We start from the raw sequence: 56,467 nt of genomic DNA on the forward strand, positions 1-56,467 counted from the left end.
CCCGAAGGCCTGTCCTTCGAGATCATCGAGGCCGATCCGCGCCGAATCAAGCGACTCAGCATTCTCCGACGCAGCACGGCGGCCCCCGATACGGCGCCGCAGGCGGAAGCCGGCTGATGCGGCTCTCCGCGCTGGCCGACGGGATCATCCTCTCCTGGGGATGGCGCAAGCGCCTGATCGCGCTCGCGGCGGGCGCCAGCGGCGCGCTCGCCCTGCCGCCGCTCGATCTCTGGCCGCTGATCGTCGTGCCCATGACCGTCGCCGTCTGGCTGATCGACGGAGCGGTCGGTGCCACAGCGTCGAGCCGCTTCAGGGCGGCCTTCGCGGCGGGCTGGTGGTGGGGCTTCGGCTTCTTCCTGGCCGGTCTCTGGTGGCTGGGCGCGGCCTTCCTGGTCGAGGCCGACAAATTCGCCTGGGCGATGCCGCTGGGCGTCGTCGCGCTGCCGGCCTTTCTGGCCCTGTTCCCGGCGCTGGCCTTCGGCTGCGCCCGGTTGCTCTGGCCGGCGGGAGCGGGGCGCATCCTCATGCTCGCCGTGGCGCTGACCATCAGCGAATGGCTGCGCGGCCATGTCCTGACCGGCTTTCCCTGGAACGTCTACGGTATGATGCTGGCCGGCCAGGGCTTCATCGCGCAATTCGCCGCGCTCGGCGGGCTCTATGGATTGACGCTGCTGGCGGTCGCGATCGGCGCGGCGCCCGCGACGCTCGGCACGGCCGAGGCCGGCGCGAGGCGCTGGCGCGCGCCGATCCTCGCCATCTTGACACTCGCGGCTCTCATCGGCTTCGGCGCCTGGCACATCCCGAATGCGGCGGCGCCCCTGGTCGCCGGCGTGAAGCTGCGATTGATGCAGCCGAACCTGGCGCAGGACGCCAAGTTCAGTGCCCGTAACGGCGAGGCGATCCTGAACGAATATCTCACGCTGAGCGACCGGGCGACGAGCCCCTCGACGCTCGGCGTACAGGACGTCACGCATCTGATCTGGCCGGAATCGGCTTTTCCCTTCCTGCTCGGCCGCTCGCCCCAGGCGCTCGCGCGCATTGCCGCGGCCTTGCCGCCGAACACGACCCTGATCACCGGTGCGGCGCGGGCCGGCGAGGCGCTGCCCGGCGAAAGCCGGCCGCCGATCTTCAATTCGGTGCAGGTCGTGGACGACGAGGGCGTGATCGTCTCGAGCTACGACAAGGTCCATCTCGTGCCCTTCGGCGAGTATCTGCCGCCGATCCTGGAACGGTTGATCCGCGGCGTCGGGCTGTCGGAATTCGTCTCGATTCCGGGCGGCTTCGCGGCAGGCAAGCGGCACATCCCGCTCTCGATCCGCGGCCTGCCCGCAGTCGCGCCGCTGCTCTGCTACGAGGCGATCTTCCCCGGCGAGGTCATGCCGTCGCAGGGCCCGCGCCCCGGCCTGATGCTCAACCTGACCAATGACGGCTGGTTCGGCCAGACCAGCGGACCTTACCAGCACCTGGCCCAGGCAAGGATGCGCGCCATCGAGGAAGGATTGCCGCTGGTCCGCGTCGCCAATACCGGAATCTCGGCGGTGATCGATGGTTATGGCCGCATCACAGCCAGCTTGCCCCTAGGCACACAGGGTGTTCTCGATGCAAACTTGCCGCAAACGGCTCCCGTTACGCTCTATGCGCAATTCGGAGATGCCGCTTTAGTGGGCCTCATTGCACTGTTCTTGCTGCTTGCGCGGGTTCGACCGGGCTGATCATCCCATCTGGAACTTTTTCCCGCGAAAGGGATGGCCGTTCCCGCTGGAAGCATATAAATTGCTAAAATAAATTCATGCCTGCCGGATGATAGATTTCCAAGAAAACTGACCCGAGGGTGGTCGATTCATGATAAAAAAAGTGCCCAACCCGATCGACCGCCATGTCGGAAGCCGTGTCCGGATGCGCCGAATGCTCGCTGGAGTCAGCCAGGAGAGGCTCGGCGAGGGTCTCGGACTGACCTTCCAGCAGGTCCAGAAATACGAAAAAGGCTCAAACCGCATCAGCGCCAGCCGCTTGCAGCAGATCGCCAAGATGCTGGACGTGCCGGTCTCCTTCTTCTTCGACGGAGCCCCGACCGGCGACATGCCGGCGGGCGGCTTCTCCGACGCCGCCTCGACGGCCTATGTCTCCGACTTCATGGCGACCAGCGAGGGCGTGCAGCTGACCAAGGCCTTCGTACGCATCAAGAGCGGGCGGGTGCGGCGGCGCATCGTCGATCTCGTCGAGGCACTGGCGGAAGAAGACAGCGGAATCGCGTGATCTCGCTCTCTTTTTGTTCGTCCTGACGAACAAGGCTCCCGAAAAACGGATTTCCGGCTTGACGGCGAACGCGCCCGCTGCAAAGAGGGTGCCCGTTTTCGTCGGCCGATCGTGTCGTCACGCCGGTCACTCGCCAGCCCCCATCCGAAGGGTTATCTGACCGTGTCACGCCAGAACTACCTGTTCACCAGCGAATCCGTCGGTGAAGGCCACCCCGACAAGATCTGCGACCGGATTTCCGACGAGGTCGTCGACCTGTTCTTCAAGGAAGCGGCGAAAGCCGGCATGGACTCGGCCCAGGTGCGCGTCGCCTGCGAGACCCTGGCGACCACCAACCGCGTCGTCATCGCCGGCGAGGTCCGCACCTCGCTCGACGAGAAGGCGATGAAGAGCAAGGTCAAGTCGGCCGCGCGCAAGGCGATCAAGGCGATCGGCTACGAGCAGGACGGCTTCCACTGGAAGAAGTGCAAGATCGACGTGCTGCTGCACGCCCAGTCGGCCGACATCGCTCAGGGCGTTGACGCCAGCGGCAACAAGGATGAAGGCGCGGGCGACCAGGGCATCATGTTCGGCTATGCCTGCCGCGAGACGCCCGAGCTGATGCCTGCGCCGATCTACTACGCCCACAAGATCCTCGAGGTGCTGGCCAAGGCCCGCCACGCCAAGGAAGGCTCCGCCGCCAAGCTCGGTCCCGACGCCAAGAGCCAGGTCACGGTCAAGTACGAGAACGGCAAGCCGGTCGGCGTCACCCAGATCGTGCTCTCGACCCAGCATATCGACGAGAGCCTGACCTCGGCCGACGTCCGCAAGATCGTCGAGCCCTATATCCGCGAGACGCTGCCCGAAGGCTGGATCACCAAGGAGACCGTCTGGCACGTCAACCCGACCGGCAAGTTCGTCATCGGCGGCCCCGACGGCGACGCCGGCCTGACCGGCCGCAAGATCATCGTCGACACCTATGGCGGTGCTGCCCCCCATGGCGGCGGCGCCTTCTCGGGCAAGGACCCGACCAAGGTCGACCGTTCGGCGGCCTATGCCGCGCGCTATCTGGCCAAGAACGTCGTCGCCGCCAAGCTCGCAGATCGCTGCACGATCCAGCTCTCCTACGCCATCGGCGTCGCCAAGCCGCTCTCGATCTATGTCGACCTGCACGGCACCGGCAAGGTCGACGAGGCGAAGCTTGAGGCTGTTCTGGGCGAGGTCATGGACCTGACCCCGCGCGGCATCCGCACGCATCTTGCGTTGAACAAGCCGATCTATGCCAAGTCCGCCGCTTACGGCCATTTCGGCCGCAAGGCCGGCCGCGACGGCAGCTTCTCCTGGGAGAAGACCGATCTGGTCGATGCGCTGAAGAAGGCCGTCGCCTGAGCGGATAGCTTCCGACCACATGCGAAAGGCCGGGGCTCAAATCCCGGCCTTTTTCTTTGCCCAAAATCAGCTAGAGCAGACCGACAGGCCGTGGAAACACGCCGTCATCCTGGCCGAAGCCCTCGGGTCCGATCTTCGATCGCCCAAGGATAAACTCCGCGGAGCCCGGGATCCATCATAGCGCGCCGTCCATGCGCTGTGATGGATCCCGGATCTGCGCGGCTCGCTGCTTGTTCGGGATGACGGCGTGTTTCCTTTAAAAAATAGTTCAATACCAAAGACATGATGATGACCGACGATTTCGATCCTGACCGCGCCTTCTTCGGCCGTCGCAAGGGCAAGGCCCTGCGCGAAGGCCAGAACGCGATGATCGAGGGCGTGCTGCCGCGCCTGCGCCTGCCCGATGGCGAGATCACCGATCTGGCAGCGCTGTTCCCGCAACCGGTGACAGCGGTTCGGCTCGAGATCGGCTTCGGCGGCGGCGAGCATCTGCTGTCGCGCATGCGCGAGAGCCCGCAGATCGGCTTCATCGGCGTCGAGCCCTTCATCAACGGGATGGCGAAGTTCCTCGCCGTCATCGAGCGGGAAGGGCTGACAAATATCCGGCTCTGGGACGGCGACGCTGCGCTAATGCTGCCGCGCCTGCCGGAAGGCTCGCTCGATGCAATCGACCTGCTCTATCCCGATCCCTGGCCGAAGCGCCGCCAGCGCAAGCGGCGTTTCGTCTCCGAACGCACCCTTGGCCTGTTCGCCCGTTGTCTGCGCCCGGGCGGGCGCTTCCGCTTCGCCAGCGACATCGATGATTATGTCGGCTGGACGCTGGCGCGGCTCGCCCGCTCGCCCGATTTCGACTGGACGGATGAGCGCGCCGATGATTGGCGCAAGCCTTATCCCGGTTGGATCCGCACGCGCTACGAGGCGAAGGCCGTCGCGGCGGGCCGCGTGCCGAGCTACCTCACGGCTGTGCGTCACGCATCCTGAGGAAGCCGAGCACGCGCTGGGCGGTCGTCGTGTTCAAGGTGCGGAAGCTCTGACGGGCGCGCTCGATCGCGACCTCTGATTTGCCGAGATCCTTGCGCAGGCCGATCAGCGCGCGCGTGGTCTCCCAGGACCAGCCGAGAGCCCGGCCGACCAGGAGCACGGCGTCACGGTCCGTACCCAGGATGATCTGCTCGGTCGCTGGCAGGCCAAGCTGCGCCAGCGCCGCGACCGCGCACATCGCATGCTCCAAACTGCCCGCAGCAGCGAATTCGACCAGCTTGGCCTCGTCGAGCTGACCGGCTTCGTGGAGCCGGTTGATCTCGATCAGGGCCGCGTTGATCTTGCCGTACCCGTCATGTGTCTGCGCCTCGGCGACGATCGCCTGGGCGCCACGCTCGACGGCCATGTCGACCGCGCCGGCAAGCGAGGGCTCCAGCGTCGCCGTGAGGCGACGCCGCGCCGAATTCTTGGCGGCCACCAAGAGCTGACCAAGCAATTCGGCCGGAATGTCGCGACGCGAGCCCAAAGTCGCCTGGAGCGCATCGTCCTGGACGGCCCGCATCACCAGCACGCCCATGCCATGGCGCGAGAAGCGCGCGGTCTGGTTTGCCGCCACCGCATGGGTGACGACGCGGCCACCGCGCAGGATCAGGAAATCCGTGACCGGCTCGCCGAGATCGGGTCGCTCGGTGATGGCGAGCATGTGATCGCGGCCCTTGGCCGCCGAGACAGCGACCAGATCCTGGTCGGTGAGACGTTTTGAGGCGATCAGCACCGGCCGGGCGACGGCGATCTCGTCGAGCGCGAGCTGGCGCACGACGCCGCTCGGCGCATTGGGAATGGGAGCGAGCCGCTCCGACAATTCGATCCGGGCCCGGACCTCGATGGCGCGCGAAAGCCGGCCGATCACCACGTCGAAAATGCTGACCTGATCCTCTTCCATACCAGCGGCGGTGCTGAGGAAGAGGTCGGTCAGGCGGGCCAGAATCTGAGTGCGGTCGTCATTCGACCCACGCGTCATCGTCGCTTCAAGATCGCGCAACAGCGCACTCACCGAACTCATGCAGCATCCTCACGCAACGTCTGCGGCCGCACTATCGGGAAGAAGAATGACCAGCCGGTTAGCGCGAACGGAGAAAGCATGGCTCCCCGGATCGATCGATCCAGACCCGCAATCGATCCAGACCTTGCATGCGTTGGCGAGCCGGACTAAATAGCGTCTAACAGCTCTGGTTTCGGTATCAGCCGATGATCAAGAGCGGGCCTGCCGGCCCGCTCTTTTTTATTGGCCGAAGCCCTGCCGGAGCCAGAGCATGATGCCGCACCGAAGACCCGCATTGGCGATAGAGCGGAAACCGGTTTTCAGGCGACGTCATGGTCCAGTGAGTTGGTTTGGAGCCGGATGACATTCAGCTCCATGCAGGCGGCCAAGGTATGAACGAGACCACAGCAAACACCGAGCAGGAGGCACGCCTCGTCGTCGAAAGCGGCGTGGCGGCGCGCGTGGCGGCCATTGTCGAACCGGCGATCGTCGATCTCGGCTACAGGCTGGTGCGCGTGCGCGTCACCGGCCAGAACGGCTGTACGGTCCAGATCATGGCCGAAAAGCCCGACGGCACCATGAATGTCGAGGGCTGCGAGGCCGTCAGCCAGGCCGTCTCGCCGGCGCTCGATGTCGATGATCCCGTGCAGGTCGCCTATCATCTCGAGGTGTCTTCGCCGGGCATCGACCGACCGCTGGTGCGAGCGAGCGACTTCGAGCGCTGGGCCGGCCATCTCGCCAAGATCGATACCGAAGCTGTCGTCGCCGGCCGCAAGCGCTTCCGCGGCATCTTGCGCGGCGTCGATGGCGGCAATGCCCTGCTCGCTCGCGACGATGCGAAATCGGAAGAGGAGCGCGACGTCGCCATTCCGATGTCGCTGATCGCCGAGGCCCGCCTCGTGCTGACCGACGCGCTCGTGACGGAATCGCTGCGCCGCGGCAAATCGGGCCTGCCGCCCGAGATGCCCCCGGCCGAAGAGATCGCCAGCCCGAAGAAGGGCATGGGAAAATCGCTGGGTCCGCGCCCGGGCAAAAAGCCCGGACAGGCTCCGCAGGACACAACGGAAGAGGAGTGAGCGCCATGGTCGTCAGCGCCAACAGGCTCGAACTGCTGCAGATCGCCGACGCGGTCGCCCGCGAGAAATCGATCGACCGGCAGATCGTCGTGGATGCGATGCAGGACGCGATCGCCAAGGCCGCGCGCTCGCGCTACGGCGCCGAGACCGACGTTCATGCCGAGATCAACACCAAGACCGGTGAGCTCCGGCTGGCCCGCCATCTCCAGGTCGTCGACCTCGTCGAGAATGGTGCGACCGAAATCACCGTCGACGAGGCCAAGCGCCATAATCCGGCGGCCCAGGTCGGCGACGTCATCGCCGATCCGCTGCCGCCCTTCGATTTCGGCCGCATCGCTGCGCAGTCGGCCAAGCAGGTCATCGTGCAGAAGGTGCGCGAGGCCGAGCGCGACCGTCAGTACGACGAATATAAGGATCGCATCGGCGAGATCGTCAACGGCGCGGTCAAGCGCGTCGAATACGGCAATGTCTTCGTCGATCTCGGCCGTGGCGAGGCGATCATCCGCCGCGACGAGATGATCCCGCGCGAGACCTTCAAGGTCGGCGACCGTGCCCGCGCCTATGTCTACGACGTGCGCCGCGAGCCGCGTGGCCCGCAGATCTTCCTGTCGCGCACCCATCCGCAGTTCATGGCCAAGCTCTTCGGCCAGGAAGTGCCGGAGATCTATGACGGCATCGTCGAGGTGAAGGCGGTCGCTCGCGACCCCGGTTCCCGCGCCAAGATCGCCGTGATCAGCCGCGATTCCTCGATCGACCCGGTCGGCGCCTGCGTGGGCATGCGCGGCTCGCGCGTCCAGGCCGTCGTCGGCGAGCTCCAGGGCGAGAAGATCGACATCATCCCGTGGTCGCCCGATATCGCGACCTTCGTCGTTAACGCCCTGCAGCCGGCGGAAGTCGCCAAGGTCGTGCTCGACGAGGAGGCCGACAAGATCGAGGTCGTGGTGCCCGACGAGCAGCTCTCGCTCGCCATCGGCCGTCGCGGCCAGAACGTCCGCCTCGCCTCGCAGCTCACCGGCTGGGACATCGACATCCTGACCGAGGCCGAGGAGTCGGAGCGCCGCCAGAAGGAGTTCCTGCAGCGCACCGAAATCTTCATGAACGCGCTGAACGTCGATGAGACGGTCGGCCAGCTCCTGGCTTCGGAAGGCTTCCGCACGGTCGAGGAGGTCGCCTATGTCGAGCCCTCCGAGCTCGCCGCGATCGAAGGCTTCGACGAGGACACCGCCGCCGAGATCCAGGCGCGCGCGCAAGAGTATCTCGCCACGATCGAAGCCGAGTTCGACGAGAAGCGCCTTGCGCTCGGTGTCGCGGACGACTTGCGCGAGGTCGAGGGCATCACCACCTCCATGATGGTTGCGCTCGGCGAGAACGACGTGAAGAACGTCGAGGACCTCGCCGGCTGCGCCACTGATGATCTGGTTGGCTGGACCGAGCGCAAGGATGGCGAAAGCACCCGCCATGCCGGCTATCTCGACGGCTATGATCTGTCCCGCCAGGATGCCGAAGCCATGATCATGGCGGCGCGCGTCAAGGCCGGCTGGATCGAGGCCCCTGCCGAAGAGACCGAGGCGGACGCCGCCGAAGAATCGGCCGAGGCCTGAGCGGATCACGCGGATGCAACGGGCTGTCTCGATGAGCGAGACGCGGAAAGACGGCCCGGAGCGCAGCTGCGTCGTGAGCCGGGCGGTGAAATCGCCCGACGACCTGATCCGCTTCGTGGTCGGGCCCGACGGCGTCCTGACGCCAGACCTCCGGCGCAAGCTGCCGGGGCGAGGCGTCTGGACGAGCCTGAGCGCCAAGACCGTCGCCGAAGCGGTTAAGCGCAAGGCCTTCGAGCGATCGCTCAAGGCGAAGATCACCGTGCCGGCCGATCTGGTCGCGATGATCGATAGCCTGATGCTGCGCGATGCGCTGCAGGCCCTGGCGATGGCCAACAAGGCCGGGCTGGTCTCGAGCGGCTTCGCCAAGGTCGAGGCCGTGATCGGATCGGGCCGCTGCGCAGCGGTGATCGAAGCCAGCGACGGCGCCGAGGATGGCCGCCGCAAGATCGGACAAGCCTTGAAGCGGGCCGAAATTGCCCGTGAGAGCGCGGGTCTGAAGGTACGAAAGACACCCGTCGTCGCAATTTTTGCGGCAACGGATTTGGAATTGGCGTTGGGGCGGGCACATGTGATACATGCGGCGCTTGCTCCGGGTCCGGCGGCCGAGGGTTTCCTCTTCCGCTGGCGTCGGCTCGTCCGCTACAGGACGGACGATGTCGGTGCGACGGAGCCTGACCACCCGGCGCACTCCGACCCCGTAGACGAACAAACGACCGAACCGGCAGGACCGAACGCGGAATGAGCGATACCAAGACCCCGGGCGATAAGACCTTGACGGTCAGCCCCCCGAAGACCCTGACGTTGAAGCGTCCTGTCGAACAGAGCACTGTCCGGCAGAGCTTTTCGCATGGGCGCTCGAAGCAGGTCGTCGTCGAGGTCAAGCGACGCACAGCCGGTCCCGAGATCAAGGAAGCGCCGATCGCGCGCGCTCCTCAGCCTCAGGTCCAGCAGGCTACGCCGCGCACCGTTCCTCCGGCGCCTACACCCATCACGCGACCGGCCGGCAGCATGCTGCTGCGCACGCTCTCGGAAGACGAGAAGGACGCCCGCCAGCGCGCGCTCTCCGACTCGCGCGACCGTGAAGCGGAAGCCCGCCGCATCGCCGAGGACGAAGCGCGCCAGCGCGCCGCCGTGATCGAACGCGAACGCCAGGAGCGCGAAGCCGCCCTTGCCCGTCAGCGTGAGGAAGAAGAGCGTCGCCGCCAGGAAGACGATCACAAGCGCCGCGCCGAAAGCGCTGCTCGCCAGCGCATGCATGACGAGCAGCAGGCTCCGCGTCCGGCAGCCCCCCAGCCGCCACGTGACACCGCGCCCGCTCCGCAAGGCGACAGCCCGGCGGCTGCGCCGGTAGCCCCGGCGCCTGCTTACGCCCAGACGCCCCGTCCGGCTCCTTCCGGCCCGCGTCCCGATTTCGCCCCGCGTACGCCGATGCGCGATATCGGTGCTCGCCCGCCCCGTCTGGACTCGCGCCCGCCGCGCCTCGACACCCCGCGCCCACCGCGCCCGGTCGATACGACTGCCCCGGCCGAGCCAGCCATCACCCGGCCCACGCGCCAGGCTCCCTCCACGGCTGCGCCGCGCAGCCGTCCCGATGATAGCGAGGCGCGTCCCGCGTTCCGTCGTCCCGGCGGCTTTGCCGGCGGTCCGCCGCGTGGCGCACCCGTGCCCGCGCCAAAAACTCCCAAGGTAGGCGAGAAGCCGCGTGGCCGCCTGACGCTGTCGACCGCGACCGGCGGCGACGACGAGCGCACGCGCTCGGTCGCGGCCTTCCGCCGGCGCGTCCAGCGCATGACCGGGCACCGCGCCTCGGACGTCGCCAAGGAGCGCGTGATGCGCGAGGTGATCGTTCCCGAGACGATCACCATCCAGGAACTCGCCAACCGCATGACCGAGCGCGGCGTCGACGTCATCCGCCTGCTGATGAAGCAGGGCGCGATGCACAAGATCACCGATGTGATCGACGCCGACACGGCCCAGCTCGTCGCCGAGGAAATGGGTCACACCGTCAAGCGCGTCGCCGATTCCGACGTCGAAGGCGGCCTGTTCGACATCGCCGATCCGGAAGACACCCTTCTCCCGCGTCCGGCCGTCGTCACCATCATGGGCCATGTCGACCACGGCAAGACCTCGCTGCTCGACGCGATCCGCCAGACCCATGTCGTTACCGGCGAGGCCGGCGGCATTACCCAGCATATCGGCGCCTATCAGGTGAAGACGCCGTCGGGCGCACAGGTCACCTTCATCGACACGCCCGGTCACGCCGCCTTCACCGCGATGCGCGCCCGCGGCGCCAAGGTCACCGACGTCGTCGTGCTCGTGGTCGCGGCCGATGACGGCGTCATGCCGCAGACGGTCGAGGCCATCAACCACGCCAAGGCGGCCGGCGTGCCGCTGATCGTGGCGATCAACAAGATCGACAAGGCCGACGCGAGCCCCGAGCGGGTCCGCTCGGAGCTGCTGCAATACGAGATCCAGGTCGAGACGCTGGGCGGCGAGACGCTGGAGATCGAGGTCTCGGCCAAGACCGGCAAGAACCTCGACAAGCTGCTGGAAGCCATCGCGCTGCAGGCCGAACTGCTCGACCTGAAGGCCAATCCCGATCGGCCGGCCGAAGGCACCGTGATCGAGGCGAAGCTCGACCGCGGCCGTGGCCCGGTCGCGACCGTGCTTGTCCAGCGCGGCACGCTGCGCACCGGCGACATCGTCGTGGCGGGTTCGGAATGGGGCCGCGTGCGCGCCCTGATCGGCGACACCGGGGCTCATATCAAGGAAGCCCCCCCTCGCTTCCCGTCGAGGTGCTCGGCTTCAACGGCACGCCCGAGGCCGGCGACCGCGTTGCGGTCGTCGAATCCGAGGCCCGCGCCCGCGAGATCACCGATTACCGTGAGCGCCAGAAGCGCGACCGCATCGCCGCACGCGGCGGCGGCTCGGCGGCGGGCCGTTCGCTCGCCGACATGATGCGCGACCTCAAGGAAGGCGCTGGCCGCAAGGAATTCCCGCTCGTCGTCAAGGGCGACGTGCAGGGCTCGGTCGAGGCCATCGTCGGCACGCTCGAGAAGGTCGGCAACGACGAGGTGCGCGCCCGCGTGCTGCAGTCGGGCGTCGGCGGCATCACCGAATCCGACATCACGCTGGCCCAGGCTTCGGGCGCTGCCGTGATCGGCTTCAACGTGCGCGCCCATAAGGAAGCGCGCGAGGCTGCCGAACGGGCCGGCGTCGAGATTCGCTACTACAACATCATCTACAACCTCGTGGATGACGTTAAGGCGGCGATGTCGGGCCTGCTCGCTCCGACGCTCCGCGAAACCATGCTCGGCAATGCCCAGATCCTGGAGATCTTCGCGGTCTCGAAGGTCGGCAAGATCGCCGGTTGCCGCGTCACCGACGGCACGATCGAGCGCGGCGCCAATGTCCGCCTGATCCGCGACAATGTCGTGGTTCACGAGGGCAAGCTCGCCCAGCTCAAGCGCTTCAAGGACGACGCGAAGGAAGTCGTGGCCGGCCAGGAGTGCGGCATGTCCTTCGAGAACTACCAGGACATGCGCGCGGGCGACGTCATCGAGTGCTACCGCGTCGAAGAGATCAAGCGGACGCTGTAAAGCAGCCGCTTCCCCAAGGAAGCGCGTCATGGTCGGGCTTGTCCCGGCCATCTCGTGACGAAAAGAGCGCCATCCAGCGCCTCATCCTTCAAGAGATGGCCGGGTCAAGCCCGGCCATGACGTTTAATCCGGTCCGATCCCGGAGAACGAGAACCATGGCAAGACCAGCAAAACCCTCCGGCCCCTCGCAGCGGCAGTTGCGCATCGGCGAATTGATCCGCCATGCCATCGCCGAATTGCTCGCGCGCGGCGACATCCACGACGATGTCCTCGCCAAGCACGTCATCACCGTGCCCGAGGTGCGCCTTTCATCCGATCTGAAGCTGGCAACCTGCTACATCATGCCGCTCGGCGGCGGCGACGTGAAGCCGGTGCTAAAGGCGCTGACCGACCATAAGCGCTATATCCGCGGCGAGATCGCCCATCGCGTGAACCTGAAATACGCGCCCGATGTCCGCTTCCTGCAGGATGAGAGCTTCGCCGAGGCCGAGCGCGTCGATGCGCTGCTTTATTCCGACAAGGTGCGCCAGGACATCCTGAAGCAACCGCTGCGGATTCAGCAGGACAACCCAAACCGGGATGAGGGAGGGCAGGACGATGAGTGAGGTCGCCGCTGCCGAAGACGCCGCCCTGCCAGCGCAGGATGAAGCTCGCAGCTTTGCGCCGCGCCCGAAGAAGCGCGACGTGCATGGCTGGGTCGTGCTCGACAAGCCCGTCGGCATGACCTCGACCCATGCCGTCGCTGTCGTCAAGCGCGCCTTTTCCGCCAAGAAAGCCGGTCATGCCGGCACGCTCGATCCGCTCGCCTCGGGCCTGCTGCCGATCGCTCTGGGCGAGGCGACCAAGACCGTCCCCTTCGTCATGGACGGGCGCAAGGCCTATCAGTTCACTGTCGCCTGGGGCTCGCAGACCAACACCGACGACACCGAGGGCAAGGTCATCGCGACCTCGGAGGCGCGGCCCGACGTGGCTGCCATCACAGCGCTACTGCCGCGCTTCACGGGCACGATCAGCCAGGTGCCGCCGCAATTCTCGGCGATCAAGATCGCCGGCGAACGCGCCTATGATCTCGCCCGCGAGGGCGAGGAGGTCGTTCTGGAGGCGCGCCCCGTCGAGATCGACGCCCTTCGCATCGTTTCGCATTCGGCCGAGACCACGACCTTCGAGGCGGAATGCGGCAAGGGCACCTATGTCCGGGCGATCGCGCGCGATCTTGGCCTGGCGCTCGGCTGCCTGGGGCATGTCGCCCATCTCCGGCGCACCCGCGTCGGCCCTTTCAGCGTCGCGGATGCTGCCAGCGTCGAGAGCCTGCGCGAGAGCCAGGAGGCGGCGACCGCCGCGCTCCTGCCGGTGAAGACCGCGCTGGCGCTGATCCCTGAGATCGTGGTCCATCGCGACGCGGCGCTGCGCCTGAAGCGCGGCCAGAGCGTGTTGCTGCGCGGGCGTGACGCGCCGGTCGAAGCGCAGGCCGTCTATGCGACATCGGGTGGCGTGCTGATCGCGACCGGCTCGATCGATAACGGCGAACTGGTACCCCACCGCGTCTTCAATCTGTAGTTTCCAGTCATTTTCTGACAACATTGCATGTCTGGCGGCGTTGCATTTCTGGCGGCGCTGATGGTCTCGGACTGGTCTTATTGCGCCCCGCCCTGAATCGCGATTGCATCGGCCCGGCGGCCAAAATAGATTGAAGCGGGCAGACCTGTTAGAGACCATAAAGCTGGCGCTACGCGACCAGATGCGGCCCGACGTCAGGGGATGAAAACGATGATCGCGATCACTCGCCGCCTCAGCATCGCCGCCGCGGCCGCTGTCGCACTTGTCGGCGGATTCTCCGGCATCGCCTCCGCACAGACGGAGCTAACCTTCTGGACCTGGCGTCAGGAGGATCGCGCGGCGTATCAAATGTTCTTCCAGGCGTTTGAGAAGGCCAATCCCGGCATCAAGGTCAGATTCGAGGGCTTCGAGCCCGCCAACTACCAGACCATCCTGTCGACGGCGCTGGCGGGAGGGCGCGGGCCCGATGTGATGCAGGTGCGGGCCTATGGCAATCTCGAGAGCATCGCCAAGCCCGGTTATCTCATGGCGCTCGACAAGGCCAACGCGCCCGAAACCGCCAATTTCCCCGATTCGGCACTAGCGGCCGAGAGCCTGCGCGCCGACGGCAAGGTCTATGCGCTGCCCTTCGCCTCGCAGACCATGCTGGTGGTCTACAACACCGAACTCTTCACCAAGCATGGCGTCACCCCTCCCGGAAGCTGGGACGAACTCGTCGCCCTGTGCAAGGCGCTCAAGGCCAAGGGTGTGACACCGTTCGCCAACGGCACCGCCACAGCCTGGCAGAACGAGACCATCGTTCAGGCGCTGCTCTCATCCCTGCTCGGCAAGGGATTCGAGGCCGACCTGCTTTCGGGCAAGGCCGATTTCACCGATCCGCGCTTCGTCGGCGCGCTGACCAAGTTGAACGAGCTCAAGGACTATTTCGCGCCGAATTTCTCCGGCATCGACTACGCCTCGTCGCAGCAGCTCTTCGCCGCCGGCAGCGCGGCGATGTTCGCCGGCGGCTCCTACGAGGTCGCGGCCTTTCAAAAACAGAATCCGCGCCTCAAGCTTGGCGTCTTCGCGTCCCCGTCCGCCAAGGCTGGCGAGCCGCCGCTCGTCGCTGTTTTCTACGATGGCGGTTATGCCGTGAACGCCAGGACAGACAAGAAGGAGGCGGCGCTGAAGCTGGTGCGCTGGCTCGGCACGCCAGAGTTCGGGACGATGCTGAGCGGCACTCTGCAGAACGTCTCGCCGATCAAGGGCGTCAAAGCTGAGGCGCCCGCGGTGCAGCAGGTGATGAAGCTCAACGAAAGCGCGATGTCGTATCTCATGCTGGTGCATTTCCGCTACCAGGAGCCCTCTGGTTCGGTGCTGCTGCAAGCAGGCGTGCAGAAGATGCTCGCCGGGCAGACGACGCCCGCCGAAGTCGGCGCCGAGATCACCAAGGGCATCGCGACCTATTATGCGCCGTTCAAGAAATAGCTGAGCCATGCCGGATATGGGTTCGGCCACCCGCCACCGGGTCTGGGTGACGTTCCTCGTCACACCGCCTCTGGCGGTGATGGCGGTGTTCGTGGTCTATCCGATCCTGTCAGCGTTCTCTTACGCCTTTTTCTCGTGGCATGGCCTGTCGCGCGAGGCCTTCGTCGGGCTTGGAAATTTCGTCGACCTGTTCACGAAGCCGCATTACGCGCAGCCGATCATGCGCGCCTTCGGACACAACCTGATCGTGCTCGCGGCCCTGCTCGTGGTGCAGAACGGCGGCGGCTTCCTGCTCGCCTGGTTCTTGCACCGCGAACCCTTCGGCTTTCGCTTTCACCGGGTCGCGGTCTTCTTGCCGGTCATCCTGTCGAGCGTGATCGTCGCCTTCCTGTGGAAGCTGCTGCTTCACCCGAATTTCGGCGCGGTGAACGGTGCGCTGAACGTGGCGGGGCTGGGCAAGCTCGCTCTGCCCTGGCTGGGCGACAGCCGCACCGCGCTTGCCGCCCTGATCTTCGCCAATGCCTGGCACTGGATCGGCTTCCCGACGCTGGTCTTCCTTGCGGGCATGCAGCGCATTCCGCGCGAAGTCCTGGAAAGCGCCGAACTCGATGGAGCGAGCCAGATCCAGGTTCTGCGCCGTATCGTCTGGCCGCTGGCGGCGCCGAGCGCGACGGTGACCTTCACCCTGCTCTTCATCGGCGCCTTCAACTGGTTCGAGCTGCCCTATCTGATGACCGGTCTCGAAGGTTCGCCGTTCGGCTCGACTGATGTGCTCGGCCTCGTGTTCTACCGCCTCGCCTTCGGCAACCAGAGCGCCAGCGTTCAGGATTTTGGCCATGGTTCGGCCTTGGCGACACTGCTCTTCCTGTTCATGGCGGCTGTTGCGACGGCGGCAACGATCCGTCTGCGCCGACGCGAGATCGCGCTGTGACGCGCTGGCTCGCTCGCCCCGCCGATCTTGCCAGCGCCGGCATGGTCCAGCTCGTGCTGATCCTGAATTCAGCGTTGATGCTCTACCCGATCGTGATCATGGTGTTCGCCGCCTTCAAGCCGACGGCGGAGATCTTCGCCAGGCCCTTCGCGCCGCCCGATTTCAGCAATATCGACAATTTCGTCCGCATCGTCGAGGAAGCCAACTTCCTGCGCTATCTCGGCAATTCGATCCTGGTCACGGGCGTCTCGGTCGCGCTGATCCTGGTACTGGGGACGATGGCGGCCTACGCGATCGCACGCTACCGGTTTGCGCTGGCGACGCCGATCTTCCTGATCTTCCTCGCCGGGCTGATGCTGCCGCTGAAGCTCGCGATCATCCCGCTCTTCGTCCAAATGAACGGGCTCGGGCTGATCGATTCGCGGCTCTCGCTGATCCTGATCTATGTCGCGATGGGGCTGCCCTCGACCGTCTTCATCATGACGGGCTTCCTGCGCACATTACCGGGCGAACTCGAGGATGCCGCTCGCATCGACGGCGCTTCCGAGCCGCGCATCATGTGGTCGATCATGCTGCCCTTGTGCAAGCCGCCCCTGGTGATCGCGGGCATCCACAACGCTGTGCCGGTCTGGAACGATTTCTTCTTCCCGCTGATCTTCATCCAGAGCGATGCGCGCAAGACGCTGCCACAGGGCCTGACCACATTCATCGGCGAGTACGCGACCGATTGGGGCATGCTGTTCGCCGGGCTCACCATCGCGGCGCTGCCGATCACCTTGGTCTACATCGTGCTATCGCGCCAATTCATCGCCGGGATGACGCAGGGCGCCGTGAAATAGGACGGTGTGCCGATCACGACCGGCTCGATCGGCAGCGGCGAATTGGTGCCGCATCGCGTCTTCAACCTGTGAATTCGTTTGGAATCGTCTGCACGCATAGGTTGGTAAATCAAACGTAAACACAATTTCAAGGCTTCTGCGGCAATTTGATCCTGTTGCCGTGCGGCAGAAAGCGCGCGCGGCCGGGGCGAGCGGGGGCCGCGCATGACTTTGTCGACTTCGAAGCTGTCGATCAGGCATATCCTGATCGGCCTGATCTGTGCAATGGCGCTGACGACCGGCGGCCTGACGCTCCAGGAAATCTGGTCCGCCTATAAGCGCTACGGCGTGTCCCAGCAGGTTGTCGGGCTGGCGGGATTGAACCGGAACCTGTTCGATGCGCTCGGCGCCTTCCGGCTCGAACGCGCCTCGATGCAGAGCGCCGTCATCCTGCCGAGCGACAAGAACCAGTCCTCGATCGAGACCTATCTGCAGCGGCGCAAGCAAGTCGACGAAGCCATGGCGCAGGCGAATTCGGTGCTGACCGCTTCGAACCGCCCGGCTCTCGCCCCGTTCCAGCGCGACCTCGCCGCCATCTATGACGAGACACGCAAGCTGCGCGAGAGTGTCGAGCGCGACCTCAAACTGCCCGTCGAGGGCCGCGACAAGCAGATGCCAGAGCGCGTCCTCGTTGTCGGCGAGAAGCTGCTGGTCAGCCTCGACAAGGCCTCGCTGGCCGTCGACAGCGAGATCCGCGCCCTCAATCCGGCTTTGACCGAACTCGTGGTCGCGCGTGCGTTGTCCTGGGCGACACGCACCTATACCGGCACATCCGGCGTCATGGTCAGCACAATCACGGCACAACAGCGCCCCTTCGACGCGAAGGAGACGCGCATTTTGCTGAGCAATGACGCCAGCGCGCTGGCCAGCTGGCAGGCCCTGCGCGATATGGCCGACACCGCTCAGACCGACCCCGTGATCAAGGCCGCCATCGCCACGGGCCACGCCACCTATTTCTCCGGCCCGGTCAAGGAGATGCGCGAGAAGATCGTCGCGCAGGCGACTTCTGGCAGCAAGCCCGGCATGTCAGTCGACCAGTGGCGCGGCGAGATCGTGCCCGCGCTCGAAACCATCGCGGCCGTCGCCAATGCGGCGCTGGACCGGGCCATCGCAGGAGCGAATGCAACCGCGAATCAGGCCTTTGCCGAACTCCTGACATATGGCGCGATCCTGCTCGTCAGCCTGCTGATCGCCGTCGTCGGATATGTCGTGGTGCGCTCGCGCGTCACCACCCCGCTCGCGCAGATGACAACGGCGATGACGCAGCTGGCGAAGGGCGATCTCGATACCGCGCTGCCGCGGATCGCCTATCAGGACGAGATCGGGGCGATGGCGAGCGCCTTGTCGGTCTTCCATGAGAATCTGGTCAAGATGCGCGAGCTCGAGCAATCGGAGCGTGCGGCTTCCGCCACCCGCCTGGCGCGGGCGCAGTCGATGGAAGCGGTGGTGACGGATGTCGGAGAGGTTGTCGCGGCTGCGGCATCGGGCGATTTCTCGGCGCGGCTGCAGATCGAGCATGCCGACGAGCAGATGCAGAAGCTCGTCGCCGGCATCAACGAGATCAATGCGGTGGTTGATTCAGCCACATCCGAGTTCGCGGCCGCCCTGCACGCGGTTGCGGGCGGCGACCTGACCGCCCGGATCGAGACCGCCTATCGCGGCAAGTTCGCCGAGCTCAAGGGCGCGATCAACGAGACGGTCGACCGCCTGTCCTCGACGGTGCGCACGATCCAGACGACCTCTGCGGATGTCGGTCTGGCGGCGCGCGAGATCACGATGGGCGCCGATGACCTCTCCAAGCGCACGGAAGAGCAGGCGAGCTCTCTGGAGGAGACTGCAGCCACGACCGAGGAACTCGCAGCTTCGGTGAAGGCCTCGGCTCAGGCCTCGAAGCAGGCGGCCGCGATCGCGACCGAGGCGATGCAGGCGGCGCAGACGGGCGGCACGATCGCGACCGAGGCCGTGGCTGCAATGGCGCGCATCGAGAGCGCCTCGCAGAAGATCTCCGACATCATCCGGGTGATCGACGACATCGCCTTCCAGACCAATCTGCTGGCGCTGAACGCGGCGGTGGAAGCGGCGCGCGCCGGCGATGCCGGCAAGGGCTTTGCCGTGGTGGCGTCCGAAGTGCGCACGCTGGCGCAGCGCTCGGGCGCCGCTGCCAAGGACATTTCCGGCCTGATCTCGTCGTCGAACCAGGAGGTCGGCGAGGGCGTCAAGCTGGTGCGCCAGGCCGGCGACGCCCTGACCCAGATCCTGGCGGCCTCGCAAAAGGTCGCGGCCACCATCGCCGAGATCTCGGCGGCTTCGGGCGAGCAGGCCAACGGCATCGACGAGATGAGCCAGGCTGTCGCCCATCTCGACGAGATGACGCAGGCCAATGCCGCGCTCGCCGAACAGAGCGCGGCCTCGGCCGGGTCGCTCTCGGGCCGCATCGTCCAGCTCAACGACCTCGTCGCGGCCTTCAGGACCGGCCCTGAGGGAGCAACCGCCTCAACGGCCAGCTACGCCTCGGCGCCGCGCACTGCTGCCAGGGCAAGCGCTGCCCAGGCCCATGAACCGGCCTCGGAGCCCGAGCGCCTGCGCAAGCTCGCCGAGGCTGCCTTCGGGCAGGCCCCAGCCAGACCCGCTCCTGCCCCGGCGCGGGCCTCCGCACCGGCCAAGCGCGCCGTCAACGGCCGCGCCAATGACGCAGGCTGGGAAGAGTTCTGAGGCAGGGAGGAGCCTGCGCGCAGCCTCAGGCTCCAACCATCTCCAAGGCTGAAGCCCCGCGCAGCCTTGCAACGTCCCGCAGCGGCGGCGCGCCGAAGAGCCGGCGATATTCGCGGCTGAACTGCGACGGGCTTTCATAGCCGACCCTGAAACCGGCGGAGGCGGCATCCAGCGCCGCGCCCAGGATGAGCCGTCGCGCCTCCTGCAGGCGCAATTGCTTCTGGTATTGCAGCGGGCTCATCGCGGTGACCGCCTTGAAGTGCTGATGCAGCGCCGAGGGACTCATGCTCGCCTCGGACGCCAGCGCCTCGATGCTGAAGGTCTTGTCGTAGTTGCGCCTGATCCAGCCTATGGCCCTGTTCACCTGCTGCAGCTTGCTTTCGGCCGTCGCGATCTGGCGCAGGCGGGCCGCCTGTTCGCCATTCATCAGGCGGTAGAGGATCTCGCGCTCGGCCAGGGGCGCCAGGACCGCGATGTCATGTGGTGTCTCCAGCAGCCTGACCAGCCGCAGCATGGCGTCGAGCAGTTCGGGCGCGGCCGGATTCACGGCGAGGCCCGGCCCAGCGCCGGTATGCCCCCCTCGCCAGGCTTGGTCGCGTTGGGCTTGCTCTCCAGCATCAGCGCACTGAGCTGGACGGGATCAAGATCGAGCCGCACGGAGAAATAGGGCTCCTCAGTGCTGGCCTCCACGACCTGGCCGATGATCGGCAGATCGACGGAGACGACGAGGTAATGCGTCCGATCGTAGAGATAGATCTGCTCGCCCAACATGACCTGCTTGCGGCCCTGCACGATGATGCACAGCGCCGGCAGATGCAGCCCATGCATGGGCTCAGTCGGCTGGCTGGAGCGGATCAGGGCGAGCCGCGGGATCGCCGTCTGATGCACGCCATCCAAGGTCACGAGGCGGCCGAGCAACGCCGCCAGTTCATCCGCCTGCCGCATCCAACCGCTCCATCATAGGGCCGATGCCAGTCGAACCGGCACCGGCGTCTGGATTTTCATACAATGAATTGGCGGTTCCTGCGACCCAATGCCAGCACTCATGGAGGATCAGGCAATCCTTGCGGCGCTTCGGTCTATCGCCCGCGAGCCCGGATGCGGCATTCATCTCCTCGCACTGGCCCAATTAGGTGGCCGCTCGAAACACAGGAGCAAGCCATGCAGTTCAACCGCGTTCTCACCGCGTTCAGCGCGCTCACCGGATCCATCCGCGCCGCCAACGCAACCCACCCGCTCGAGATCGACCTCGAAGCGCTGATGCAGCCCAACGCCGCCGAGCGCGCCATGATGGGCGTCTGGGTCGCCGATGACGGAGCAACCCGGCTCTCGCTCCTGCCGAACGGCCGCTATGGCAAGACGCTCGGTACCGGGCGCGACATCTATCGCGGCCGCTACGAGGTCGACGGGGCGCGCCTCTATTTCGAGGGCGACACCGGCCGCACCGCTATCGGTGAGGCCCGCCGTGGCATTCTCACGCTGGGCGACCATCGCTTCATCCGACCGGGGGCGCGCAGCGCCGCATGAAAAAGGGCCGGTGCTGGGGGGCGCCGGCTCTCATTTTTTCAGTAACCGCGCGTTTTTTCAGTAACCGACAGTGAAGCGCTTGCGGCCATGGGCCGGCTTCTCCAGCTCGTCGACCAGCGCCACCGCGAAATCCTCGGCGGAGATCGCGCTGTTGCCGCCGCCGTCGACCAGCAACTGATCGCCGCCGAGACGGAACTTGCCGGTCCGCTCGCCCGGCGCGATCACGGCGGAGGGCGACAGGAAGCTCCAGTCCAGCGCCTCCTCCTGCCGCAAAAGATCGAGATAAGCGCCGCCTTTCTTGGCCTCGGCATGGTAGGCTGCCGGGAAATCGGGCGTGTCGAACAGCTGCACGCCGGGAGCGACCTCCAGGCTGCCAGCGCCGCCGACGACGAGGTAGCGCTTGACGCCGGACTGCTTCACGGCCCCAAGCAGGGCCTCCGCATCGCTCGCCAGATAATGGACGGAGCTGATCACCGCCTCATGGCCGGTAAGCAGCCTGGCGAGGCTGTCTTTGTCGAAGATATCACCCTTGACGGCGGTGACGCCGGGCAATGCCGGGACCTTCTCCGGATTGCGGACAATGGCCGTGACCTTATGGCCACGGGAGACGAGCTCCGACAGAATGCGCGAGCCGATAAAGCCGGTGGCGCCGATGAGTGCGATTGTCATGACATGGTCCTGTTTTTCCAGTATCTAATAGATACTACCACTCCGATGGAACCTAGATGGCCCGGTCGTTCCCTTCCGTAAAGAAGGCACTTCCGCGAGACATGGTCACCTCCAGGAAACCCGCATGCTGCTGCGCCCCGACCCCTTCAATGCGCGATGCCCAACGCGGCGGGTGCTCGACCGCATCGGCGATAAATGGGCTGTGCTGATCCTGATCCTGCTCGAGCATGAGACGCTGCGCTTCAACGAGCTGCGTCGGCGCATCGAGGCGATCTCCCAGAAGATGCTGTCGCAGACGCTGAAAAGCCTCGAGCGCGACGGGCTGATCCGCCGCGAGGCCTTCCCGACGGTACCGGTCACGGTCGAATATTCGCTGACCGAGCTCGGCCGGACGCTGGCCGCGACCGTCGACAGTCTGAGGATCTGGGCGGAAACCCATATCGGCACGGTCGAGGAGGCGCAGCGGCGCTATGATCACGGGGCCGGCCCGGATTTGGCTGAAACCGCATCGCGCTAGCCTTTCCCGTCGTTTCGTGTATATGCCCAGCCAACCGGCGTGAAAGCCGGCTGCGCAGCCTCTCCTCGATGAGAGCGATTGCGGGCTTCGGACCTTGCTGGACGACATCCCGGCCTGGCCCGCCAGATCAACCCCAATATGAGGATCTCACGATGTCGATCACTGCCGAGCGCAAGACTGCGCTCATGAAGGAACATGCCACCAAGCCGAACGACACCGGCTCGCCGGAAGTCCAGGTCGCGATCCTGACGGAACGCATCAACAACCTGACCGGCCACTTCAAGTCGCATGTCAAGGACAACCATTCGCGTCGCGGCCTGCTCAAGATGGTTTCGCAGCGCCGTTCGCTGCTCGACTATCTCAAGAGCAAGAGCGAGCCGCGCTATAAGACCCTGATCGAGAAGCTCGGCATCCGCCGCTGATCGAGCGCTGACTGCTTCACGCCCGGTGCGACATCGCTCCGGGCGGTTTTCCAGGATCTCCGCAATGGGGCGGCGTCCTGATTTCATCGCGGGAGCCGCAAGGGGCGGCCTTCCCGCATGACCCGCCGGGCGTCCTCGATGTCCATGGCAGGATCGCCGAGCGCTCGGGCGCATAGTCTCGCAAAAACCCGAGCTTTCCGCCGTCTTGCTCATGGGCCGGAGACACCGGCCGGGTCGCATCCGATCCGAAAGACAAATCCATGTTCGATGTACAGACCGAAGAACTGATCTGGGGCGGGCGCAAGCTTGTGCTCGAAACCGGCAAGATCGCCCGCCAGGCCGACGCCGCCGTGCTCGCGACCTATGGCGAGACCGTGGTGCTCGCCACCGTCGTCTCCGCCAAGACGCCCAAGGCCGGGATCGACTTCTTCCCGCTGACCGTGAACTACCAGGAAAAGACCTTCGCAGCCGGCCGCATTCCCGGCGGCTATTTCAAGCGCGAAGGCCGACCGACCGAGAAGGAGACGCTGGTCTCGCGCCTGATCGACCGGCCGATCCGCCCGCTCTTCGTCGAGGGCTACCGCAACGAGACGCAGGTCGTCTGCACCGTGCTGCAGCATGACCTCGAGAACGACCCCGATATCGTCGCGATGGTCGCGGCTTCCGCCGCCTTGACCCTGTCGGGCGTGCCGTTCACCGGCCCGGTCGGCGCTGCCCGCGTCGGCTATTTCGACGGCGCCTACAAGCTCAACCCGCTGGTCGACGAGATCAAGGAATCGCAGCTCGACCTCGTCGTCGCCGGCACGCCCGACGCCGTTCTGATGGTGGAATCGGAGGCCAAGCAGCTCTCCGAGGAGATCATGCTCGGCGCCGTGATGTTCGGCCACAAGCACTTCCAGCCGGTGATCGACGCCATCATCCGCCTGGCCGAGAAGGCCGCCAAGGAGCCGCGCGATTACGTTCCGGCCGACAACTCCGTCGTTCTCGACGCCGTCCTCAAGCTGGTCGATGCGGATATCCGCGCCGCCTACCAGATCAGGACCAAGGCCGAGCGCTACAAGGCGCTGGACGCCGCCAAGGCCAAGGTTGCTTCGCTGATCTCGGAGACGCCGGACGGCAAGACCACCTTCACCAAGGAGCAGGTCGGCGGCCAGTTCAAGGAAGCCCAGGCCAAGGTTGTGCGCTGGACCATCCTCGACGACGGCGTCCGCATCGACGGCCGCGATCTCAAGACCGTGCGCAAGATCGTCGCGGAAGCCGGCATCCTGCCGCGCACCCACGGCTCGGCGCTGTTCACCCGCGGCGAGACGCAGGCGCTGGTCGTGACCACGCTGGGCACCGGCGACGACGAGCAGTTCATCGACTCGCTGGAAGGCACCTACAAGGAAACCTTCCTGCTGCACTACAACTTCCCTCCCTATTCGGTTGGTGAAGCTGGCCGCATGGGCTCGCCCGGCCGCCGCGAAATCGGCCATGGCAAGCTCGCCTGGCGCGCCATTCGCCCGATGCTGCCGGCGAAGTCGGAGTTCCCCTACACCATCCGCGTCGTCTCGGAGATCACCGAGTCGAACGGCTCCTCCTCGATGGCCACCGTCTGCGGCACCTCGCTTGCCCTGATGGACGCCGGCGTGCCGCTGAAGGCGCCGGTTGCGGGTATCGCGATGGGCCTGATCCTGGAAGGCGAGCGCTTCGCGGTGCTCTCCGACATCCTGGGTGACGAAGACCATCTCGGCGATATGGACTTCAAGGTCGCCGGCACGGCCGAGGGTATCACCTCGCTGCAGATGGACATCAAGATCGCCGGCATCACCGAGGAGATCATGAAGGTCGCCCTCGACCAGGCCAAGGGCGGTCGCGACCACATCCTCAGCGAGATGAACAAGGCGCTTTCGGTCTCGCGTGGCCAGCTCGGCGAGTACGCCCCGCGCATCGAGACGATGAAGATCCCGGTCGACAAGATCCGTGAAGTCATCGGTTCCGGCGGCAAGGTCATCCGCGAAATCGTCGAGAAGACCGGCGCGAAGGTCAACATCGAGGACGACGGCACCATCAAGATCGCCTCGGCCGACGGCAAGTCGATCGAAGCCGCGATCAAGTGGATCAAGTCGATCGTCTCCGAAGCCGAAGTGGGCATGATCTATGACGGCACCGTCGTGAAGATCATGGAGTTCGGCGCCTTCGTGAACTTCTTCGGCGCCAAGGACGGCCTGGTCCATATTTCGGAGCTGGCCGCGGCTCGCGTCCAGAAGGTCTCGGACGTCGTCAAGGAAGGCGACAAGGTCAAGGTCAAGTTCCTCGGCCAGGACGAGCGCGGCAAGATCCGCCTCTCGATGAAGGTCGTCGACCAGGAGACCGGCGAGGATCTGACCGAGAAGCTCAAGGCCGCTCGCGACGCCGAGAAGAGCCGCGAGCGCGGCGCCGCCGAGTAAGCAGCGCGCGATTCACGTGAAACGAGACGCCCCGCATCGCAGGATGCGGGGCGTTTTTTATTGCCCCTGCGCCACGGCAATGCTGACAGATCCATGATGCGGGCTGCTGCAGTCTTCCGCGGCAAACCAGGGTCCAGCAATGAAGTCTTTCACCGTTCCAGCCGCCGCTGCAGAGCTGCGCTATCATGACATCGCGGGCGAAGGCCCTGCGCTTCTCTTCATCCATGGGCTGGGCTGCGCCTCGTCCTGCGACTATCCGAGCGTCGCGGCGGACGCCGCCCTGCGGGGACGGCGCATGCTCCTGGTCGACCTGCTGGGCTCCGGCTTCAGCGATCGGCCGACCGGGTTCGGCTACACCATCGAGGACCACGCCCGCAGCATCGCGGCTCTGGCCGAGCATGTGCGATTGACCGAATTCGATCTCTTCGGCCACAGCATGGGCGGAGCGGTGGCCATCACGGCGGCGAGAATGCTGGGTGGGCGCCTTAGGCGGCTCGTCCTCGGCGAGCCCAATCTGGAGCCCGGCGGGGGCTTTTTCAGCCGACGCATCGCCTCCATGACCGAACGCGACTATATCGAGCGCGGCCATGACGCGCTCGTCCAGGCCAGTCGCACTGAGGGCAACGGCATCTGGGCCGCGTCGCTGGCCATCAGCGCCCCCTACGCGGTGCGTCTCGGGGCTTGCTCATTGATCGCCGGCAGCACTCCGAGCTGGCGTGAGATGCTCGCAGATCTGCCGCAGCCGCGTTCTGTCCTGTTTGGGGAGGCCTCGCTTCCAAGCAGCGATGCGGAGAGCCTTCCCAGGCTCGGCGTCGATGTCGCCATCATACCGGCAGCCGGGCATTCCATGGCCTGGGAGAATCCTGTCGGCCTGGCCGAGGCGATCGCACGCGCCTTGTCCTGAGGTGGGCAGTGTCGGGCCGGGGTAAAGCCGAGGTGACGGCTCATCTTCAATGGTCTAGACTATTACGACCCATGGAGATTGGCATGCGCGACCACACCCTCACCTCCCTCGATGACCTTGCGGCACTTTATCCCAACCCGATCGCCCCGGCCTCGGTCGCCAAGGAGATCGATCACGTCGATGCGAATTACGGGGCGCTGATCGCCGCCTCCCCGTTTTTCGTGCTCGCGACCAATGGTCCGGACGGCCTGGATTGCTCACCGCGTGGGGATATGCCGGGCTTCGTGCGACTCCGGGACGCGAAAACGCTGCTGATTCCGGACAGAAGAGGCAATAACCGGTTGGATTCATTGAGGAATATCCTGTTCGACAATCGAATCGGAATGCTCTTTTTGATCCCCGGTTACGGCGAAACGCTGCGCGTGAACGGCACGGCGACGCTTTCGACCGATCCCGAGCTCTGCGCGGGCTTCGCGATGGCCGGAAAGCTGCCAGCTTGCGTGATCGTCATCGCGGTGGAGAGCGCCTACTTCCAGTGCTCGCGCGCAGTGGTGCGCGCCGACCTCTGGAACCCGGCGGCGCAGGTCGACAAGCGGAGCTTGCCGAGCGCCGGGCAGATCCTGCGTGCGATCACGGAGAAGAACGACAAGGTCGAGACCTTCGACGGCGAGGCCTATGACAAGGCGCTGCCGGAGCGGGTGAAGGCGACGCTGTATTGAAGAGGTTGAACGAGCGACAACCTTGTCATTCCGGGGCTTCGCACAGCGAAGAACCCGGAACCCACGACTGGGTGGATGCTCCAATCGCTATCTCTCACCCAGTCGTGGGTTCCGGGTTCGGCCCAGAGGGCCGCCCCGGAATGACAGGCGGGCTGCGGTTCACAGCAGCCCTTCGTTCCCCGCTAGAACCTTCAGGTTCATATCCGGCCTTGCGCCGACATGGCTGATGACCTCGGCGGCGGCGAGTGCGCCCAGGCGCAGTGCGTCACGCACTTCGCGGCCAGAGGTCAGGCCGAAGAGGAAGCCGGCAGCGAAGAGATCGCCCGCGCCGGTGCTGTCGACGATGCGCTCGACGGGGAAGACCGGCTCGGCGATGATGCCATCCGGCGTCACGGCCAGAGCGCCCTTCTCCGAGCGGGTCACGGCGGCGAGGATGTTCTCCGCCCGCAACGCCGCCAGCGCCGTCTCGAAATCAGCGGTCTGGTAGAGGCTCTTCAACTCGTGCTCATTGGCGAAGACGAGGTCGACCATGCCATTGCGGATCAGGCCGAGGAACTCGTCGCGATAGCGATCGACGCAGAAGGAATCCGACAAGGTGATAGCGACGCGCCCGCCGGCCTTGTGGGCGATCTCGGAGGCCTTGCGGAAAGCCTCCTTGGCCGCCGGCGGGTCCCAGAGATAGCCTTCGAGATAGATGATGTCGGCGCTCTCGACCGCCTTGGCGTCGACGTCAGCCACTGTCAGCCCCTGGCAGGCGCCGAGATAGGTGTTCATCGTGCGCTCGCCATCGGGCGTGACGATGATGAAGGAGCGTGCGGTCGCGGGACCTTCCATCGCGAAGGCCGTGTCGAAGGACACGCCGAGCGAGGTCAGGTCATGCCGGTAGAGCTTGCCGAGCTCGTCGGCCTTGACCTTGCCGATGAAGGCGCCCTTGCCGCCGAAGGAGGCCAGGCCGGCGATGGTGTTGGCGGCCGAGCCGCCGGAGATGACCTTGGCCGGTCCCATGGCGGCGTAGAGCGCCTCGGCGCGGGCCTCGTCGATCAGCATCATCGCGCCCTTGGCAAGCTCGTACTTAGCCAGGAAGTCCTCCTCGGCGGAAGCGATGACGTCGACGATGGCGTTGCCGAGGGCGAGGACGTCGGTGCGCGAATTGCTCATGAACAGGTCCGGATGCTGATCTTAAGGAGGGAGTTGGCGGCGCGTGTTGCATCCGCCGGGCTTCGGGTCAAGCAAGTCGGGCTCAATCCGGCGCAGCAGTGCGGCGAATCGCGGCTTCGTCGAGGATATCCGCAAGGCGTTTGAGTTCGTCCGGCTCCAATGCCGCGATCTCGCGGGCGAGGCGGTTGGCGAGCAGCGTCGCCTCGGCATCGAGGCCAGCCGTATCGACCGTGACACGCGGATGCGAGAGATCGGCAAGGCGCACCAATTCATCCGCCTCGTCCCAGATCACGCCCAGCACATGGATGACGCCCTGGATCAGCACGAAGGTCGGCCGACCGCGCTTGCCGTGCTCCAGCGCCGAGAGATAGGCCGGCGTGACGCCGAGCGAGCCCGCCATTTGCGCCAAGGTGACGCCACGAGCCGCGCGCAGGGCCCGCACCCGCTGGCCGAAGGGGGTCATGGCCCGATCTCGCGTTGGCGGCGCAGGCGTATATATAGCGCGCCTGCTCCGCCATGGCGCTGCTCGGCCTCCTCGAAGCCGACAACCAGCGGACGCAGATCGGGCAGGCGCAGCCAATGCGGCACCATGCGGCGCAGCACCCCGCGTTCCTCGCCGAACAGGCTGTCTCCAGCCGCGCCCTTGCCGGTGACGACCAGCGCGAGCTTGCAGCCGCGCGCCTGCTCGCGCCGCAGAAAGGCCCGCAATGCCAGATGTGCCTCGTCCTGGCGCATGCCGTGCAGATCGATCACCGCCTCGACGCCCTGCTGGCCGCGCCGCAATTGGGTGCGCAGGCGGCGTTCGAGCGGCGCCAATGGCGGCGGCGCGGGTTTGGATTGGGCCGACTTCGCAGCCACCACAGGAATGGCGGCCACGGCCATGACGGGGCTGGGTGCAACTGGCTCCGGCTGCTCGGGCTCGACCGGCTTGCGGCCGGGAAGCGGCGTCACCGAGCGCGCGACTTCGCGCCAGAGCGCGATATCGGCCGGCGACAATGTCTTGCCCCGCCGCGACCGCATCGTCAGGGCCTCGGATCGCGCGGCCAGAGCACGGTGAAATCGAAGTTGTGGCGGATCAGCCCCGCCCGATGTCCGGCCGCCACGCCCGAACCGACGAAGAGGTCGACCCGCGCCGGCCCGAGGATCGCCGAGCCGGTATCCTGCGCGATCATCAGCCTCGAGAGCCGTTCGCTGCCGCCCTGCCCATCGGGGATCGTGGCGTCGATCCAGGCGGGCACACCATAGGGCCAGACCGTGCGGTCGATCGCGATGCTGCGCAAAGGCGTCAATGGCAAGCCGGCTCCGCCGATCGGTCCGGAGCCCTGCGGCAGATCGTCCCGGCGCGCGAAGAAGACGAAGGAACGGTTGAGCGCGATCAGATCCCGGGCGAAGCCGGCATCGGCTTTCAATCGCGCGATCAGCCGGTCCATGGTCATCTCTGCAGGCGGGATGTTCTCGCGCTCGCTCAGCGCCCGACCGAGCGAAGTATAGGCGTGGCCGTTGCGGCCGGAATAGACCAGCCGCGTCACCCGGCCATCGGGCAGACGGATCCGGCCGGAGCCCTGGACCTGCAGCACGAAGCGATCGACCGGATCGCGCATCCAGAGGATTTCGAGTTTTTGGCCATCGAGCGCGCCCGCCTCGATCGCGGCGCGATCGGGAAAGGGCACGAGCCCCTGCGCCGTATGGCGCGCGGCCGAAAGCCCTGCCTCGATGCCCGGCCAGTCATCGCCGGGCTGCCGGGTCACCAGATCGACAGGGCGGCCATAAAGCGGCGTCTGGAAAGCCGCGGAGCGTGTGAGCGAGCCGTCGAATTCGGGTTCGAAATAGCCGGTCATGAAGCCGGTCTCGGCCTGGGCCGGCCGGATGCGCCAGAATGAGAAGTGCGTCTCGAAGAAGCGGCGCGCATTCGCCGCATCGACCTTAGACGCCTTTTGCAGGCGCAGCGCCTCGGCGCAAACACCTTCCAGCGCCTTGGGCAAGGGCATGGCCGCGCGCAGCGGCGGATCGGCCATGCAGCCGCGCGCGAAGATCGCAAAGGCCGCCCTGTGATCGTCCTTGGCCCATCCCGCAATGCCGGCGACGGACACCGCCTCGGCTCGCGCGCCGGGCGGCAGCGGCGGGGCCTGGCCGAGCGCTGCGCTCATAGCCGCACCGCAAGCCACGAGGCCAAGCGCCAGCGCAGCAACGGCGCCACGGATCACGCGGCGGATTCGGTGGCGACCAGGAGCCAGTTGGGGTCGCGGCTGCCGAGCTGGCGCGCGAAAGTCCAGATGTCGTTGACCTCGGAGACCGCTTCGGCATTCCCGTCGACAACCGCGCCTTGAGCATCGCGCGTGACGCTGATCAATTGCGAGACGAAGGCCAGCGTGACCTGGCCGTTCTTGCCCTTGACGTCGACGGCGGTGATCTCGGCCTTGTCGATCGAGACGAAAGAGGATTCCGCCTTTTCGCCACGCTTCTCGCGATCCGTGATCGCCTGCTCGAAGCCCTCATAGACCTCCTTGGCGAGAAGGCCTTTCAGCACCTTGCGGTCGCCCCGCGCGAAGGCGGTGACGATGGTCTCATAGGCCGCCTTGGCGCCGCCGATGAAGGCGCGCGGATCGAAGCCCGGCTCCTGCCGGATGATCGCCTCGATGCCGGCAACGATGGCTGAATCCGCGGGCGCGATATCCTTCCAACGGTCGGCGGCGGGAGCGGGGCTGACCGTGGGATCATTGGCCGCGCCGGGCAGGCGGATGACGTTGTCGCGCTTGCTGTCGGCCGGGGGAGCCTGGTCGGGCCGCACCGGCGCTCCTCGCGACGCGCGAAGGGATCGGTCGGCGGCTGTTCCTGACCAGTCTTCTGACCCAGAACCGAGCGCAGCTTCCAGGCGACGAAAACGGCCAGAGCCAGGAAAACAATCGTCGTCATGTCGAAGGAATTTTGCATCGAAACCTGATCCGAAGCTCCAGTGGCCGCCTTGCATCGGCCTGTCCCCTAAAGGTTTTCGGCCGTGAAGCGAGATATGGTGATCAAGGCTCGTAACATCCACCCCTGAACTTGTGAAGGCGGCTTCTTGTGCCAGGCTGGCGTCCATGATAGCCGACGCCCGCATTGCACCGCAGGACGGCGCGCAGTCCCGAACGTCTTAATCCGGCCCGGGATTTCCTTAAGTCAGCCTTCAGATCATGATGGGACCGATGGCCAACGACATTCCCAACGGCAACGGCGCGCAAGCCCCCGAGGCAGCTCCGAGCATGAGCGCCCTGATCCAGTACACCAAGGACTTCTCCTTCGAGAATCCCAAGGCGCCGCGCTCGCTCAGCCAGCAGACGCAGCAGGGACCGCAGATGTCGCTGCAGGTCAACGTCTCGACCGCGCCGCTCGGCGAGGACGATTACGAGACCGTGCTGCAGCTCGAGGGCAAGGCCGAGCTCGGCGGCGAGACGCTGTTTGCCTTCGATCTCAGCTATGGCGGCGTGTTCCGCATCCAGAACGTGCCGCAGGAGCACATCCACCCTGTGCTGGTGATCGACTGCGCCCGCCTGCTCTTCCCCTTCGCCCGGCAGATCATCGCCGAGGCGGTCCAGAACGGCGGCTTCCCGCCCTTCTATGTGCCGCCGATCGATTTCGCCGCCTTGTTCCAGCAGCGCGTGCAGGAGCTCCAGGCCCAGGGCGCGCCGAACGCCTGAGCCTTCCCGCAACGGAATTGTCACGGAAAGGGCCCTTACGGGCCCTTTTTCGTTGACGATGCGGCTCGCTCACCCCTTGCGGCCGGCCAGGGGAATTTCCATCTCGCTGGGCAGTCGACGGCGGACGCTCATTCGGGCGCCCGCCGTTTCGCGACATGAAGGAGCCGGGATGGACTATCTGATGACGCTTGCCGCCGACCCCACGGTGTGGGCCGCGCTCGGGGCATTGATCGCCATGGAAGTCGTCCTGGGCATCGACAACCTGATCTTCATCTCGATCCTGACCAACAAGCTGCCAGAGGAGCAGCGCGCGCGCGGCCGTAAGATCGGCATCGGGCTGGCGCTGATCCTGCGGCTCGGCCTGCTCTCGACCGTCGCCATCATCGTGCAATTGACCACCCCGGTCTTCTCGGTGCTCGGCAAGGCCTTCTCCTGGCGCGACATCATCCTGATCGCCGGCGGCCTCTTCCTGGTCTGGAAGGCGACCAAGGAAATCCATCACAAGGTTGATGCCGACCATGGGCCGGACGTCTTCGACGGCGGCAAGGCGGCGGCCGTCACCTTCGGCGGCGTCATCGTCCAGATCCTGTTGCTCGACCTCGTCTTCTCCATCGACAGCATCATCACCGCCGTCGGCATGACCGATCATATCCCGGTGATGGTGATCGCCGTCGTCTTCGCGGTTCTGGTGATGCTGCTCGCGGCCGACCCGCTGGCGAGCTTCATCGAGCGCAACCCGACCATCGTGATGCTGGCGCTCGGCTTCCTGCTGATGATCGGCGGCACGCTGATCGGCGAGGGTTTTGGCGCGCATGTGCCCAAGGGCTACATCTACGCCGCCATGGCCTTCTCGGCTGCGATCGAGGGGCTGAACATGCTGTCGCGGCGCAAGACGAAGAGCTGAACAGTCGCTCTCCGTCATTGCGAGAAGCGAAGCGACGAAGCAATCCAGGGGCCTAGGCGAGACGCTGGATTGCTTCGCTTAGGCTCGCAATGGCGACTGGACGCGAATCGATTCAGGCCTCGTCGGTCAGGCCGAGATAGCCGCTCCAGAGCGGTGTCTTGAGCGTGCGGATAAAGGTCTCGTGGGCAGCGATGGTTGCGTCGTCGAGACGGGAAGCGAGAGGCCGCTGGCGCTGCGGACGCTCGATCGCGACGCCGCCGAGTCCGCCACCGTCACCCGCCATCGCAACACCCAGGCCGAGCGAGGTCTGCTTGCCGCCGATCAGCTCGATATAGACCTCGGCCAGGATTTCGGAGTCGAGCAGCGCGCCGTGTTTGGTGCGGCGGGTGTTGTCGATGCCGTAACGCGAGCAGAGCGCATCCAGGCTGTTGGAGGCGCCCGGATGCTTCCGGCGCGCCATGGCAAGCGTGTCGACGACCCGGGCGGGCTCGATCGGCCCGCGCCCGAGGCGCTTCAATTCCATGTTGAGGAAGCCGATGTCGAAGGCCGCGTTGTGGATGACGAGTCGCGCATCGCCGATGAAATCGATGAAGCCGTCAGCGATCGCCGCAAAGAGCGGCTTGTCGGAGAGGAAGGCTTCGGAGAGGCCGTGGACTCTGAAGGCACCGTCCGGCATCGAGCGCTCGGGATTGATGTAAACGTGAAAATTACGCCCGCTCGGGCAGTGATTAACCAGCTCGACGCAACCGATTTCGACGATGCGATCGCCGTTATTGGCTTCGACGCCGGTCGTCTCGGTATCGAGGACGATTTCACGCATGAGCGGCGCTCTCCACTGGAAGCCTGCGACCGGGGCGGCCGGCGAGGACGCTCAGGATAGAACTCACCTGCCGCTGCGCGGCCAGCAGACCGCCGCCCGTGTCCACAAGGAAATGGGCCTGGCGGCGCTTCTGCGCATCCGGCATCTGGCGGGTGAGGATGGCGGCGAACTTCTCCTCCGTCATCTCCGGGCGCGCCAGGACGCGCCTGCGCTGGACCTCAGCCGGGGCGGTGACGACGAGCACGGCATCGCAACGTCCCTGCCCGCCGGTCTCCAGCAGCAGGGGGATATCGAGCACGACAAGCCCCGCCCCTGCCTTGCGGCTGTTCCAGAGGAAGGCCTCCTCCTCCTCGCGGACAAGCGGATGGATGATGCCCTCCAAGTGTTTCAGCGCCTCCGCCTGTCCGACCACCGCCGCCGAGAGGCGCGCGCGATCGACCATCCCATCATGAACGACACCGGGAAAGGCCTCGCCGATCAATGGCGCGGCGCGGCCGCGATAGAGCGCGTGAACGCAAGCATCGGCATCATGCACCGGCACGCCGCGCGCGCGGAAGAAGGCCGCGGTCGTCGATTTCCCCATCCCGATCGAGCCGGTGAGTCCGAGGATGAAGGTCATGGGATGAAGATCATGGGGTGGCCAGGGGGTCCCGCCGAATCAGGCCCCCAGGATATCCCTTTCGAGCCTTGCGCGCAGGGCCGACGTCACCACCGGCGTCACCCCGAACCAGCGCGTGAATCCGGGCACGGCCTGATGCAGCAGCATGCCGAGGCCGTCGACAAGGGTGCCGCCGCGCTGTTCAGCCTGCGTCAGCAGCGCCGTCTTCAGTGGCACATAGACAATGTCGTCGACGATCGTGCCGGGGCGCAGGCGCGCCAGGTCGAGAGCCAATGGCGGCTGGCCCTTCATGCCGAGCGAGGTCGTGTTGACGATGAGATCCGCCTCTCCGACCAGCGCGTCGCGCTCGTCCCAGTCGCGCGCCTGCAGCGGCGCGCCGAGAACCCGGGCGAGCTCATTGGCCCGCTCTCGGCCACGATTGGCCAGGATGATGCGCGCCACACCACGGCTCTTCAGCGCATAGGCGATCGCGCGCGCCGCGCCTCCGGCCCCGACCAGCAGCACCGTGCGAACCCCATCCTGCCAGCCCGGCACAGTCGCATCGAGATGGCCGAGGAAACCGGCAGCGTCGGTGTTGTCTCCGCAAAGCCGTCCGTTCTCGCGCCAGATCGTATTGACCGCGCCGATAGTGCGCGCCGCCTCGCTGATCTCGTCGAGCAGGGACAGAACCGCTTCCTTATGCGGGACGGTGACATTGCCACCTGCGAACTCGCCGGCCCGGATGCGCGCGACGAAGCCCGGCAGATCGGAGGGTGCGACATCGATACGCTCATAGGAACCGTCGAGCCCGTGCTGCTCGAGCCAGGTTCCATGAATCAGCGGCGATCTCGAATGGGCAATCGGATGGCCGATGACGAAGCAGCGAAGAGGCATGGCAGGTAGCGGTCCGCAGGTCAGCGTGCGAGCAGGCCGTGATCGCGCAAGGCAGCGAGGACGGCAAGGAGCGGCAGGCCGAGAATGGTGAAATGGTCGCCTTCGACGTTGGCGAAGAGCTGGGTGCCGAGCCCTTCGATCTGGTAACCGCCGACGCTGGCAAAAGCAGACGGGCCCATCGCATCGACATAGGCCGCAATGAAATCCGGGCTCAGCCCGCGCATGGTCAGATGGGCGATCTGGGCGCCCTGCGCCACCACCTCGCCGGCATGCGCCAGGACGAAGGCCGAGCGCAGCTGGTGCGTCCGACCCGACAGCTCGGCAATTTGGGCACGGGCCTCTGCGGCATCAGCAGGCTTGTGATGACTGACCCCCTCACAGATCAATGTCTGATCGGCGCCGAGCACGATGCGCTGGGCATGAGCCTTTGACACCGCCAACGCCTTGGCGCGCGCAAGTTCGAGAGCCGCGTCTTCGCCCGGCAGACCCCGTTTCAGCAGGGAGGCTTCGATGGCGCGTTCATCGATGTCGGGCTTGATCACCTCGACCGGAATGCCGGCTGCGAGCAGCATCTCGCGCCGCGTCGCGCTGCCCGAGGCCAGCACGAGCGGAGCCGAGCCAAGCCAGAGCGCGGCTGCGCTCGTCATGTCGCGATGAACTTCATGCGGTGGTCGCGCAGCAAATCGAGGATTGCGGCTGCCGTCTCCTCGATCGAGCGGCGGGTGACGTCGATCACCGGCCAGCCCTTACGAGCACAAAGCCGGCGCGATTGCGCGACCTCGTCAGCTACCATGGCAGGGTCGACATAGGGCGTCTCGTCATCGGCCTTGAGCGAGAGCAGGCGGTTCTGCCGGATCTGGACGATGCGATCGGCGCTGGCGACGAGGCCGACGACCAGGGGTTTCTTCAGCTGCTCGAGCTCCGGCGGCAATGGCACATGCGGCACGAGCGGGATGTTGGCGGTCTTGATGCCGCGATTGGCAAGATAGATCGAGGTCGGCGTCTTCGAGGTTCGGCTGATGCCGACCAGGATGACATCGGCGCTTTCGAGATCGCCACCGAGCTGCCCGTCATCATGCAGCAGCGTGTAGTTCATCGCGTCGATGCGGCGGAAATATTCCGCATTGAGGACGTGCTGGGCGCCCGGCTTCGGCGCCGAGGCCTGGCCGAGATAGGACTGGAACAGCGACAGCACCGGGTTGAGCACTGACAGGCAGGGGCAGCCGAGATCGCGGCAAAACGTCTCGAGCCGCGCCGACCATTCCGGTTCGACCAGGGTGTAGAGCACGACGCCAGGCGAAGCCTCGATCTCCGCCAGCACCCGGGCGAGCTGTGCCTCGGAACGGACGAGCGGATAGACATGCTCGATCGCCGAGACCGTCTCATATTGCGCGGCAGCTGCGCGACTGACCGCGATCAGCGTTTCGCCGGTCGCGTCCGAGACGAGATGGAGGTGAAAATAATTGCGGGCCACGTTGGCTCCCGGATTTACGAGCTGCGCCACCTCTAGCGTGCTGAGCAGACAATGCAAATTGGGCCGGAAGGCTATCGGCAGGGCGGGCTAATTCACGGAGCAGGGGATGAGTGTGGACAACCGAGCGTCCCGGAGGCCTCTGGAGAGCGGCGTGTATAACCCCCCATTTCGATCAACAGGCAAAAGGCTGTGGTCAGGTTCAGCGATGTTTCACGTGAATCATTTTCGAGGTTGGAGGCCCGACCCGGATTCCAATTGGTTAAGAAAGCCTTAACGATCTCGATCGCCGTCGCCACATTCCGGCCATGAGGGTCCACGAGCTGTGGAACAGCTGTGGATGGCCTTGCGGCTAAGCCTGTGCCTGCCCCCAAGAGTCAAAAAAGAAGATTCTCTCTCAAGAATCATATTTAGAAGAGATCGAGAGCGATGGTCTGGACCCGAGAATGTCGACGCATAGCAAACCGGTTTTCCTGCGGGCACTCGATGGAGAGACACTGGTCACTCCCCCGCTCTGGCTGATGCGGCAGGCTGGCCGATATCTGCCGGAATATCGTGAGCTTCGCGCCAAGGCCGGAAGCTTCCTCGCGCTCTGCTACAACCCGGAGCTTGCCGCCGAGGTCACCTTGCAGCCAATCCGGCGCTTTGGTTTTGATGCCGCGATCCTGTTCTCGGACATTCTCGTCATCCCGCAAGCACTCGGGCAGGCCCTCTGGTTCGTCGAGGGCGAAGGTCCGCGCCTCGAGCCGGTAGCCGATGAGCAGCGCTTGCGCGCGATCGATGGGCAGGCCGACCAGGACAAGCTTGCGCCGATCATCGAGACGGTGCGCCGGGTGAGAGCGGCCCTGCCCAGGGAGACTGCCCTGATTGGCTTCTGTGGCGCGCCCTGGACCGTGGCGACCTATATGGTGGCCGGTCGAGGCACTCCGGATCAGGGGCCGGCGAAAGAGCTGTTCATGCGCGATCCGGATTTATTCCAGCGCCTGATCGATCGGATCGTCGTCTCGTCGATCGATTATCTCAACGCCCAGATCGAAGCCGGCGTCGATGCGGTGCAGATCTTCGACAGCTGGGCGGGATCGCTGGGGCCGGCAGAGTTCGAGCGCTGGTGCATCGCGCCGACGAAGCGGATCGTCGAGGGCGTGCGGGCGCATCATCCCGGGACCCGTATCATCGGGTTCCCTCGTGGTGCCGGCGCGCTCATCCCGGGTTATGTCACGGCGACGGGCGTCAATGCCGCTGGACTCGAAACCGACATCGACCGGGGCTTTGCGCGCGATGCGATCCAATCGCTGGTGCCTGTCCAGGGCCATCTCGATCCGTTGATCCTGCGCGCCGGGGGGCCGGAGCTGGAGCGCGAGGTCGCCGCGATCAGATCGGCTTTCGGTGCAAAGCCCTTCGTTTTCAATCTGGGTCACGGCATTTTGCCCGACACCCCGATCGCGCATGTCGAGCGGCTGATCGCCGCCGTCAGGGCCTGAGGGAGGACCATCGCGATGTATGAATGGATCAAGGCCTTTCACGTCATGGCGGTGATCGCCTGGATGGCGAGCATGCTCTATCTGCCGCGCCTGATGGTCTATCACGCGGAGGCGCAGACCGGGTCGATCCAGTCCGAGACCTTCAAGATCATGGAGCGGCGGCTGCTCAAGGGCATCATGACGCCCTCGATGATCGTGACCTGGATCCTGGGCCTTTACCTCGCCTGGTCGGGTTTCGGCTTCAAGGGCGGCTGGCTGCACGGGAAGATCCTGCTGGTCTTCATCCTGTCGGGCATCCATGGCTATCTGGTGGGACGGGTCCGTGCCTTCGCCGAGGATCGCAACCTCAAGAGCGCGCGGTTCTATCGTATCATCAACGAGGTTCCAGCCGTCTTGATGGCGCTGATCGTGATCCTCGTCATCGTCAAGCCGTTCTGATTTGCCGTTCTGAATTTCACGTCGGCGTGAGCGGTTTTCTAGAGTCGAAGAGTGAGAGCAGGATCGATTGCGAAAACCGGTTCCCACTTTTTCGCATCCTGCTCTTATGGGGGACGGCGCCGTGTCGTTTCCCGCTTGAGCCCAGCTGAGAATCCCGCTATCAAGCCCCTGCGCTCGTTTGGCGTATTCCCTGTTGCCGATGGTTCGTGAGCCCGCTGCCTGCGCAGACGCTCATGGCGCGCAACCGCAACGCTGGTCCGTCCTGGACCTGACGTTCTTCTCCGTTACCTCCTGACCCCTGTTCGTTTCGCAGGGGCTTTCACGATCCGGGTGCCCCATGCGGGAAATCAAGCTCCAAGACCTCAAGGTCAAATCTCCGACCGAACTTCTGACCTTCTCCGAGGGGCTCGAGGTCGAGAACGCCAGCACGATGCGCAAGCAGGAGCTGATGTTCGCGATCCTGAAGCAGCTCGCGGCGAAGGACACAGAGATCCTCGGCGAGGGTGTGGTCGAGGTTCTGCCTGACGGTTTCGGCTTCCTGCGCTCGTCGGATTCCAATTATCTGCCGGGTCCCGACGACATCTATGTCTCGCCGACGCAGATCCGCAAATTCGGTTTGCGCACCGGCGATACGGTCGAAGGCCCGATTCGTGGCCCCAAGGATGGCGAACGCTATTTCGCGCTGCTCAAGGTCAATACGATCAATTTCGAGGATCCCGAGCGGATCAAGCACAAGATCAACTTCGACAATTTGACGCCGCTCTATCCCGATGAGCGCCTGCGCATGGAAGTGCCGGACGCGACGAAGAAGGATTTCTCGGCCCGCGTCATCGACATCGTCTCGCCGATCGGCAAGGGCCAGCGCGCCCTGATCGTGGCACCGCCGCGCACCGGTAAGACCGTGCTGCTGCAGAACATCGCGCAGTCGATCACGACCAACCACCCGGAATGCTATCTGATCGTGCTGCTGATCGACGAGCGGCCCGAGGAAGTCACCGACATGCAGCGCTCGGTGAAGGGCGAGGTCGTCTCCTCGACCTTCGACGAGCCGGCCTCGCGCCACGTCCAGGTCGCCGAGATGGTGATCGAGAAGGCCAAGCGCCTGGTCGAGCATGGCCGCGACGTCGTCATCCTGCTCGATTCGATCACGCGTCTGGGCCGCGCCTACAACACCGTGGTGCCCTCCTCCGGCAAGGTGCTGACCGGTGGTGTCGACGCCAACGCCCTGCAGCGGCCCAAGCGCTTCTTCGGTGCGGCGCGTAATATCGAAGAGGGCGGCTCGCTGACCATCGTCGCGACCGCGCTGATCGATACCGGCAGCCGCATGGACGAAGTCATCTTCGAAGAGTTCAAGGGCACCGGCAACTCCGAGGTGATCCTCGACCGCAAGGTCGCCGACAAGCGCATCTTCCCGGCGATCGACATCCTCAAATCCGGCACCCGCAAGGAAGAGCTCATCACGCCCAAGGATGTGCTGGCCAAGACCTATGTGCTGCGCCGCATCCTGAATCCGATGGGCCCGCAGGACGCGATCGAGTTCCTGATGGACAAACTGCGCCAGACCAAACAGAACGCGGACTTCTTCGATTCGATGAACACCTGATTTTCCCCTTGGGGGAGAGGGCATCCGCTCAGCTGCGGATATGGAAAGGGCCGCGCGAGCGGCCCTTTTCTTTATGCAGAAGAGACGGTCTCAGAGCGGTTTGCAGCCGCGATCATGTTGAGCTGATTTGCGACATGTCGACTTTGGGAAGGGTCGCGCGGTTTCAACGGCCGTCACTGACGGCCTGGGCCAATCGATTCGGATCCGTGACGGGCGGCAGGCAGCGCCCGGCAAAGCAGATGAAGGCCGCCCCGGTACCAGCCTGGCGCGCCATTGCGGCGGCTGGGTGCTCGGCCGGCAGGCTCGACGGATCCGGGCAATCGACCAGGGTCGTCACTGTATAGGGCAGGGCAAGTGCCGCCTGGTGCAGTGCCGCCCTCTCCGACCCCGCCAGCACGATCTCCACACCATGCCGCGCCAGATCATAGGCGTTCAGGATCGAGCCATGCGCCATGGGTGCGCGTTCGGCCGCCGCCAGCGCAGCGCCAAGGAACGCATCGGCGCGATCGCGATCCGCTGCCTCCCCGCTTTTGATCGCCAGCCGCAGCAGATTGGTGGCATGAATCCCGTTGGCGTTGGGCACGGCGTCGTCATGGGTCGGGCGCGGTATGACCGGCAAGCCCTTGTTTTCCATAAGAGTCATACCGAGTAGATTGGTCGCGCCGCTGAGGTAGTGCCGCTGCAGATGTGCGCTCCAGCGCTGGGCATCATCGAGGTAGTGCTGGGCGAATGTCGCGTCATGCAGCGCCAGCGCCGCATCCGCCATGGCGGCATGATCGAGCGCGAAGCCGGGCTTGATCAGGCGGCCCTTGCGATAGGAATGGGCGAGCCCGTCACCATCGGTCATCGATTCGGCGACGAAATGGTAGGCGCGCTGGGCAAGCGCGAGCCAGTCCTTGCGGCCGAGCAGGCCGGAGGCCCGCGTCAGCGCCGCGATCATCATGCCATTCCAGTCGGCCAGGATCTTGTCGTCGCAAGCGGGCGGAATCCGCTTGGCCCGGATAGCGAGCAATCGTTCGCGAATTCCGGCCAGGACGGTCGCCGTCTCGGGATCGGGATCCGGCGTTTCCAGGCGATTAAGGATAGCGACCTCTTCCCAATTGCCGTGCGCGGTCACGTCGTAATGGAGTGCGAGCAGGCGGGCCTCTTCCGCCGAGAGATGCGTTTCGAGCCCGCGCGCGGTCCAGACATAAAACTTGCCCTCGACGCCTTCGGAATCGGCATCGAGGCTGGCGGCAAAAGCACCCTCCGGCAGCAGCATGTCGCGTGCGAGCCAGGCGACGATGCCCTCAGCCGCCATCCTCATCAGCGGATCGGCGCTGCGGGCGGCCTCCAGGGCATAGAGGTTGAGCAATTGGGCGTTGTCGTAGAGCATCTTCTCGAAATGCGGGGCGAGCCAGCGCTCATCGACGGAATAGCGGGCGAAGCCGCCGCCGAGATGGTCATGGATGCCGCCACGCGCCATCCGCTCCAGTGTCCTGAGGGCAGGCGCCAGCGTCGCGGGGGAGCCTGTGCGCGCGCCATGGCGCCAGAGCATTTCGATCAGGCCGGGATTGGGGAATTTTGGCGCGCCGCGCAGGCCACCATGATGTGGATCGAAGGCGCCGGCGACCTGGCCCGCAAGCGCATCGAGATCGGGTTTGCCGGCGCCGTCCGTCGCGAAGGCCTCAGTCTGGGACAAGGCGGCGCGAATGGCGGCGGCATTGCGCGCGATGCGGTCGGGATCCTGCCGGTGGATCGCCGCGAGCTGTTTCAGCACGCCGGTGAAGGAGGGCCGGCCATAGCGCGCTTCGGGCGGGAAATAGGTGCCGCCCCAGAACGGGTCGCCATCAGCGGTCAGGAACATGGTCAGCGGCCAGCCGCCCTGCTCGCCCAGGCTGTGCAGCGCGCTCATATAGACATGGTCGATATCGGGCCTTTCCTCGCGGTCGACCTTGATGTTCACGAAGAGCTCGTTCATCACCGCCGCGGTTGCAGGATCCTCGAAACTTTCATGCGCCATGACATGGCACCAATGGCAGGCGGCGTAACCGACCGAGAGCATGACCGGCCGGCCGCTGCGCTTGGCCTCGGCGAAGGCGGCCTCGCTCCATTCCCACCAGTGAACCGGGTTGTCCTTATGCTGCAGGAGATAGGGGCTGGCGGCGTCCGCGAGACGGTTCATCGGCGTGGCTTTCCGGCCGGGCGCCAAAGCCAGGTTGGGGCCGGGCGCAGCATGGTGTTCGAGAGATGAGCGACGCAGCAGCCTATCCGACGATCGTCGCCCTGTCCTCCGGCAGCGGGCGGGCGGGCGTCGCCGTCATCCGGATATCCGGCTCCCGGGTTCGATTCGTACTCGAAACGGTCGCGGGGGGAATTCCCCAACCGCGCCATGCCGTCTTGCGGCAACTGCGGGACGAGGACGGCGAGGTCATCGATACCGGGCTTGTGCTGTATTTTCCCGCGCCGGCGAGCTTTTCAGGTGAGGATATCGCCGAGTTCCAGGTTCATGGCGCAAGGGCCATCATCGCCCGTCTGCTGAACGTCCTGACGCATCTGCCTGGGGTGAGACTTGCCGAGCCCGGTGAATTCACCCGGCGGGCCTTTGAAGCCGGGAAGCTCGATCTTGCCGCTGTCGAGGGCCTGGCGGACCTGATCGATTCGGAAACGGAATGGCAGCGCCGGCAGGCGTTGCGCCAGATGACCGGCACACTCGGCAAGCAGGCGGCAGCGTGGCGGAGCCGATTGATCGAGGCGATGGCACTGCTTGCTGCGGATATCGACTTCTCCGACGAGGGCGATGTCTCGGGGCCGCTCGTCGATGAGGCGCTGGCGATCGCAGCAGGCATCGTCGCGGAGTTGCGCGAGGCTCTTGGCAGCTTTGCCATGGGCGAACGCGTCCGTGAGGGTTTTGTCGTGGTCCTTGCCGGCCCGCCCAATGCCGGAAAGTCGAGCCTGCTCAATGCGCTTGCCCGCCGCGATGTCGCCATCGTCTCGGCGATGGCGGGGACGACGCGGGATGCGATCGAGGTGCGGCTCGATCTGGCGGGTTTGCCGGTCACGCTGGTCGATACGGCGGGTTTGCGCGAAAGCACTGAGGCAATCGAAGCCGAGGGCGTCAGGCGGGCCCTGGATTTGGTCGCGCGAGCGGATCTCGTTCTCAAGCTTCGGGCAATCGATTCGCTTCCGGATCGTTTCGCCTCGATTCAAAAGACGCTTTGCATCGCCACGAAGGCCGATCTGGCAAGCGATCTGGCGGGTCAGGCTTTGCCCGGCGAGATCGCGGTTTCGTCCCAGACGGGTGCGGGCTTGGATGATCTGTTGGCGAGCATTATTGCCGAGCTCGGGGCGCTCTCGCAGCCCGAACCGGCATTGCTGACGCGTGAGCGGCACCGTGTCGCGGTCTCCGATGCGGCGCTTGCGCTGGAGCGCGCGCTCGATGCCCGGCACGGCCAGGTCGAGTTGCTGGCTGAAGAAGTTCGCCTAGCGGTGACGGCGCTGGAGCGCTTGGTCGGACGCATCGATGTCGAGGATGTTCTCGACCAGCTCTTTTCCGGCTTCTGCATCGGTAAATAGCAAGCGGAAGGCATCGCCTCCATAATTCCGGCCGTTTCACGTGAAACGAGGGCTCATCGCCTTATAATCATTGACCCCCGGGCCGGGCTTCGCTAGCGAATCCGCATGTCTCTTCCTGTTGTCGAAACGCGCTACGACGTGATCGTGGTCGGTGGCGGCCATGCCGGCGCCGAGGCGGCGAGTGCAGCCGCGCGGCTTGGCGCGCGCACCGCACTGATCACGCATCGACCGGAGACGATCGGCGTGATGTCCTGCAATCCGGCGATCGGCGGTCTCGGCAAGGGGCATCTTGTCCGCGAGATCGATGCGCTCGATGGCGTCATGGCGCGGGCAGCCGACCGGGCCGGCATTCAGTTCCGCATGCTGAACCGCCGCAAAGGTCCCGCCGTGCGCGGTCCCAGGGCCCAGGCGGATCGCAAGCTTTATCGCCTGGCTGTTCAGGATTTATTAGCTGAGCAGGGCAATCTCGAGATCGTCGCCGGCGAGGTGTTCGATATCGCGATCGAGGACGACCAGGTCAGCGCCGTGATTCTGGCGGATGGACGTCGATTCGCTACCGGAACAGTCGTCTTGACGACCGGAACCTTCCTGCGCGGCTTGATCCATATCGGCGAGGCCAAGATTCCGGCCGGGCGTGTCGATGAGGCGCCTTCGCTGGGGCTGTCTGCGACCTTGGAGCGCCATGGCTTTCCGCTTGGCCGCCTCAAGACTGGCACCCCACCGCGTCTGGATGGGCGCACGATCGATTGGGCGGCGCTCGAAATGCAGGCCGGCGACGATCCGCCCGAGCCTTTCTCGGCGTTGACCACGGCGATCACCACGCCGCAGATCTCCTGCGGGATTACGCGCACGACTTTGGCGACTCATGATTTGATCCGCGCCAATCTCCACCGCGCTCCGATGTTCTCCGGCCAGATCGAGGGCCGCGGGCCGCGCTACTGCCCCTCGATCGAGGACAAGGTCGGTCGCTTCGGCGACCGCGACGGCCACCAGATCTTCCTTGAGCCCGAGGGGCTTGACGATGACACGGTCTATCCCAACGGCATCTCGACCTCCCTGCCGGAGGATGTGCAGCTCGGCGTGCTCAAGACGATTCCGGGCCTGGAGCGTGCCACCATGCTGCGCCCCGGCTATGCGATCGAGTACGACTTCGTCGATCCACGCGCCTTGAGGAACACGCTGGAGACGCGCGCCGTCCGAGGCTTGTTCCTGGCGGGCCAGATCAACGGCACGACAGGTTATGAAGAGGCGGGCGCGCAAGGGCTGTTCGCGGGTTTGAACGCTGCGCGCCGGGCCGGCGGGGTCGAGCCGATCGTGTTCGAGCGCACCACCTCCTATATCGGGGTTCTGGTCGACGATCTGGTCACGCGCGGGGTTACGGAGCCGTACCGAATGTTCACGTCGCGGGCAGAGTTTCGCCTGTCATTGCGCGTCGACAATGCCGATGAGCGCTTGACGCCGCTTGGCATGGAGCTTGGCCTGGTGAGCTCGCTGCGTCGCGACCATTTCGAAGCCCGACGCGCTGCCATCGCACGGTTGCAGGCCCGATTGAAGGATGTTTGGGTCACGCCGCAACAAGCGGAAGGGGCCGGGATCCATCTCAACCGCGATGGCCTGCGGCGGAGCGCCTACCAGCTGCTCTCCTATCCCGATATCGGCTATGAGAGCCTCGCAGTGATCTGGCCGGATCTTGCCGATTATGATCCGTCTGTTGTTTCACGTGTGACAGCGGATGCGGTCTATTCGGTCTATCTCGATCGCCAATCCGCGGAGATCCAAGCCTATAAGCGCGATCAGGCGCTGAAGGTGCCGGAGGATCTCGATCTCGACGGCATCTCGGGCTTGTCCAACGAGATCAAGCTGAAGCTGAATGCGGAGCGGCCAGCCGACCTCGCCCAAGCGGCACGGATCGAGGGCATGACGCCTGCCGCGCTGACCTTGCTGGCGGCGCATGCGCGGCGTGGGCGTCGCCAGCGCGCTCCTGAACCGATCGCGTGATTCATGACTGTTGATAAAAGCGACAGGGCGCATGCTTTGCGCTTGACGCCTGTTTCACGTGAAACAGAGGAGCGTCTGGCGATCCTCGTCGCCGAGCTCGAGCGCTGGCAGGCGGCGAAGAATCTGGTGTCCTCGAGCACGTTGAAGGATGTCTGGACGCGCCATATCGCGGATTCGCTGCAACTCTTCGATCTGGCCCGAGACTCGCAGCGCTGGCTCGACCTCGGCTCCGGCGGCGGCTTTCCCGGGTTGGTGATCGGCATTTGCCTGGCGGAGCAGGGGACGGGCGAGATCCATCTTGTCGAGAGCAATAGCCGCAAATGCGCCTTCCTGCGGCATGCCGCGCGTTTGACGGGCGCGCCGGTCAAGGTTCACAATGCACGGATCGAGGATGCGGTCGGCGATTTTGCTGGTAAAATCGATGTGGTTTGTGCGCGAGCCCTGGCACCGCTGCCGCTGCTGTTGGACTGGTGCAAAGACCTGTTGAGAACAGGGGCCTTGGGGCTCTTTCCCAAGGGACAACATCTAGATGCTGAATTGACCGACGCGTCTAAATATTGGAAGATTCAGGCCTCAACGGTTTCTTCCGTGACAGACAGCGCCGCGCGCATCCTGATGGTTCGTGCGGTCGAGAAGCGGGCCGATTCATGACCGATCTTACTCCTATTGTCCTGCCGCGCCGTCCGCGCGTGCTGGCGCTCGCGAATCAGAAGGGCGGCGTCGGCAAGACGACGACGGCGATCAATCTCGGCACGGCGCTGGCGGCGATTGGCGAGAAGGTGCTGATCGTCGATCTCGACCCGCAGGGCAATGCCTCGACAGGGCTCGGCATCGACCGCAAAAGCCGTAAATCCTCGACTTATGACGTCCTGTGCGGCGACGTCGGTCTTGGGCAGGCGATGCAGGAGACGGCGGTCCCGGGTCTGTTCCTGGCGCCATCGACGCTGGATCTGCTTGGCGTCGAGCTTGAGATAGCCTCCTCCAAGGACCGCGCCCATCGCCTGAAGAACGCGATTGACGAGCTGGTCTATGACCAGCGCTGTTCTGACCTGACCTATGTGCTGATCGATTGCCCACCCTCGCTGAGCCTCATCACCATCAATGCGATGACTGCGGCGGATGCCGTGCTGGTGCCGCTGCAATGCGAGTTCTTCGCCTTGGAAGGCTTGAGCCAGCTGCTCAAAACGGTCGAGCAGGTCCGCAACGGCCTCAACCCGCGCCTGGTCATCCAGGGTGTGGTTTTGACGATGTACGATCCGCGCAACAACCTGTCCGGCCAGGTGATGGCGGATGTCCGAGAATTCCTCGGCGACAAGGTCTATGAGACCGTGATCCCGCGCAATGTCCGGGTGTCGGAGGCGCCGTCCTATGGCAAGCCGGTGCTGCTCTACGACCTGCGCTGCTCGGGTTCGCAGGCCTATCTGAAGCTGGCCTCCGAGGTGATCAAGCGCGAGCGCGTTCTGCGCGCGGCAGCCTGAACCACGACGAAAAGACGAGAGAGTACAAGAGGATGGCTATGGCCGAAGAACAGGGGCGCTCGCGGCTCGGCCGAGGCCTGGCGGCGCTGATCGGCGATGTCGGCGAGGAGATCGGAGCGATCGACCGGGCGCGCGGCCAGAGGCGCGTGCCTGTCGAATTCCTGCGTCCGAGCGCGCGCAATCCACGGCGCAGCTTCGGTGAGGACGATCTCGAAGAGCTCACGGCCTCGGTTCGCGAGCGCGGCATCCTGCAGCCGATCATCGTGCGCTCGATTCCCAACATGCTCGACGCCTACGAGATCATTGCGGGCGAACGGCGCTGGCGCGCAGCCCAACGCGCAGGCCTGCACGACGTGCCGGTCATCCTGGTCGAGGCTGATGATCGCGAAGCGCTCGAAATCGCCATCGTCGAGAACGTTCAGCGCACCGATCTGAACGCGATCGAGGAGGCTGCCGGCTATGAGCGGCTGATCGCGGAGTTCAATTATACGCAAAACGACCTTGCGCGGGTCATCGGCAAGAGCCGCAGCCATGTCGCCAACACCTTGCGGCTGTCCAAACTGCCGGAATCGGTGCGGAAGATGGTCAGCGAAGGCGCGGTTTCGGCCGGCCATGCCCGTGCCTTGCTGTCCGTTTCGGAGCCGGAACTGATGGCTCGCAAGATCGTGGACGAAGGGCTCAGTGTCCGTGACATCGAGCGGATCGTTCAGGACGAATCGCGCGGCGAGAGCAAAAGCGTTCCAGGCAAGCCCAAGATCGATAAGGATCCCGATACCCGCGCGGTCGAGAAGGCCCTCGAGGAAGCGCTGGGACTGTCGGTCTCGATTCAGCACCGGGCCAATGGCGCCGGCGAGATGAAGATTGGTTACAAGACGCTCGAGCAGCTCGAAGCGCTTTGCCGCAGGTTGAAGGCCTGAGCCGAGCAATTCTCGATCCAGTTGGATCGGAAATTGCTCCAAAATGCTTCAGTCTCCACGCGCTCCGGAACGGCCGAGACGCGCCAGGGTCCAGAGCGCGCGCACTGCGGCGGGCCGGGCGATATCGCCGTCCCGCCTGACGGCAAGCGTCGCTGCCCCCAGAAGCGAGATGGCCTCCATCAGTTTCGCGGTCGTCCAGGCCGAAAGCGCCGCCTCCATCGCCGGAATACGTGGAAAGGGCAGCCGCATGGTCGCAACGACGTCCTTGACGCCGCGGCCGGCATCGACGCTTTGCCGCGATTTGAGCAGCGTCAGCGCCTGCCGCAGCACCGCACCCAGCATGACCCCGGGATCGAGGCCCTCCCCGCTCAATTTGGCATAGGCTAGATCGAGCGCCGGCAGGCGCCCGGCGAAGACGGCATCGACCAGAGCCGCCTGTTCGCGCTGGGCCGTGTCGCCGACGACCGCCTCAATATGCTCGCTCAGGACCGCGGGATCGGCCCCGACATAGAGCAGGAGCTTCTCGATCTCGCGCCGCGATGTCTGCCGGTCGCCGCCGAGCAGTCCGGCGAGATGGTCGCGATTGACGCGGTCGATGGTCTTGCCCGCGGCGCGCAGCATCTCGTCGATCAGACTGCCAAGATCACGGGCGCCGTCGCTGTAGCAGGGAACAGCGAGCGCGGAGCGCGCCTTTTCACAGGCGACACGCAAAGGATTGCTGCGCTGGAGATCGCCGGCCTCGATGATCACGATGGCGTCACGCGACGGCGTTGCGAGCAAGGGTTCGACGGCCGCCGTCAGCAGTTTGCCTGTGGCGGAGACGCGGATGGCACGCCGGCCGCCGAACAGGCCGATGGTGTTGGCCTCGTCGACGAGCTTGAGCGGGTCGGAGGCGATGTCGTCGCCGCTCATCCGCACGAGCTGGAAGGCGTCGTTGGCGTCGTCGACATTGGCGCGCGCCAGCGCGGCTGCGCGCTCCGAGACCAGGCCCGTATCGGGGCCGTAGATCAGAAACAGCCGCCAGGCCGGATCGGGCTTGGCCAGCGTGCGCTCGGCCTCATGCGCCTTGACGGCGACCATGGCAGGCGTTCTCGCTTCAGCCGGAGACCAGATCGGCGGCGAGCTGCCCCTTGATCAGCTGGGCCAGGCTCTTGGCCGCGCGGATCTGGGCGTCGCGCGCGGCACGCACCGTGGCGAAGCGCTGCGAGGAGCGCTCATAGGGCGCGCGCACGACATTGGTGCCCGAGGAGACAGTCTCGCCCGCGCCTCCTATGCGCTTCACCGTCCAGGTCGCGGTTGCGATCAGGATCGCGGAATCGGCGCGGCCGCTGGCGTAATCGACGGTAATGACTTCGATCGATTCGGTGATCTTGGTCTCGAAACGCAGGCGCTTCTGAACATCGGGCTCGCCGCCGCCATCGAGCTCGAAGGCGAGTTCATTGCGCAGGTAATGGCCGGTCAGCCCCTGAATCTGGGGGATTTCGACGCTCTTCAGCGCCGACTTGACGCTGCCGCCGACAGTGCTCGTGGTGTTCTCGGAATAGAGCGGTTGCAGGCAGCCCCCGGCGAAGGCCGTCGCCAGCAATGTGGCGGCCAGCATCACGCGGCGGGTCGGAACCGGCTGCGACAGGATCCGGTTCTGGGCTTCAGGCGACGACATTCACGATTCTCCCGGGCACGACGATGATCTTCCGGATCTCCCGGCCGTCAAGCGCCTTGATGACAGCCTCGGAGGCGCGCGCGAGCGCTTCCACGGCTACGGTATTCGCATCGGCGGGGACGGTCACCTCCGCGCGCTTCTTGCCGTTGATCTGCACCGGCAGCACGATGCTGTCGTCCTTCAGCAGGGTCTCGTCGGCACCAGGCCAAGCAGCCTCGCCGATGAGCCCCGGCTGCCCCAGCGCCTGCCAGCACTCCTCGGCGAGATGCGGCATCATCGGTGCGACAAGTTGCGTGGCGATGATGGCGGATTCATGCAGCGCGAAGGCGACGTCCGGCGCGAGTGCGGCGTTTTCGGCGGCCGCGTCGAGCGCTTTGCCGATGGCGTTGGTCAGCGAATAGATATGGGCGATGCAGCGGTTGAAACCGAGGCGCTCGATATCGAAACCGACCGCATGCAAGGCGCGGTGGCTGGCGCGGCGCAGCGTCAAGGCCTGCTCGCCCAGGGCGGCCGGCATGCCGGCGCTGTTGCCGGTGCGCTCGGCGATCTCGCCGACGAGCCGCCAGAGGCGCTGGACGAAGCGGGCGGCGCCCTGGACGCCCTCATCGGTCCAGATCACGTCGCGGTCGGGCGGTGAATCGGAGAGCATGAACCAGCGCGCGGTGTCGGCGCCGTAGGAGGCGATGATGTCATCGGGATCGACGACATTCTTCTTCGACTTCGACATCTTCTCGATGGCGCCGATCTCGATCGGCGCGCCGGTATCGACATGGAAGCCGCGGCGCTCAGTGCCGTTCACCTCGATGCGGACATCGCCCGGCTCGACCCAGCTGCCGTCCTTGCCGCGATAGGTCTCATGGACGACCATGCCTTGCGTGAACATGCCGTCGAAAGGCTCGTCCAGCCCGGCATGGCCGGTCGCCTTCATGGCGCGGGTGAAGAAGCGCGAATAGAGCAGATGCAGGATCGCGTGCTCGACGCCGCCGATATACTGGTCGACCGGCAGGAAGCGGTCGACGGCCGGCCGGTCGGTCGGGCTCTCGATGCGCCAGGGATCGGTGAAGCGGGCGAAATACCAGGACGAATCGACGAAGGTGTCCATCGTGTCGGTTTCGCGCCGGGCCGGCTTGCCGCATTGCGGGCAGGCGACATGCTTCCATGTCGGGTGATGGTCGAGCGGGTTGCCGGGCCGGTCGAAGGAGACGTCGTCGGGCAATTTGACCGGCAGGTCGGCGTCGGGCACCGGCAGCGTGCCGCAATCGGCGCAATGGATCACCGGAATCGGGCAACCCCAGTAGCGCTGGCGCGAAACGCCCCAGTCGCGCAGGCGGAAATTGACCTTGCGCGTGGCGATAGGGCTGTTGCCGCGCGTCTCGGCTTCCAGCCGACGGGCGACTTCTTCTTTCGCTTCCGGAATGGTCATACCGTCGAGGAAGCGCGAATTGATCATGCGACCGTCATCGCCATAGGCGGTGTCGGTGATGATGAAGCTCGCGGCGTCCTGGCCCTCAGGCGCCACGACCGGGGTGACGCCGAGCCCATATTTGTTGACGAAGTCGAGGTCGCGCTGGTCATGGGCCGGGCAGCCGAAGATCGCGCCGGTACCGTAGTCCATCAGGATGAAATTGGCGACATAGACCGGCAAAGTCCATGATTTATCAAAGGGATGCACAGCGCGGATGCCGGTGTCGAAACCGAGCTTCTCGGCCTTGTCGATGTTTTCCTGGGCCGTGCCGGTGCGCTTGCAGTCCTCGATGAAGGCCTGCAGGGCCGGGTTGTTCTCCGCCGCCGCCTTGGCCAGCGGGTGGTCAGGCGCGATCGCCATGAACTTGGCGCCAAACAGCGTGTCGGGCCGGGTCGTGTAGATCTCCAGCTCGTTGCGGCCATAGGGATTCGATTCGAGAGCGAAACGAATCAACAGCCCTTCCGAGCGGCCGATCCAGTTCTTCTGCATCAACCGGACCTTGTCGGGCCAGCGCGTCAGGCCTTCCAGCGCGTCATGCAGCTCCTGGGCGTAGTCGGTGATCTTGAAGAACCACTGCGTCAGCTCGCGGATTTCCACGGGCGCGCCGGAGCGCCAACCGCGCCCATCGATGACCTGTTCATTGGCGAGCACGGTCTCGTCGACCGGGTCCCAGTTGACCTTGGCGGTCTTGCGGTCGACCAACCCGGCCTTGAGGAAGTCCAGGAACAGCTTCTGCTGGTGCTTGTAATAGCTCGGGTCGCAGGTCGCGAGCTCCCGGCTCCAGTCGAGCGACAGGCCCATGGACTGCAGCTGCGTCCGCATCGTCGCGATATTGGCGTAGGTCCATTCGCGGGGATGGACCTTGTTGGCCTTGGCGGCGTTCTCGGCCGGCAGGCCGAAGGCATCCCAGCCCATCGGATGGAGCACGGCGAAACCCTTGGCGCGCTTATAACGCGCGACGACGTCACCCATCGCATAATTGCGGACATGGCCCATATGGATGCGGCCGGAAGGGTAGGGAAACATCTCGAGGACGTAGTAGCTCGGGCGCGGATCGTCATTGCGGGTCTCGAAGAGCTTGCGCTCCTCCCAGACACGGCGCCATTTCGGCTCTGATTCCTTGGGATTGTAGCGTTCGACGGCCATGATAACGGGCAATTCTTGCGTGATCGGATGAGCCCGGACTAGGACACCATTGCAGCCACGCGGTCAACGCTGCACAGGGCATGAAGGGACTACCGATGAGCGATACGGTTACGCGTTTGGCCGCCACACGGGCCGCGATTGCGCGTGCGGCGCGTGATTTCGAGCGCGAGCCCGATTCGGTTGCGCTGATCGCGGTTTCGAAGACGATGCCGGCAGAGGCGATTCTGCCGGCGCTGGAGGCCGGACAGCGCATCTTCGGCGAGAACTATGTCCAGGAGGCCAAGGCCAAATGGCCGGAGCTGAAGCAGCGCTTTCCTGATGCCCAGCTCCACATGATCGGGCCTCTGCAATCCAACAAGGCCCGCGAGGCGGTCGAATTGTTCGACGCGATCCATTCGCTCGATCGCGAGAGCCTGGCCAAGGAACTGGCGCGCGAGATCGGGCGCGCCGGCAAGGCTCCGACCCTGTTCGTCCAGGTCAACACCGGCGACGAGCCGCAAAAGGGCGGCGTCAGCCCGGCTGGGATCGATGCGTTCCTGGAAAACTGCCGCGTCCATCACGGCCTCGTGATCACGGGGCTGATGTGCATTCCGCCGGCCGATGAGCCGCCCTCGCCGCATTTCGCGCTGCTCGCCAAGATCGCGGCGCGCCATGGCCTACGCGGCCTCTCGATGGGCATGAGCGCAGATTACGAAGCAGCGATCCAGATGGGCGCGACCTATGTGCGCGTGGGCAGCGCAATTTTTGGCGCGCGGGGCTAGGCGCGCGAGCCGGCACGTTGCCCGGCTGTCTTCCGGGGTGTGTTGTCCTGCCCCAAAAATACGCCGTCATCCCGGGCGGAGCGTGGCGGAGACCCGGGATCCATTCCTGAACATATGCCTGCAATGCTCCGGCATGGATCCCGGATCGGCGCGGCTTCGCCGCTTGTCCGGGATGACGGCGTGGTTCCGGCAGGCTGCGAAACGCTACCGCCGCAACGGCTCTCCAACGTCGATGCGGTTGCCGTCGGGGTCCTCGAAGACGAAGGCGCGCAGGCCGTAATCCTTGTCGCGCAGGCCCTTGAGGATGCGCAGGCCCTGGCCGCGAATGATGGCGTCGAGGGTGTCGATATCCTCGACCATCATATGGGCGACATTGAAGGGCGCCGCCTTGTGGTCGGGCTGCAGCGTCAGATGCAGTTCGGCGCCGTCGCGCTTTAGGATCATGAAGCCGACTGGATCGCCATTTTCGAAGGTTTTGCTGAAGCCGAGCGTGCCGGCGTAGAAATCATGCGCCCTGGCCATGTCCTTGACGGGGAGCATCGCCGCGATCCGCCCGAAGCGGAGGCCCGTTGAAGCCTTATCGGTCATCGTGAAAGTCTCGATTGGGAGAGCCGCATCGATGCAGGACGGTGCCTGCGATTCGGTCGGCCGGTCCGAAATTGATGGTCGAGACGGTGCCCGGACGGGTTTTCTAGAGCCATTTTCGATCCAGTTGGATCGTTCAATTGCCCTAGATTTTTGTTTTAACGCATTTTCTTCACGCGAACCGGTATCCACTTCGCCCGAAAACGCTCTAGCTGACGCGGCGCTATCTGACCAGAAGCACGCAATGCCGCGCCAGCCGCGGCAGCACCTTGGCGAAGACATGGCCCTCGACCGCGACGCAGCCGGCCGTGGGCGTGAAGCCGGCCCGCGCGAGATGCCAGAAGATCGCGCTGCCGCGGCCGCGAATCACCGGCGCGTCGTTCCAGCCGAGCTCGACGATGACATCGTAGAGATGGTCCTCGCGTGTCAGGCGCTCCTCGGCGGCGCCGGGCGGGCGGTCTATCAGCTGGTTGTAGCGGCGGTCGCTGGCATCGTCGCACCAGGCGTCGCGGGCGGTGATGGCACGCAGCGGCAGAAGGGTTCTCGGCCTGGGCAGCCGCGCCTTGCGGTAGAGCGCGCTGCGCAGCGGCAAAGCGGCGCGCGGGGTGCCGCCATCACCCTCGCGCTTGAGTACGACGATGCCGGAGCGACCGAGCGCGCAGGGGAATACCGCCCCGCCTGCGACCAGGAAGCCCTTGCTGCGGTCCCGGACCGAGGCGAAGACCCGCAGCCGGGTGAGACCGCGCGGCTTGCGAACCGACCAGGATGTGATCGGGCTCTCACGTTTTCTCACTGAAATTCCATCCTGCGTGACTTGCAGACACGAATCAGCGGGCTCATGGTGCCCGCTGCGCAACCGTCACAATGATCGTTCATGTCCGCCGTCCATCATATCCTTCTCGTCGATGATGACGAGACATTGCGCGACGCGCTGGCCGAACAGCTCGCGCTTTACGATGAGTTCAAGATCTCGACTGCCGGTACCGCGACCTCGGCGGTCAAGGCCGTGCAGGCCGAGCGGGTCGATCTCGCCGTGATGGATGTCGGCTTGCCCGACATGGACGGGCGCGAAGCCGTCAAGATGATGCGCAAGAACGGCTTCAAGAGCCCGGTGATCATGCTGACCGGCCAAGGCTCCGATTCGGACACGGTGCTGGGGCTGGAAGCCGGCGCCAATGATTATGTCGTCAAGCCGTTCAAATTCGCCGTGCTGCTGGCGCGCATCCGGGCGCATTTGCGCCAGTACGAGGCGAGCGAGGACGCGGTCTTTCAGGTCGGGCCCTATACCTTCCATCCCGGCTCGAAGCTGCTGGTCAGCGAGAAGGGCTCCAAGACCAAGCTGACCGAGAAGGAAACCGCGATCCTGCGCTTTCTCTATCGCGCCGGTCGCAAGCCGATCGCCCGCGAGATCCTGCTGCAGGAGGTCTGGGGCTATAACAGTCAGGTCACGACCCACACGCTCGAGACGCATATCTACCGGTTGCGCCAGAAGATCGAACCCGATCCGGGCAATGCGCGTTTGCTCGTGACGGATGCGGGCGGTTACCGCCTCAACCCTTAAGTCGATATGGCTCTCGACAACGACATTGCCCTGCTGGCCCGGCAGCCGCTGCTGAGTCTGATGGAGCGCGATGCGCTGCGGCTGGTGGCATTCGCGGCGGAAAGCCGCATCCTGCGCGCCGGCGATGTACTGTTTCGTGGCGGCGAGATGTCGGATGGCGCGGTGCTGATCATCTCGGGGGCGGTTGCCTTGCTGCACCAGGATGACGGCCAGCCCGCCGACGAGATCGTCGGCGCTGGCGCCTTGCTTGGAGAGATCGCCCTGTTCACCTCGGCGCACCGGCCGGTGACGGCGATCGCGCGCGAGCCGACGCAAGTGATGAAGCTGTCGCGCAGCGTGATGCGCCGTGTCCTCGCTGAGTTTCCGAGTTCGGCCGAGGCGATCGCTGAAGCGATCGGCGATCGTTTGCGCGAGTTCGTCGGCGAGTTGAGCCAGGTCCAGGCCGCGCTGAACGCGATTGATCGGGGCTGATAGAAGAGCCTCAAAGCTCCAGCGTCACCGTTACCGGCACGTGGTCCGAGGGACGCTCCCAGCCGCGTGCTTCGCGCAGGAAGGTGAGGTCGCGCAAAGCCGGCTTCAGCGCGTCCGAGAGCCAGATATGGTCGAGGCGGCGGCCGCGGTTGGAGGCTTCCCAGTCGGCGGCGCGGTAGCTCCACCAGCTATAGAGTTTCTCCGGTTCAGGCCTGAGCGTGCGCGCAGCATCGGTCCAGCCGAGCTCGCTGCGCAGCTTCTCCAGCGTCGTCGTCTCGATCGGCGTATGGCTGACCACATCGAGCAATTGCTTGTGGCTCCAGACATCGTGCTCATAGGGCGCGATGTTGAGATCGCCGAGCAGGATGGCGGGCCGGTCGGTCGGCTTCTTGGCGATGCCCCAGGCGCCGATCTCGTCGAGGAAGGCGAGTTTATGGGCGAATTTGTCGTTCCTGGCCGGGTCGGGAATATCGCCGCCCGCCGGAATGTAGAAATTATGGATCGCGACGCCGGCGGCGGCACCCGCGGCCTTGTCGAGCACGACGGTCATGTGGCGGGCGTCGTTCTTGCCGCACATCGCCATGGCCTCCTTCTCGCTGAAGGGCAGCTTTGAGACGATGGCGACGCCATTATAGCCCTTCTGGCCGATGAAGGCCTGATGGACATAGCCGATCTTCTCAAAGGCCTTGGCCGGAAACTGCTCGTCGGGCGTCTTAGTCTCCTGCAGGCACAGCACATCGGGCGCATGCGTGGTCAGGAAATCGCAGACCATGCCGATGCGCAGGCGCACCGAATTGATATTCCAGCTGGTGACGGTGAGTTGCACGCGAATGTTCCGGGCGGAGGGCTGCCGGAAACTGGTTTGTAGCGCGCGGAAAAGCAAGCACCGCGAGCGCAATCACGCCATCATTCCGGACAAGCGGCGTCAGTGGCGCCGGTCCGAAAGTCATCGCAGAACCCAGAGCGCTCCGATCGATTTAGGGTCCTGGCGGAGCTGGTCGAGGATCAGGCCGGATGCCGGGGCAAAGCGGGCCCTGCTGCAGCGATGATGATATGCCGATTATGCCGCTTGTTTTCCCTCTGACGTTCTCGATTCAGACGATGGCCGCCTCATTGGCGGTCAGTGCTGCGACGAGTTCGGCCAATGTCGAAACCGAGAGATCGGGCTTGGCGT

General features: G+C 65.3%; 54 protein-coding genes and 2 pseudogenes (2 of these 56 running past the window's edge). 34 read left to right on the top strand and 22 right to left on the bottom strand.

The features are described from left to right. From RMR04_RS30570 to trmB, 5 genes are all read left to right on the top strand, one after another. Positions 1–117, top strand: the end of a protein-coding gene (locus RMR04_RS30570; protein ID WP_410492174.1) for a hemolysin family protein. The gene continues 873 nt to the left of window position 1, outside the view; only the last 117 of its 990 coding nucleotides appear in the window; its start codon lies off the left edge, out of view; its stop codon occupies positions 115–117. Continuing rightward, entirely contained in the window at positions 117–1,712 is a 1,596-nt protein-coding gene (gene lnt, locus RMR04_RS30575; RefSeq protein WP_311912252.1) for an apolipoprotein N-acyltransferase, read from the top strand. Before RMR04_RS30570 ends, lnt begins: the two co-directional genes overlap by 1 nt. A gap of 130 nt (positions 1,713–1,842) precedes the next feature. After that, complete coding sequence (locus RMR04_RS30580; RefSeq protein WP_092172562.1) at positions 1,843–2,256, top strand: helix-turn-helix domain-containing protein; 414 nt, start codon at positions 1,843–1,845, stop codon at positions 2,254–2,256. A gap of 162 nt (positions 2,257–2,418) precedes the next feature. Beyond that, positions 2,419–3,624: a methionine adenosyltransferase gene (gene metK, locus RMR04_RS30585; protein WP_311912253.1), complete on the top strand. Its 1,206-nt coding sequence runs from the start codon at positions 2,419–2,421 to the stop codon at positions 3,622–3,624. Between the two features lie 288 nt (positions 3,625–3,912). Next, positions 3,913–4,605, top strand: coding sequence for a tRNA (guanine(46)-N(7))-methyltransferase TrmB (gene trmB, locus RMR04_RS30590; RefSeq protein WP_311912254.1), 693 nt, complete (start codon positions 3,913–3,915; stop codon positions 4,603–4,605). On the opposite strand, the gene RMR04_RS30595 is transcribed toward trmB, so the two are convergent. Next, positions 4,580–5,668: a DUF2336 domain-containing protein gene (locus RMR04_RS30595; RefSeq protein ID WP_311912255.1), complete on the bottom strand. Its 1,089-nt coding sequence runs from the start codon at positions 5,666–5,668 to the stop codon at positions 4,580–4,582. The two genes, trmB and RMR04_RS30595, sit on opposite strands and share 26 nt — an antisense overlap. Before the next feature lie 371 nt (positions 5,669–6,039). Between RMR04_RS30595 and rimP the strand changes: the two genes are divergently transcribed. The 10 genes and pseudogenes from rimP to RMR04_RS30645 all read left to right on the top strand — a co-directional run bounded on the left by rimP (position 6,040) and on the right by RMR04_RS30645 (position 19,468). Then, positions 6,040–6,723 carry a ribosome maturation factor RimP gene (gene rimP, locus RMR04_RS30600; RefSeq protein WP_311912256.1) on the top strand — a complete coding sequence of 228 codons (684 nt, stop codon included), beginning with the start codon at positions 6,040–6,042 and terminating at the stop codon, positions 6,721–6,723. Positions 6,724–6,728: 5 nt separating this feature from the next. Further along, positions 6,729–8,324, top strand: a complete 1,596-nt coding sequence (gene nusA, locus RMR04_RS30605) for a transcription termination factor NusA (RefSeq protein ID WP_311912257.1) — start codon at positions 6,729–6,731, stop codon at positions 8,322–8,324. Between the two features lie 31 nt (positions 8,325–8,355). Continuing rightward, positions 8,356–9,066 (top strand): RNA-binding protein, encoded by a 711-nt coding sequence (locus RMR04_RS30610; protein WP_311912258.1) that lies wholly within the window; start codon positions 8,356–8,358, stop codon positions 9,064–9,066. Next, positions 9,063–11,923 (top strand): annotated as a pseudogene (gene infB, locus RMR04_RS30615) (translation initiation factor IF-2). Before RMR04_RS30610 ends, infB begins: the two are co-directional and overlap by 4 nt. Positions 11,924–12,078: 155 nt before the next feature. Beyond that, the gene (gene rbfA, locus RMR04_RS30620) at positions 12,079–12,528 is read left to right on the top strand and encodes a 30S ribosome-binding factor RbfA (RefSeq protein WP_311912259.1); all 450 of its coding nucleotides are present in this window, start codon (positions 12,079–12,081) and stop codon (positions 12,526–12,528) included. Further along, positions 12,521–13,480, top strand: a complete 960-nt coding sequence (truB, locus tag RMR04_RS30625; RefSeq protein WP_311912260.1) for a tRNA pseudouridine(55) synthase TruB — start codon at positions 12,521–12,523, stop codon at positions 13,478–13,480. The genes rbfA and truB overlap by 8 nt, the downstream gene beginning before the upstream one ends. Positions 13,481–13,690: 210 nt before the next feature. Then, positions 13,691–14,947, top strand: a complete 1,257-nt coding sequence (locus RMR04_RS30630; RefSeq protein ID WP_311912261.1) for an extracellular solute-binding protein — start codon at positions 13,691–13,693, stop codon at positions 14,945–14,947. A 16-nt stretch (positions 14,948–14,963) separates the two neighbouring features. Further along, a complete protein-coding gene (locus tag RMR04_RS30635; protein WP_311912262.1) occupies positions 14,964–15,878 on the top strand; it encodes a carbohydrate ABC transporter permease in 915 nt (304 codons plus the stop codon). Beyond that, the gene (locus RMR04_RS30640) at positions 15,875–16,717 is read left to right on the top strand and encodes a carbohydrate ABC transporter permease (RefSeq protein ID WP_311912263.1); all 843 of its coding nucleotides are present in this window, start codon (positions 15,875–15,877) and stop codon (positions 16,715–16,717) included. Before RMR04_RS30635 ends, RMR04_RS30640 begins: the two co-directional genes overlap by 4 nt. Before the next feature lie 204 nt (positions 16,718–16,921). After that, positions 16,922–19,468 (top strand): methyl-accepting chemotaxis protein, encoded by a 2,547-nt coding sequence (locus RMR04_RS30645; RefSeq protein WP_311912264.1) that lies wholly within the window; start codon positions 16,922–16,924, stop codon positions 19,466–19,468. Between the two features lie 25 nt (positions 19,469–19,493). Here the strand turns inward: RMR04_RS30645 and RMR04_RS30650 are convergent, their stop codons facing one another. After that, the gene (locus RMR04_RS30650; RefSeq protein WP_311912265.1) at positions 19,494–20,015 is read right to left on the bottom strand and encodes a helix-turn-helix domain-containing protein; all 522 of its coding nucleotides are present in this window, start codon (positions 20,013–20,015) and stop codon (positions 19,494–19,496) included. Then, positions 20,012–20,413 carry an AraC family transcriptional regulator gene (locus tag RMR04_RS30655; protein ID WP_311912266.1) on the bottom strand — a complete coding sequence of 134 codons (402 nt, stop codon included), beginning with the start codon at positions 20,411–20,413 and terminating at the stop codon, positions 20,012–20,014. The genes RMR04_RS30650 and RMR04_RS30655 overlap by 4 nt, the downstream gene beginning before the upstream one ends. 216 nt (positions 20,414–20,629) lie before the next feature. Between RMR04_RS30655 and RMR04_RS30660 the strand changes: the two genes are divergently transcribed. Next, positions 20,630–20,995: an Atu4866 domain-containing protein gene (locus RMR04_RS30660; RefSeq protein WP_311912267.1), complete on the top strand. Its 366-nt coding sequence runs from the start codon at positions 20,630–20,632 to the stop codon at positions 20,993–20,995. Positions 20,996–21,052: 57 nt separating this feature from the next. Here the strand turns inward: RMR04_RS30660 and RMR04_RS30665 are convergent, their stop codons facing one another. Next, positions 21,053–21,664: an NAD(P)-dependent oxidoreductase gene (locus RMR04_RS30665; RefSeq protein WP_311912268.1), complete on the bottom strand. Its 612-nt coding sequence runs from the start codon at positions 21,662–21,664 to the stop codon at positions 21,053–21,055. 124 nt (positions 21,665–21,788) lie between these two features. Between RMR04_RS30665 and RMR04_RS30670 the strand changes: the two genes are divergently transcribed. The 5 genes from RMR04_RS30670 (at position 21,789) to RMR04_RS30690 (ending at position 26,655) form a co-directional block, all read left to right on the top strand. Then, on the top strand, positions 21,789–22,181 hold the full coding sequence (locus tag RMR04_RS30670) for a winged helix-turn-helix transcriptional regulator (protein WP_311912269.1): 393 nt from the start codon (positions 21,789–21,791) through the stop codon (positions 22,179–22,181). A gap of 152 nt (positions 22,182–22,333) precedes the next feature. Then, positions 22,334–22,603: a 30S ribosomal protein S15 gene (rpsO, locus tag RMR04_RS30675; protein ID WP_054143123.1), complete on the top strand. Its 270-nt coding sequence runs from the start codon at positions 22,334–22,336 to the stop codon at positions 22,601–22,603. A gap of 260 nt (positions 22,604–22,863) precedes the next feature. Further along, positions 22,864–25,032, top strand: a complete 2,169-nt coding sequence (gene pnp / locus RMR04_RS30680; protein ID WP_311912270.1) for a polyribonucleotide nucleotidyltransferase — start codon at positions 22,864–22,866, stop codon at positions 25,030–25,032. A 139-nt stretch (positions 25,033–25,171) separates the two neighbouring features. Continuing rightward, a complete protein-coding gene (locus RMR04_RS30685) occupies positions 25,172–25,936 on the top strand; it encodes an alpha/beta fold hydrolase (RefSeq protein ID WP_311912271.1) in 765 nt (254 codons plus the stop codon). A gap of 83 nt (positions 25,937–26,019) precedes the next feature. Next, positions 26,020–26,655 (top strand): pyridoxamine 5'-phosphate oxidase family protein, encoded by a 636-nt coding sequence (locus RMR04_RS30690; RefSeq protein WP_311912272.1) that lies wholly within the window; start codon positions 26,020–26,022, stop codon positions 26,653–26,655. A 159-nt stretch (positions 26,656–26,814) separates the two neighbouring features. Here RMR04_RS30690 and RMR04_RS30695 read toward each other — a convergent pair whose 3' ends face one another. The 5 genes and pseudogenes from RMR04_RS30695 to RMR04_RS30715 all read right to left on the bottom strand — a co-directional run bounded on the left by RMR04_RS30695 (position 26,815) and on the right by RMR04_RS30715 (position 30,744). Beyond that, entirely contained in the window at positions 26,815–27,813 is a 999-nt protein-coding gene (locus RMR04_RS30695) for an adenosine kinase (protein ID WP_311912273.1), read from the bottom strand. A gap of 82 nt (positions 27,814–27,895) precedes the next feature. Further along, complete coding sequence (locus tag RMR04_RS30700; protein WP_311912274.1) at positions 27,896–28,276, bottom strand: helix-turn-helix domain-containing protein; 381 nt, start codon at positions 28,274–28,276, stop codon at positions 27,896–27,898. Continuing rightward, entirely contained in the window at positions 28,273–28,833 is a 561-nt protein-coding gene (locus RMR04_RS30705; RefSeq protein ID WP_311912275.1) for a Smr/MutS family protein, read from the bottom strand. The genes RMR04_RS30700 and RMR04_RS30705 overlap by 4 nt, the downstream gene beginning before the upstream one ends. 2 nt (positions 28,834–28,835) lie before the next feature. Beyond that, positions 28,836–30,017: a murein transglycosylase A gene (locus RMR04_RS30710; RefSeq protein WP_311912276.1), complete on the bottom strand. Its 1,182-nt coding sequence runs from the start codon at positions 30,015–30,017 to the stop codon at positions 28,836–28,838. After that, positions 30,014–30,744 (bottom strand): annotated as a pseudogene (locus RMR04_RS30715) (Tim44/TimA family putative adaptor protein). Before RMR04_RS30715 ends, RMR04_RS30710 begins: the two are co-directional and overlap by 4 nt. Before the next feature lie 263 nt (positions 30,745–31,007). Here RMR04_RS30715 and secB point away from each other — a divergent pair. Next, on the top strand, positions 31,008–31,487 hold the full coding sequence (secB, locus tag RMR04_RS30720; protein ID WP_404979062.1) for a protein-export chaperone SecB: 480 nt from the start codon (positions 31,008–31,010) through the stop codon (positions 31,485–31,487). A 169-nt stretch (positions 31,488–31,656) separates the two neighbouring features. Next, positions 31,657–32,391 (top strand): TerC family protein, encoded by a 735-nt coding sequence (locus RMR04_RS30725; protein ID WP_069689088.1) that lies wholly within the window; start codon positions 31,657–31,659, stop codon positions 32,389–32,391. A gap of 112 nt (positions 32,392–32,503) precedes the next feature. Here RMR04_RS30725 and dnaQ read toward each other — a convergent pair whose 3' ends face one another. The 5 genes from dnaQ to RMR04_RS30750 are packed head-to-tail and all read right to left on the bottom strand — an operon-like array spanning position 32,504 to position 36,177. Further along, positions 32,504–33,211 carry a DNA polymerase III subunit epsilon gene (gene dnaQ / locus RMR04_RS30730; protein WP_311912277.1) on the bottom strand — a complete coding sequence of 236 codons (708 nt, stop codon included), beginning with the start codon at positions 33,209–33,211 and terminating at the stop codon, positions 32,504–32,506. Next, the gene (coaE, locus tag RMR04_RS30735; RefSeq protein WP_311912278.1) at positions 33,204–33,830 is read right to left on the bottom strand and encodes a dephospho-CoA kinase; all 627 of its coding nucleotides are present in this window, start codon (positions 33,828–33,830) and stop codon (positions 33,204–33,206) included. The genes dnaQ and coaE overlap by 8 nt, the downstream gene beginning before the upstream one ends. Before the next feature lie 39 nt (positions 33,831–33,869). Further along, positions 33,870–34,703: a shikimate dehydrogenase gene (locus tag RMR04_RS30740; protein WP_311912279.1), complete on the bottom strand. Its 834-nt coding sequence runs from the start codon at positions 34,701–34,703 to the stop codon at positions 33,870–33,872. A 20-nt stretch (positions 34,704–34,723) separates the two neighbouring features. Continuing rightward, positions 34,724–35,350 (bottom strand): Maf family protein, encoded by a 627-nt coding sequence (locus RMR04_RS30745; RefSeq protein ID WP_311912280.1) that lies wholly within the window; start codon positions 35,348–35,350, stop codon positions 34,724–34,726. Then, complete coding sequence (locus tag RMR04_RS30750) at positions 35,347–36,177, bottom strand: pyruvate, water dikinase regulatory protein (protein WP_311912281.1); 831 nt, start codon at positions 36,175–36,177, stop codon at positions 35,347–35,349. Before RMR04_RS30750 ends, RMR04_RS30745 begins: the two co-directional genes overlap by 4 nt. A 443-nt stretch (positions 36,178–36,620) precedes the next feature. Between RMR04_RS30750 and hemE the strand changes: the two genes are divergently transcribed. From hemE to rho, 3 genes are all read left to right on the top strand, one after another. Continuing rightward, the gene (hemE, locus tag RMR04_RS30755) at positions 36,621–37,655 is read left to right on the top strand and encodes a uroporphyrinogen decarboxylase (protein ID WP_311912282.1); all 1,035 of its coding nucleotides are present in this window, start codon (positions 36,621–36,623) and stop codon (positions 37,653–37,655) included. Between the two features lie 9 nt (positions 37,656–37,664). Continuing rightward, positions 37,665–38,093: a protoporphyrinogen oxidase HemJ gene (hemJ, locus tag RMR04_RS30760; RefSeq protein WP_410492303.1), complete on the top strand. Its 429-nt coding sequence runs from the start codon at positions 37,665–37,667 to the stop codon at positions 38,091–38,093. Between the two features lie 337 nt (positions 38,094–38,430). Continuing rightward, complete coding sequence (rho, locus tag RMR04_RS30765) at positions 38,431–39,696, top strand: transcription termination factor Rho (RefSeq protein ID WP_069689081.1); 1,266 nt, start codon at positions 38,431–38,433, stop codon at positions 39,694–39,696. Between the two features lie 163 nt (positions 39,697–39,859). Here the strand turns inward: rho and RMR04_RS30770 are convergent, their stop codons facing one another. Continuing rightward, complete coding sequence (locus tag RMR04_RS30770; RefSeq protein ID WP_311912283.1) at positions 39,860–41,860, bottom strand: thioredoxin domain-containing protein; 2,001 nt, start codon at positions 41,858–41,860, stop codon at positions 39,860–39,862. 65 nt (positions 41,861–41,925) lie between these two features. On the opposite strand from RMR04_RS30770, the gene mnmE reads away from it, so the two are divergent. The 5 genes from mnmE (at position 41,926) to RMR04_RS30795 (ending at position 47,644) form a co-directional block, all read left to right on the top strand. After that, positions 41,926–43,251 carry a tRNA uridine-5-carboxymethylaminomethyl(34) synthesis GTPase MnmE gene (gene mnmE / locus RMR04_RS30775; protein WP_311912284.1) on the top strand — a complete coding sequence of 442 codons (1,326 nt, stop codon included), beginning with the start codon at positions 41,926–41,928 and terminating at the stop codon, positions 43,249–43,251. A gap of 105 nt (positions 43,252–43,356) precedes the next feature. Then, the gene (gene mnmG / locus RMR04_RS30780; protein ID WP_311912285.1) at positions 43,357–45,249 is read left to right on the top strand and encodes a tRNA uridine-5-carboxymethylaminomethyl(34) synthesis enzyme MnmG; all 1,893 of its coding nucleotides are present in this window, start codon (positions 43,357–43,359) and stop codon (positions 45,247–45,249) included. A 3-nt stretch (positions 45,250–45,252) separates the two neighbouring features. After that, on the top strand, positions 45,253–45,900 hold the full coding sequence (gene rsmG / locus RMR04_RS30785; RefSeq protein WP_311912286.1) for a 16S rRNA (guanine(527)-N(7))-methyltransferase RsmG: 648 nt from the start codon (positions 45,253–45,255) through the stop codon (positions 45,898–45,900). Next, the gene (locus tag RMR04_RS30790; RefSeq protein WP_311912287.1) at positions 45,897–46,727 is read left to right on the top strand and encodes a ParA family protein; all 831 of its coding nucleotides are present in this window, start codon (positions 45,897–45,899) and stop codon (positions 46,725–46,727) included. Before rsmG ends, RMR04_RS30790 begins: the two co-directional genes overlap by 4 nt. Positions 46,728–46,765: 38 nt before the next feature. After that, positions 46,766–47,644: a ParB/RepB/Spo0J family partition protein gene (locus RMR04_RS30795; protein WP_311912288.1), complete on the top strand. Its 879-nt coding sequence runs from the start codon at positions 46,766–46,768 to the stop codon at positions 47,642–47,644. Positions 47,645–47,692: 48 nt separating this feature from the next. On the opposite strand, the gene holA is transcribed toward RMR04_RS30795, so the two are convergent. The 3 genes from holA to leuS are packed head-to-tail and all read right to left on the bottom strand — an operon-like array spanning position 47,693 to position 51,915. After that, positions 47,693–48,724: a DNA polymerase III subunit delta gene (holA, locus tag RMR04_RS30800; protein ID WP_311912289.1), complete on the bottom strand. Its 1,032-nt coding sequence runs from the start codon at positions 48,722–48,724 to the stop codon at positions 47,693–47,695. 16 nt (positions 48,725–48,740) lie between these two features. Further along, entirely contained in the window at positions 48,741–49,304 is a 564-nt protein-coding gene (lptE, locus tag RMR04_RS30805) for an LPS assembly lipoprotein LptE (protein ID WP_311912290.1), read from the bottom strand. Continuing rightward, on the bottom strand, positions 49,291–51,915 hold the full coding sequence (gene leuS, locus RMR04_RS30810; RefSeq protein ID WP_311912291.1) for a leucine--tRNA ligase: 2,625 nt from the start codon (positions 51,913–51,915) through the stop codon (positions 49,291–49,293). The genes lptE and leuS overlap by 14 nt, the downstream gene beginning before the upstream one ends. Positions 51,916–52,010: 95 nt before the next feature. On the opposite strand from leuS, the gene RMR04_RS30815 reads away from it, so the two are divergent. Next, positions 52,011–52,676 (top strand): YggS family pyridoxal phosphate-dependent enzyme, encoded by a 666-nt coding sequence (locus RMR04_RS30815; protein ID WP_311912292.1) that lies wholly within the window; start codon positions 52,011–52,013, stop codon positions 52,674–52,676. Positions 52,677–52,880: 204 nt separating this feature from the next. Here RMR04_RS30815 and RMR04_RS30820 read toward each other — a convergent pair whose 3' ends face one another. Then, positions 52,881–53,264, bottom strand: a complete 384-nt coding sequence (locus RMR04_RS30820) for a glyoxalase superfamily protein (RefSeq protein WP_311912293.1) — start codon at positions 53,262–53,264, stop codon at positions 52,881–52,883. 220 nt (positions 53,265–53,484) lie between these two features. Next, positions 53,485–54,054, bottom strand: coding sequence for a L,D-transpeptidase family protein (locus RMR04_RS30825; RefSeq protein ID WP_311912294.1), 570 nt, complete (start codon positions 54,052–54,054; stop codon positions 53,485–53,487). A gap of 81 nt (positions 54,055–54,135) precedes the next feature. Here RMR04_RS30825 and RMR04_RS30830 point away from each other — a divergent pair, with 81 nt between their 5' ends. Both RMR04_RS30830 and RMR04_RS30835 read left to right on the top strand, forming a co-directional pair. After that, the gene (locus tag RMR04_RS30830) at positions 54,136–54,822 is read left to right on the top strand and encodes a response regulator transcription factor (RefSeq protein WP_311912295.1); all 687 of its coding nucleotides are present in this window, start codon (positions 54,136–54,138) and stop codon (positions 54,820–54,822) included. A gap of 6 nt (positions 54,823–54,828) precedes the next feature. After that, a complete protein-coding gene (locus RMR04_RS30835) occupies positions 54,829–55,293 on the top strand; it encodes a cyclic nucleotide-binding domain-containing protein (protein WP_311912296.1) in 465 nt (154 codons plus the stop codon). A 10-nt stretch (positions 55,294–55,303) separates the two neighbouring features. On the opposite strand, the gene xth is transcribed toward RMR04_RS30835, so the two are convergent. Further along, positions 55,304–56,119, bottom strand: coding sequence for an exodeoxyribonuclease III (gene xth, locus RMR04_RS30840; protein ID WP_311912297.1), 816 nt, complete (start codon positions 56,117–56,119; stop codon positions 55,304–55,306). A 268-nt stretch (positions 56,120–56,387) separates the two neighbouring features. Beyond that, positions 56,388–56,467: the final stretch of an HAD-IA family hydrolase gene (locus RMR04_RS30845; protein WP_311912298.1), read on the bottom strand. The gene runs 649 nt beyond the window's last position; only the last 80 of its 729 coding nucleotides appear in the window; its start codon lies beyond the right edge, outside the window; the stop codon is at positions 56,388–56,390.

Source organism: Bosea sp. 685 (assembly GCF_031884435.1).
GTDB lineage: Bacteria > Pseudomonadota > Alphaproteobacteria > Rhizobiales > Beijerinckiaceae > Allobosea.

Bases quoted from the DNA above. Each gene is read 5' to 3' on its own strand.
- lnt (WP_311912252.1), top strand. From the start codon at position 117: ATGCGGCTCTCCGCGCTGGCCGACGGGATCATCCTCTCCTGGGGATGG.
- RMR04_RS30580 (WP_092172562.1), top strand. From the start codon at position 1,843: ATGATAAAAAAAGTGCCCAACCCGATCGACCGCCATGTCGGAAGCCGT.
- trmB (WP_311912254.1), top strand. From the start codon at position 3,913: ATGACCGACGATTTCGATCCTGACCGCGCCTTCTTCGGCCGTCGCAAG.
- RMR04_RS30595 (WP_311912255.1), bottom strand. From the start codon at position 5,668: ATGAGTTCGGTGAGTGCGCTGTTGCGCGATCTTGAAGCGACGATGACG.
- rimP (WP_311912256.1), top strand. From the start codon at position 6,040: ATGAACGAGACCACAGCAAACACCGAGCAGGAGGCACGCCTCGTCGTC.
- nusA (WP_311912257.1), top strand. From the start codon at position 6,729: ATGGTCGTCAGCGCCAACAGGCTCGAACTGCTGCAGATCGCCGACGCG.
- RMR04_RS30610 (WP_311912258.1), top strand. From the start codon at position 8,356: ATGAGCGAGACGCGGAAAGACGGCCCGGAGCGCAGCTGCGTCGTGAGC.
- rbfA (WP_311912259.1), top strand. From the start codon at position 12,079: ATGGCAAGACCAGCAAAACCCTCCGGCCCCTCGCAGCGGCAGTTGCGC.
- truB (WP_311912260.1), top strand. From the start codon at position 12,521: ATGAGTGAGGTCGCCGCTGCCGAAGACGCCGCCCTGCCAGCGCAGGAT.
- RMR04_RS30630 (WP_311912261.1), top strand. From the start codon at position 13,691: ATGATCGCGATCACTCGCCGCCTCAGCATCGCCGCCGCGGCCGCTGTC.
- RMR04_RS30635 (WP_311912262.1), top strand. From the start codon at position 14,964: ATGGGTTCGGCCACCCGCCACCGGGTCTGGGTGACGTTCCTCGTCACA.
- RMR04_RS30645 (WP_311912264.1), top strand. From the start codon at position 16,922: ATGACTTTGTCGACTTCGAAGCTGTCGATCAGGCATATCCTGATCGGC.
- RMR04_RS30655 (WP_311912266.1), bottom strand. From the start codon at position 20,413: ATGCGGCAGGCGGATGAACTGGCGGCGTTGCTCGGCCGCCTCGTGACC.
- RMR04_RS30660 (WP_311912267.1), top strand. From the start codon at position 20,630: ATGCAGTTCAACCGCGTTCTCACCGCGTTCAGCGCGCTCACCGGATCC.
- RMR04_RS30665 (WP_311912268.1), bottom strand. From the start codon at position 21,664: ATGACAATCGCACTCATCGGCGCCACCGGCTTTATCGGCTCGCGCATT.
- RMR04_RS30670 (WP_311912269.1), top strand. From the start codon at position 21,789: ATGCTGCTGCGCCCCGACCCCTTCAATGCGCGATGCCCAACGCGGCGG.
- rpsO (WP_054143123.1), top strand. From the start codon at position 22,334: ATGTCGATCACTGCCGAGCGCAAGACTGCGCTCATGAAGGAACATGCC.
- pnp (WP_311912270.1), top strand. From the start codon at position 22,864: ATGTTCGATGTACAGACCGAAGAACTGATCTGGGGCGGGCGCAAGCTT.
- RMR04_RS30685 (WP_311912271.1), top strand. From the start codon at position 25,172: ATGAAGTCTTTCACCGTTCCAGCCGCCGCTGCAGAGCTGCGCTATCAT.
- RMR04_RS30690 (WP_311912272.1), top strand. From the start codon at position 26,020: ATGCGCGACCACACCCTCACCTCCCTCGATGACCTTGCGGCACTTTAT.
- RMR04_RS30695 (WP_311912273.1), bottom strand. From the start codon at position 27,813: ATGAGCAATTCGCGCACCGACGTCCTCGCCCTCGGCAACGCCATCGTC.
- RMR04_RS30700 (WP_311912274.1), bottom strand. From the start codon at position 28,276: ATGACCCCCTTCGGCCAGCGGGTGCGGGCCCTGCGCGCGGCTCGTGGC.
- RMR04_RS30705 (WP_311912275.1), bottom strand. From the start codon at position 28,833: ATGCGGTCGCGGCGGGGCAAGACATTGTCGCCGGCCGATATCGCGCTC.
- RMR04_RS30725 (WP_069689088.1), top strand. From the start codon at position 31,657: ATGGACTATCTGATGACGCTTGCCGCCGACCCCACGGTGTGGGCCGCG.
- dnaQ (WP_311912277.1), bottom strand. From the start codon at position 33,211: ATGCGTGAAATCGTCCTCGATACCGAGACGACCGGCGTCGAAGCCAAT.
- coaE (WP_311912278.1), bottom strand. From the start codon at position 33,830: ATGACCTTCATCCTCGGACTCACCGGCTCGATCGGGATGGGGAAATCG.
- RMR04_RS30740 (WP_311912279.1), bottom strand. From the start codon at position 34,703: ATGCCTCTTCGCTGCTTCGTCATCGGCCATCCGATTGCCCATTCGAGA.
- RMR04_RS30745 (WP_311912280.1), bottom strand. From the start codon at position 35,350: ATGACGAGCGCAGCCGCGCTCTGGCTTGGCTCGGCTCCGCTCGTGCTG.
- hemE (WP_311912282.1), top strand. From the start codon at position 36,621: ATGTCGACGCATAGCAAACCGGTTTTCCTGCGGGCACTCGATGGAGAG.
- rho (WP_069689081.1), top strand. From the start codon at position 38,431: ATGCGGGAAATCAAGCTCCAAGACCTCAAGGTCAAATCTCCGACCGAA.
- RMR04_RS30770 (WP_311912283.1), bottom strand. From the start codon at position 41,860: ATGAACCGTCTCGCGGACGCCGCCAGCCCCTATCTCCTGCAGCATAAG.
- mnmE (WP_311912284.1), top strand. From the start codon at position 41,926: ATGAGCGACGCAGCAGCCTATCCGACGATCGTCGCCCTGTCCTCCGGC.
- mnmG (WP_311912285.1), top strand. From the start codon at position 43,357: ATGTCTCTTCCTGTTGTCGAAACGCGCTACGACGTGATCGTGGTCGGT.
- rsmG (WP_311912286.1), top strand. From the start codon at position 45,253: ATGACTGTTGATAAAAGCGACAGGGCGCATGCTTTGCGCTTGACGCCT.
- RMR04_RS30790 (WP_311912287.1), top strand. From the start codon at position 45,897: ATGACCGATCTTACTCCTATTGTCCTGCCGCGCCGTCCGCGCGTGCTG.
- RMR04_RS30795 (WP_311912288.1), top strand. From the start codon at position 46,766: ATGGCCGAAGAACAGGGGCGCTCGCGGCTCGGCCGAGGCCTGGCGGCG.
- holA (WP_311912289.1), bottom strand. From the start codon at position 48,724: ATGGTCGCCGTCAAGGCGCATGAGGCCGAGCGCACGCTGGCCAAGCCC.
- lptE (WP_311912290.1), bottom strand. From the start codon at position 49,304: ATGTCGTCGCCTGAAGCCCAGAACCGGATCCTGTCGCAGCCGGTTCCG.
- leuS (WP_311912291.1), bottom strand. From the start codon at position 51,915: ATGGCCGTCGAACGCTACAATCCCAAGGAATCAGAGCCGAAATGGCGC.
- RMR04_RS30815 (WP_311912292.1), top strand. From the start codon at position 52,011: ATGAGCGATACGGTTACGCGTTTGGCCGCCACACGGGCCGCGATTGCG.
- RMR04_RS30820 (WP_311912293.1), bottom strand. From the start codon at position 53,264: ATGACCGATAAGGCTTCAACGGGCCTCCGCTTCGGGCGGATCGCGGCG.
- RMR04_RS30830 (WP_311912295.1), top strand. From the start codon at position 54,136: ATGTCCGCCGTCCATCATATCCTTCTCGTCGATGATGACGAGACATTG.
- RMR04_RS30835 (WP_311912296.1), top strand. From the start codon at position 54,829: ATGGCTCTCGACAACGACATTGCCCTGCTGGCCCGGCAGCCGCTGCTG.